The following is a 54976-nucleotide window of genomic DNA, read 5'->3' on the forward strand; positions in this document are numbered from 1 at the left end:
GGGCCGCCGCGCGCGATCCGGCGGCGGGCCAGCCGCCGCGGCAGGCGGTCATCGCCGCGCTGGACCGCGCGCTGGCCGACCGCGACGGCCGGAACACGGCCACCGCCTGCCTCGCGCTCGAACTGGAGGGGCTCGAAAAGATCGAGCGGCGACTGGGCCGCGCGGCCGCAGACGTCGCGCCGGCGCGGGCGGCCGAACGGCTGCTGGCCGCGCTGCGCGGCAGCGACCTGCTGGGCCGGCTGGACCGGGCGCGTTTCGCCGTCGCGCTCGGCCCGATGCCCCGCGCCGATGCCGGCGCGCTGACGCAGATCGCGGGCGGCCTGCAGGACGCGCTGGACGAGCCGCTCGTCATCGGCGGGGGCAGCGCCCGCCTGACCTGCTCGATCGGCTTCTGCCTGCCCGAGCGCAGCCCGGGCCGCGACGGCGCCGCCCTGCTGACCGCCGCCGAGACCGCCCTGCGCGAGGCCCGCCGGCACGGCCCCGGCGCGATCCGCGCCTTTTCGCGCGCGATGCAAGTCTCGGCCAGGTTTCGCAGCGGCCTCGCCGACGAGGTGGCCGAGGCGCTGGACCGCGACCAGATCCGGCCCTGGTTCCAGCCCCAGACCTCGACCGACACCGGCGCGGTCACCGGATTCGAGGCCCTGGCGCATTGGCGCCATCCCACCCACGGGGTGATCCCGCCGGAGGCGTTCCTGCCGGTGATCGTGCAGACCGGCCTGTCGGGGCGGCTGAACGACCGGATCCTGGTCCACACGCTGTCGGCCCTGCGCAGCTGGGACAAGGCCGGGCTCAACGTGCCGGCGGTGGGCATCAATGTCTCCGGCCCCGAGTTGCGCGACCCCGGGACGGCCGAGCGCATCATCCGGACGCTCGACCGCTTCGGCGTCGCGCCGGGGCGGCTGACGCTGGAGGTGGTGGAAAGCGTGCTCTCCGGCGCGGACGATGACATAGTGGCCCGCAACATCGCGGCGCTGGCGCAGCGCGGTTGCGGCATCGACCTGGACCATTTCGGCACCGGCGAGGCCTCGCTGGCGGCGATCCGGCGCTTCGCCGTGAGCCGGCTCAAGATCGATCGCGCCTTCATCGCCCGCGTCGACCGCGACCGCGCCCAGCAGGACATGGTCGCCGGCATTCTGATGATGTGCGAGCGGCTGGGCCTCGGCACCCTCGCCACGGGGGTGGAGCGGGTGGGCGAGCACGCGCTGCTGGCGCAGCTGGGCTGCGGGCATGTCCAGGGCCACGGCATCGGACAGCCGCTCCCCTTCGAGGACACGCTGGCCTGGATGCGCGGGCACAACGGAAAACTGCAGCGGGCCGTCCGCCTGGGCCTGCAGGCGGGTTAGCGCCGGGGTATTCGGTGAAAACCGCTTGACCTCCGGGCGCTCAGTCTGTTGAACCTCCGTGACCTTTCACAGGACAGGTGGCGGCCCCTCATGGACGATCAGAACAAGAACCTCATCCTCGCAACAGCGCTCAGCTTCATTGTGATCCTTGCGTGGTTCATCCTCTTCCCGCCGGAAGAGCCCGTGGTCGATCCCAACGCGCCCGCCGTGACCCAGACCGCCGGGACGGCCGCCCCCGGACAGGCCGTAACCCCGCCGGCCGCGGGCGCCCCGGCAGCGGCCACCGCGGCCGAGCCCGCACCCAGCCCCGCGGCCACGGCGCCGCGCGTGGCGATCGAGACCCCGCGCCTGGCCGGCGCGCTGTCGCTGCTGGGCGGGCGCATCGATACACTTTCGCTGAGCGACTACAACGAGACGCTGGAGCCCGACTCCGGCAAGGTGTCGCTGCTCTCGCCGGTCAGCGCGGAGAAGCCCTATTACGCGCTCTACGGCTGGGCCCCGGCCGGCGATCTGGGCTATGAGGACGTGCCCGGCGCCAACACGCTGTGGACGCTCGAGCGCGGCGAGACCCTGACCCCGGACAGCCCCGTCACCCTGAAATGGGACAACGGCAAGGGCCTGACCTTCCGCCGCACCGTCGCGGTGGACGAAAATTACCTCTTCACCGTCACCCAGTCGGTCGAGAACGCCACCGGCGCGCCGGTCCGCATGGCCCCCTACGGCATCGTCGCCCGCCACGGCGAACCCGAGACCGCGGGCTTCTATGTGCTGCACGAAGGCGTGGTCCGCCAGTCCGACAAGGAACTGGAAGAGATCAAGTACAAAGACATGCCCGACATGGATTTCGTCGACCGCGAGGCCGCCCGCGCCGAGGTCGTGCAGGTCGAGGCGAACGGCTGGATCGGCTTCACCGACAAATACTGGATGACCACGCTGATCCCCAGCCCCGGCCAGGCCTTCACCTCGGTGGTGAAATACGTCTCCGGCGCCGACATCTACCAGGTCGAGACCCGTCTGCCGGTGATCGAGGTGGCCGCGGGCGGCTCGGCCCAGACCGAGACCATGCTGTTCGCCGGCGCGAAGGAATGGGAAACCATCCGTCATTACCAGAATGACACCGGCATCTTCCGCTTCATCGACTCGATCGACTGGGGGATCTTCTTCTTCCTGACCAAGCCGATCTTCTCCATGCTGCACTGGCTGCACGGCTTCATCGGCAACATGGGCTGGTCGATCATCGCGCTGACCTTCGTGATCAAGGCCGTTCTGTTCCCGCTGGCCTACAAGTCCTACAGCTCCATGGCGAAGATGAAAGAGCTTCAGCCGCGGATGGAGAAGCTGAAGGAAGAAGCCGGCGGCGACCGCCAGAAACTCCAGCAGGCGATGATGGAGCTCTACAAGAAGGAAAAGGTGAATCCCGCCTCGGGCTGCCTGCCGATCCTGCTGCAGATCCCGATCTTCTTCTCGCTCTACAAGGTGATCTTCGTCACCATCGAACTGCGCCAGGCGGCGTGGATCGGCTGGATCCAGGACCTCAGCGCACCCGATCCGTCCTCGATCATCAACCTGTTCGGCCTGCTGCCCTATGCCGTGCCGGACCTGGGGGCGTTCCAGCTGATCTCGCTGGGCGTGCTGCCGATCCTGCTGGGCATCTCGATGTACCTGCAGCAGAAGCTGAACCCGGCCCCCACCGACCCGGCGCAGGCGATGGTCTTTGCCTGGATGCCCTGGGTGTTCATGTTCATGCTGGGCAAGTTCGCCTCGGGCCTCGTGCTCTACTGGATCGCGAACAACACGATCACCTTCACCCAGCAATACCTGATCATGCGCAGCCACGGCTTCAAACCGGACGTGTTCGGCAACATCAGGTCGAGCTTCAGGAAAAAGTCCAAGTCGGACAAGAAATGAGGGCCGGGGCCGCCCGCACGGCGGCCCCCGCCTCCCCCGCGCCCAGAGACGAGGTGAGCGTGCCATGACTGCCCTGCCCTTCCCCCTGGCCGAGGAGCCCGACGAGATCACCCGCGAGAAGGGTCGTCTGCTGTTCGCGGGCGCGACCGATTTCCTCAAGGGCGTGGTGGCCATGGACGGGCTGCCGCCCGCCGACCGGCTGGAGGTCTGTTTCGCCGGTCGCTCCAACGTCGGGAAATCCAGCCTGATCAACGCGCTGACGGGGCGCAAGGGGCTCGCCCGCGCCTCGAACACGCCGGGGCGCACGCAGGAGATCAACTATTTCACCTGCGGCGACAGCCATTACCTCGTCGACCTGCCCGGCTACGGCTTCGCCGAGGCGCCTCTGGCCGTGGTCGAGAAATGGCAGCGCCTGCTGAAGGCCTATCTCCAGGGCCGGCAGACCCTGCGCCGCGCCTTCGTGCTGATCGACCACCGTCACGGCGTCAAGAAGGTGGACGAAGAGATCCTCACTCTGCTCGACCAGGCCGCCGTGCCCTTCCAGGTGGTGCTGACCAAATCCGACAAGGTGAAGGAAAAGGACCGCGAGCGGGTGCTCGACCAGGTTCGCGCGGCGCTGGCCAAGCACCCCGCCGCCTTCCCCGAGATCGTGGCCACCTCGTCGGAAAAGGGCGACGGCATCGCCACGCTGCGCGCCATCATCGCGACGCTGGAGTAATGCCGCGGCCCGCCGCGGGGGCCGCGGCAGCGGGGGGCGGGCGACGGTAAACACTTGCCGCATCGGCGGCGCCGGTTTACCAAAGGCCCTCAAAGGACACGACGGATGAAAAAGCAGACCGCCATGAACCGCGACTGGATCGCCACCGCCCGGACCCTCTCCGAGGCGCTCCCCTACCTGCAGCGCTACGACGGGGCGACCGTCGTCATCAAGTTCGGCGGCCATGCCATGGGCGACGACGCGGAGATGGAAAGCTTCGCCCGCGACGTGGTGCTGATGCAGCAGGTCGGCCTGAACCCGGTGATCGTGCATGGCGGCGGCCCGATGATCAACGAGATGCTGGCCAAGCTCGACATCAAGTCCGAATTCGTGAACGGCAAGCGCGTCACCGACGAGGCCACCGTCAAGGTGGTCGAGATGGTGCTCTCGGGGTTGGTGAACAAGCGAATCGTGCAGGCGATCAACAGCCAGGGCGGCAAGGCCGTGGGCCTGTCGGGCAAGGACGCCAACCTGATGGTCTGCGACCAGACCGACCCGGCGCTCGGCTTCGTCGGCACGCCGGCCGAGATGAACCCCGCGGTGCTGCGCCAGCTGGCCGCGGCCGAGATGATCCCGGTGGTGGCGCCGCTGGGCGCGGGGCGCGACGGCGAGACCTTCAACGTGAACGGCGACACCGCTGCGGGCGCCATCGCCGCCGCGCTCAAGGCCGACCGGCTGCTGCTGCTGACCGACGTGCCCGGCGTCAAGGACGAGAGCGGCGAGGTCGTGACCGAACTCACCCCCGACCAGATCCGCGCGATGACCGCCTCGGGCGTCATCGCCGGCGGCATGATCCCCAAGACCGAGACCGCGCTCGCCGCGATCGAGGGCGGCGTGCGCGCGGTGGTGATCCTCGACGGCCGCGCCCCCAATGCCTGCCTGCTGGAGCTGTTCACCGAACATGGCGCGGGCTCGCTGATCCGCGCGCCGCGCTGAGCGGTGGCCGGTCTGGCCGCGATCGACAGGCTGGCCGCCCGGTGCGCCCTTGAGATCTTCGGTGCCTTTCACCCCGTTCCCGGCGACGGCGCGCCCGAGGGCTGCGCCACGCTGGTACTGCTCGGCCCGCGCGAGCCGGGCTTCTGGCCGCATGTCTCCGCCCAGCCCGAATTCGGCGACGGCGCGCCCGATCCGCTGGACCGCTGGTCGGCACGGGTGATCGGCGCGCTTGCGGATGAGATCGGGGCGGAGGCGCTGTTCCCCTTCACCGGCCCGCCGTGGCGGCCCTTCTACGACTGGGCGCTGAGGGCGGGCACCGCGTGGCCCTCGCCGGTCCGGCTGCTGGTCCATGCCAGGGCCGGGTTGATGGCGTCGTGGCGCGGCGCGCTGGCGCTGGGCACGCGGCTGGAGCTGCCGCCGCCGCCGCCCTGCCCCTGCGACGATTGCGACGATCGCCCCTGCGTCGGCGCCTGTCCCGTGGGCGCGCTGGGCGCGGCGGGCTATGACGTGCCGGCCTGCCACGCCTTCCTCGACAGCGACCGGGGCGCGTCCTGCCTTGCGGCCGGCTGCCAGGTGCGACGCGCCTGTCCCGTCAGCCGATCCTATGGCAGGATGCCCGAACAATCCGCGTTCCACATGGCAGCCTTTCACCGATGACCCTGCGCCTGATCCTGATCCGCCATGCAAAGTCCGGTTGGGACGACCCGTTGCAGGACGATCACGACCGCGTGCTGAACGGGCGCGGCCAGCGCGCCGCGGTGCTGATCGGCGCCTGGCTCGCCGCGCGCGGCCATGTCCCCGCCGAGGTGGTCAGCTCCACCGCGCGGCGCACGCTGGAGACCTGGGAGCGCATGGCGCCGGCATTTCCCGAAAGCACCCTGATGCGGCGCGATCCGGGGCTTTACCACGCCTCGGCCGACCGCATGCTTGCAGCGCTGCACGATTGCGCCGCCAGCCCGGCGATGATGCTTGGGCACAACCCCGGCATCGCCGAGTTCGCGGCGCTGCTGCTGGCCGCGCCGCCGGCCCATCCGCGGTTCGCCGCCTACCCCACCTGCGCCACGCTGGTGGCCGATTTCGACGTTGGCGACTGGGCGGAGGTGCGTTTCGGCACCGGCCGGGTGGTGGATTTCGTCGTGCCGCGCGATCTGGAATAACCGCGCGCGGAAGCGACTCTCACACGCCCCTCCCCCCAAGGCGGGCGCCATCGCGCCCTCCGCGCCCGGTCTGGACCGCGCAAAAGAAACCCCGGGCCGCTGGCCCGGGGGTAATGCACAGGAAACAACGCCTTGCGTCAGTGCCCGAGGATCTGGCTGAGGAACAGCTTGGTGCGGTCGCTCTTGGGGTTGTTGAAGAACTCCTCCGGCTCGTTCTGCTCCACGATCTGGCCCTGGTCCATGAAGATCACGCGGTTCGCCACCTGCCGGGCGAAGCCCATCTCATGCGTCACGCAGAGCATGGTCATGCCCTCCTCGGCGAGCTCGATCATGGTGTCGAGCACCTCCTTGATCATCTCCGGGTCGAGCGCCGAGGTCGGCTCGTCGAACAGCATGATCCGCGGCTTCATGCACAGCGAGCGCGCGATCGCCACCCGCTGCTGCTGGCCGCCCGACAGCTGGCCGGGATACTTGTTCGCCTGCTCGGGGATCTTGACCTTCTCCAGGAAATGCATGGCGGTCGCCTCGGCCTCCTTGCGGGGCACCTTACGGACCCAGATCGGAGCGAGCGTGCAGTTCTCGAGGATGGTCAGATGCGGGAACAGGTTGAAGTGCTGGAACACCATGCCGACCTCGGAACGGATCTTGTCGATGTTCTTCAGATCCGAGGTCAGCTCGGTGCCGTCCACGATGATCTGGCCCTCCTGGTGCTCTTCCAGCGCGTTCAGGCAGCGGATCAGCGTGGACTTGCCCGAGCCCGACGGCCCGGCGATGACGATGCGCTCGCCCTGGTTGACCGTCAGGTTGATGTCACGCAGCACATGGAAGGACCCGTACCACTTGTTCATGTTGGCGATCTGGATGGCGACCTCGTCGCTGACATTCATCTTGGAGCGGTCGATTTTGCGGTCGATGGCAAGTTCAGACATGTTGTGAACTCCTTAACGGTGACCAGTCTGAAGCTTGCGCTCCAGGAACATGGAATAGCGGGACATGGAGAAGCAGAAGATGAAGAACATCAGCGCGATGAAGCCGTAAAGCTCCCACACGATGCCGTTCCAGTTGGCATCTGCCCGGATGGCGTTCGACAGGCCCAGCGGGTCCAGCAGGCCGATGATCGACACCAGCGTGGTATCCTTGAACACCCCGATGAAGGTCGACACGATCCCGGGGATTGAGATCTTCAGCGCCTGCGGCATGATGATCAGCCGCTGCGCCTTCCAGTAGTCCAGCCCCAGGCTGTCGGCGGCCTCGTACTGGCCCTTGGGCAGCGCGGCGAGCCCGCCGCGGATGACCTCGGCCATGTAGGCCGACGCGAACAGCGTCACCATGATCATCACCCGCAGGATGATGTCGAAATTGGTGCCCGGCGGCATGAAGATGTTCAGCAGGGTCGAGGCCACGAACAGCAGCGTGATCAGCGGCACGCCGCGGACGAATTCGATGAAGCCGATGCACAGCGTGCGCACGATCAGCAGGTTCGACTGCCGCCCCAGCGCCAGCACGATGCCGATGGGCAGCGAACAGACGATGGCCACCACGCCGATGGTGATCGACAGCATGAAGCCGCCGAAAGCGCGGCTTTCGACCGGCTCGATGCCGACGGGCAGGATCGACTGCACCAGCGCGGCAAACGGGCCCGCGAGCAGCATCCACCACAGCACCGGCGCCGCGACGCCGGCGATGATCGCGGCCAAGCTGCCGTTCAATTGGGAGACCCCGCGGAAGGCGCCATAGCCCAGCACGAAGCCCAGCGCCGCCGAGAGCGGAAGCCAGGCGGAGCCGCCCCACAGCAGCCACGGCACCGCGAAGGGCGCGACGACCGCCAGCCACAGCATCTTGCGCGGCAGCGCCGAGAACAGGATCGGCGCCAGCGCGGCCAGGGTCAGCAGGAAGGCGATGTTCGGGCGCCAGTACAGGTGGTCAGGATAGAAGCCGTAGATCAGCTGCAGGTAGCGTTCGCGCACCACCGCCCAGCAGGCGCCGCTCGCGCCCTCGCCATGCGCGGCGGAGATCGCCTCGCGGCACTGGCTCAGCGAGTTCGCCGTCCAGCTGGACTGGAACATCCAGGGCAGGACGCCGGCCAGCACATAGTAGATGAAGCCCAGCGACACGACCGTCAGGATCGAGTTGAACCAGCCCGAGAACAGGTTCTCGCGCATCCAGCCGATCAGCCCGACCGAGGTGGCAGGCGGCGTCTTTTCAGGCAGCATCTCGGTTCGGACAAAGGAAATATCTGCCATCTTACCGCTCCACCAGTTTGACGCGTTCGTTGTACCAGTTCATGACCAGCGAAATCGAAAGCGAGATCGTCAGGTAGACCAGCATCAGGAGCAGCACGCATTCCAGCTCGCGCCCGGTCTGGTTCATGGTGATCCCGCCCAGCGTGCCGGTGATGTCCATGTAGCCCACGGCGATCGCCAGCGACGAGTTCTTGGTCAGGTTCAGGTACTGCGAGATCAGCGGCGGGATGATCACCCGCAGCGCCTGCGGCAGGATCACGAGGTTCATGATCCGGTTCGGACGCAGGCCCAGCGCGGCGGCGGCCTCGGTCTGGCCCCGTGAGATGGCCAGGATGCCGGCGCGCACGATCTCGGCGATGAAGGCAGCGGTGTAGAGGCTCAGCGCCAGCCACAGCGCCAACAGCGAGTTGCGCATGTAGATGCCGCCCTGGAAATTGAACCCCTTCAGCGCGGGGAAGCCCAGGTGGAAGCCCAGCCCCGCCAGCAGCACGATCACCGGCACGGCCACAACGCCCAGGCGCTGATACCATGTCGTCGGACGGATGCCGGTCGCCTCCTGCACGCGGTCGGCGCGGACCTTGATCCGGTGCGAGACGTAGAGGCCGCCGGCCAGCACCGCGACAATCGCGATCAGGTCGAGGCTGATGTTGAAGGCGCCGAAGAACGAGACATCGCCCAGGCTGCGGCTGAACAGCGGCTCGGGAACATAGAGGCCGCGATTGGTCACCGCCACGGAATCGCCCAGCCACATCGAGGCCGTGGCGTTCTCGCCGCGGAAGGCGTTGGGCGCGGGCAGGGTCTCGATCAGCATGGCCATGAAGAACACGATCCACAGCAGCACGGGCACGTTGCGGAAGGTTTCGACATAGACGGTCATGATGCGCGCCACGAGCCAGTTGCCGGACAGGCGCAGCACCCCGATCACCACCCCCAGCACCGTCGCCAGCGCACAGCCCATCGCCGCGACCATCAGCGTGTTCAGCAGGCCCACGAAGGAGGCGCGCAGATGGCTGTCGCGCGAGTTGTATTCGATCAGGCGCTGGTTGATGTCATAGCTGGCCGGTTCGCTGAAAAACCCGAAATCGATCGGCTTGCCCAGCGCATTGAGGTTCTGGATGGTGTTGTTGATCAGCCAGGCCGCCATCAGCATGAACCCGAACATCGCCACGACCTGGATGGTCATGGAGCGATACCGGGTGTCGTATATCAGCATGCTGAGACGAAACGACTCCTTGTGAGGGTCGGTGAATGTCGTCATCGGATTTCCCCGTAGCCCCTGGGCTTGGCCTTGCGGCGCGTTTTTCTCCGCGCTCTTCGTGCCCAGTTGTTCTGTTGTTTTCGGACCTGAAAAGAAGGAAGGGCGCGGACCGTGCCGCGCCCCTCGCCATGCTGATATCAGCGGAAGGGCGGTGAGTAGAGCAGGCCGCCGTCGGTCCACTGCGCGTTCAGGCCGCGCGCCAGGCCGATCGGGGTGTTCTCGCCGATGTTCTTCTCGAACAGTTCGCCGTAGTTGCCGCCCGCCTTGATGGCCTTCACGGCCCAGTCGGCCGACAGGCCGAGCATCTCGCCGAGGTTACCCTCGCTGCCCAGAAGGCGGTTGATTTCCGGGTTGTTGGTGCCCTTGGCCAGTTCGTCGATATTGGCCGAGGTCACGCCCAGCTCTTCGGCGGCGATCAGCGCGTTCAGCGTCCAGCGCGCGACGTCGCCCCACTCGCTGTCGCCATGGCGCACGAGCGGACCCAGCGGCTCCTTCGAGATGATCTCGGGCAGCACGACATGGGCCGACGGATCCTCGAAGCTGGCGCGGGTCGCGGCCAGGCCGGAGGCGTCGGTGGTGTAGACGTCACAGGCGCCGGCCAGGTACTGCTGCTGCGCCTCGGCGTTGGTTTCGATCGGCACCGGCTCATAGCTGATGTTGTTGGCACGGAAGAAGTCCGCCAGGTTCAGCTCGGTGGTGGTGCCGGTCTGGATGCAGACGGTGGCGCCGTCCAGTTCCTTGGCCGAGGACACGCCCAGCGCCTTGGGAACCATGAAGCCCTGGCCGTCATAGTAGTTCACGCCGACGAATTCGAACTTCAGGTCGACGTCGCGCGAGAAGGTCCAGGTGGTGTTCCGGGCCAGCATGTCGACCTCGCCCGAGGCCAGCGCGGTGAAGCGGGTCTTGCCGGTGGTCGGCACGAACTCGACGGCGGCCGGATCGCCGAAGACGGCGGCGGCGACGGCGCGGCACATCCCCACGTCAAAGCCGTTCCACACGCCGTTGGCATCCGGCGCGGCGAAGCCGACGAGACCGGTGGTCACGCCGCAGTTCAGCTTGCCACGGGCCTTGACGTCGTCCAGCGTACCTGCAGCCGCAGCGCCGGCTGCCAGGCCGGCGACGGTCAGCGCGCCGAGAAATACGGTTTTCTTCATATTTACCTCTTCCTGATGGTCCACCCATTTGGGCGGCTTCTGTTTTCCCATCCCCGATCAAGCAGGGTGATACTGTGAGGCAGTGGTCCCCCGCAGCGCCGCAAGTTTGGGCAAATTAGCACGAAAACGTCAAGGGCACCGCCGGTTTTGACCAAGCGTCAACGCCGCCGCGGCGGGCTTTTTTCCGATTGATAAAAAACTGTGCGAAACCGGAGGCTTCCGGCCCATCAATCCGTCTTTTTCAGGAGTTCGAAAAAGTGAAGCGCCTGCCGGAACTGCTGTTTTTTTCGGGCCGCGGTCTCTGCGGCCTCCTCGTCGGCGCCCCACAGATCCTCCTGCCAGGTCTCATCGATTCTGGACAGCGCCCAGAGGGTCTCGGCATCGGCCCAGCCCTCGAGCGCGGCCAACCCTATGACCAGAGAGCCCGACAGCCCCACCAGATCATGCAGCGCGGTCAGCTCGAACGGGTCGAGCCGGTGCACGCGGGCGCTGAGCGCGCCCAGCGCCGGTTCGCTCTGGGCGACATGCATCACCCCCGCCGTCGGCGTCAGCCACGCGCCCAGCGCGCTTTCGGCCCAGTCGAGCAACGGGTCCCAAGCCTCGGCCTGACGCGCGGCCAGTTCCTCCGGGGTCTCGGCGCGGTAGCACAGCAGGTCGGTCCCGCCATAGGCGGCGATCAGGCCGGCCACCTCGTCGAACTGCGCCGCGACCTTGTCGATGGCGGCGTTGGCGGCGCGGGTGACGGGCATGGTCTCGGGGTCGATCTTTTCCCGCTGCGCGTCCCATTCCGCGGCCACCGCCTCGGCCAGGGCCCGGGTGGGCACAAGCAGCGGCGCCTTGGCCGGCGTCTTGACCGGGCGGCCGTCGAGCCGCACGCCGAAGCCTTCGGCCTCGCGCTCCACCGTCGCCTCTTTCCAGAACCGCTTCGCCGTCCAGCCGCTCATGCCGCCCTCTCCCAGAACATGTTCAGCGCCCGGTCGAGCGCGTCGAATTCGTCGATCACGATATCGGCACCGGCCGCGTGCAGGGCCCGCGCCGGGTGGTAGCCCCAGCTCACCCCGATGGTGCGGTAGCCCGCAGCGCGGCCCATCTCGATGTCGAAGGTGGTGTCGCCGACCATCACCGCCTCCTCGGCCTCGACCCCGGTTTCCCTCAGCGCGGCCAGCAGCATCGAGGGATGCGGCTTCGACGGATGGTCGTCCGCGGTCTGGCTGGTGTGAAAGAAATGGCCGATGCCGTGCGCTGAGAAGGCATGGTCGAGCCCGCGCCGGGCCTTGCCGGTGGCGACGCCGAGGAACAACTCGTCGCGCGGGTGGAGACGCTCCAGTGCCGCGCGGGCGCCGGGATACATCGGCGCCGCCGCCTCGCCGCCGCGCTCGGCGCGCAGGTCGATGAAGGACCGCTTGTAGCGCTCCGCCCCCTCCTCGACGGCGCGCGCGTCCATGTCGGGCGCCAGCCGCGCCACCGCCTGCGGCAGCGACAGGCCGACGATGGACAGTATCTCGGGCCGCGCGGGCACGGGCCGGCCCATCTCGGCAAAGGCGCGGGTCATCGCCTCGACGATGAAATCCTGGCTGTCGATCAGCGTGCCGTCCATGTCGAAGACGACCAGACGCAAAGGGGTCATTCCAGGTCCTCGAACGGGTCGTCGGGCACATCCCTTTCGGACCAGCCCAGCGTCTCCCATGTCTTCTTCATATGCGGCGGCAGGGGGGCGGTCAGGGTCAGCGTCGCGCCGGTGACCGGATGGATCAGCCGCAGCGAGCGCGCGTGCAGGTGCAGCTTGCGGGAAATCTCACCGCCCAGCTGCGCGCCCCAGCCGTCGCCCAGGTTCTCCTGCCCCGAGCCGCCGTATTTGCCGTCGCCGATGATCGGGTGGCCGATCTCGGCCATATGCGCGCGGAGCTGGTGGGTGCGCCCCGTCACCGGGACCAGCGCCACCCAAGACACCCGTCCGCCCAGCGCGCTGAGCACGGCGTAATCGGTGACCGCGCGCTTGGCGCCCGGGGTGCTGTCCACGGCCCCGGGATGGATGCAGAGCATCTTCTCGCCCTCGCCCTTGGCGCCGTGGCCCGGCGCCTTGACCAGGCCGAAGCGGATCGTGCCCATCTGCGGCTTGGGAGCGCCGGCGACCGCAGCCCAGTAGATCTTGCGCGTCTCGCGGGCGCGGAAGGCGGCGGTCAGGGCGCCCGCCACGGCGCGGGTGCGCGCCAGCAGCAGAATGCCCGAGGTGTCCTTGTCCAGCCGGTGCACCAGCCGCGGCTTCTCGTCATAGCCGAAGCGCAGCGCCTCAGCCATGCCGTCGACATGGCGGGTCTGCTTGCTGCCGCCCTGGGTGGGCAGGCCCGGCGGCTTGTTCAGCGCGATGATGTGGTCGTCGCGGTAGAGCACGCAGGACTGGATCAGCTTGGTGTCCGCGTCCGAGACCTTGGGCTTGGGCTGCGCGGTCAGCTCGCCCGGCTCGGGCAGCGGCGGGACGCGCACCTGCTGGCCGGCGGCGACGCGGGTCGCGGGCTTCACCCGGCCGCCGTCGACGCGGATCTCGCCCTTGCGGCACATCTTTTCGATCCGGCCCTGGGCGACATGGGGGAAACGCCGGCGGAACCAGCGGTCGAGTCGCTGATCGTCTTCGTCCTCGGTCACGGTCACTGTCTGCACGCCGCTCATGCCATCGCCCCCCGCGTCACCACCAGCCCCAGCGCGATCGCCGCAAGCGACAGGATCACCGAAGCCGCGACATAGCCCGCGGCCAGCGCGACCTGCCCGCGCTCGTAGATCGTCAGCGCATCCAGCGAGAAGGTCGAGAAGGTGGTGAAACCGCCCAGCAGCCCCGTCGCCAGCAAGGGCGACAGATGGGTGCCGCCCTTGCGGGCCAGCACGACCACCAGAACCCCCATCAGGAACGAGCCCACGATATTCACCGCCAGCGTCCCCCAGGGAAAGCCATGCCCCATGACGCGCACCGCCGCGACGCCGGTCAGATAGCGGCCCATCGCGCCCAGCGCGCCGCCCAATGCAACTTGTGCCAATGTCCAGATCATGGAGGCTAAGTCGTGCCCCCGGAGGCGCTTGTCAAGCCTGCCGGTCGCGCCGCACCGCTTTGCGGCCGGTAATCATCGGGCGCACCAGATCCTCGCCCTTCCACAGCCGGTAGAAGGCGATGGCCGCGAGGTGCAGCCCGACCAGCGCCAGCACGGCCAGCGACAGGCGGTAATGCCAGCTTGCGGCGCCCAGCGCCGCCTCGCGGCTGACCATATCGGCCAGCGGCCCGACATTGATGAAATCGTCCGGGTCGGCGAAAAGCCCGGTCGCCGCCTGCGCGGTCAGCACCGCCAGCAGCGCAAACACCGACAGCGCGCCCACCGGGTTGTGCCCCGGCCAGTAGCTGGGCGCGCGGCGGGGGATCTGCGCGGCGTAGCGCAGCGTCGCGCCGGGGCCGTAGAGGAAATGCGAAAACCGCGCGGAGGCTGGGCCGAACAGCCCCCAGATCAGCCGGAAGGTCAGGAGCGCGATCACCGCGTAACCGAAGTAGAAATGCAGCGTCATGATGCTGGGCCCGAACCGGCCCAGCCCCCAGGACGTCACGACGCAGACGACCAGCGCCCAGTGGAACAGACGCAGGGCCGGGTCCCACAGCGGGATCTCTTCGATCCCCTCGGGGCTGGTCGTCCGCTCGGTCACGGATCACTTGGCGCGGTAGTTGTCGTGGCAGGCCTTGCAGGCGCCGCCCACGCCGCCCAGCGCGCCGGCCATCTCGCCCTTGCCCTGGCCCGCGACGGCCTGCATCGTCACCGCGGCGGCGTTCAGGTCCGCGACCTTGCTCTCGATATCGGGCAGGTTGTCCCAGATCTTGGGCAGGGCACGGGTCTTGTCCGGGAAGTCGTCGGCCGAAGTCCCGGCCATGAAGAGATGCGCCGGCTTGTAGGTGCTGAGCGTCACCAGGTTGTCCGCCGCGGCCTGTGCGGCGGCGGCGTCATAGTCGCGCTCGCCCTTGGCCATGGCCGCCAGCACGCCGATATTCGCGCCCAGCAGTTTGAAATAGCCCTGGCGGGCGGCGATGGTGTCTTCGGCGGGACCGGCGGCCAGCGCGGTCGGGATGGCGAGGGCAAGGGCGGTGATAATGGCTTTACGCATGAGAATGCTCCCTTTGGACGGTGTTGAACACGCCTATTCTAAACGCGGCTATGTCAGCTTTCCGTCTACGATTTTTCGCCGCGCCGGTCACTTTTCCGATATCGCACAGCGGCTGTGCGAATCGCGCCCGTGTCATGTGCGGCGCGCCCTGAGCTTGGCAAAATAATCCACCCGGCGCTTGAGCTCGCGCTCGAAGCCGCGCTCGACCGGCAAGTAATAGACGCCGCGCCTCATGCCGTCCGGGAAATAGTCCTGCCCCGAGAAGGCATCCTCGGCATCGTGGTCGTATGCGTAGCCCTCGCCATAACCCTGCTCGCGCATCAGCGCGGTGGGGGCGTTCAGGATATGCTTTGGCGGCGGCTCGGAGCCGGTCTTCTTCGCCGCGGCGCGGGCGGACTTGTAGGCCAGGTATCCGGCGTTCGATTTCGGGGCGAGCGCAAGGTAGATCACCGCCTGCGCCAGCGCCAGATCCCCCTCCGGCGAGCCGAGGCGCTCATAGGTTTCCCAGGCGTGCAAGCAGATCGTCTGGGCCTGCGGATCGGCCAGCGCGATATCCTCGACCGCCATGCGGGTCAGCCGCCGCGCGAGATAGCGCGGATCCTCGCCGCCCTCCAGCATCCGCGAAAACCAGTAAAGCGCGGCGTCCGGGTCCGACCCGCGCACCGATTTGTGCAGGGCCGAGATCAGGTTGTAATGCTCATCCCCCGACTTGTCGTATTTCGCGGCGCGCTTCATCAGCCGGGCGGCCAGCGCTTCGGGGCCGAGCGTCTCGGCCACCTTCCAGGCCGCGACCTGCTCGACGAGGTTCAGCAGCGCCCGGCCGTCGCCATCGGCCATCTCCAGCAGCGCCTCGCGCGCCGGGCCGGTCAGCGGCAGGGGGCGACCCAGCTCCTGCTCCGCCCGCTGGGCCAGGCGTTCGAGATGGGCGAGGGTCAGCCGCTCCAGCACCAGCACCTGCGCGCGCGACAGCAGCGCCGCGTTCAGCTCGAAACTGGGGTTTTCGGTGGTGGCGCCGACCAGCAGGATGGTGCCATCCTCCATATGCGGCAGGAAGCTGTCCTGCTGCGCCTTGTTGAAGCGGTGGATCTCGTCCACGAACAGCAGCGTCCCCTGCCCGTTCGCGCGGCGCATCCTGGCCGCCTCGAACACCTTTCGCAACTCCGGCACGCCGGTGAAGATCGCGCTGATCTGCACGAAGGCGAGGTCGGTCTCGTCGGCGAGCAGCCGCGCGATGGTGGTCTTGCCCACGCCCGGCGGCCCCCACAGGATGAGCGAGGACAGCGAACCCGACGCCAGCATCACGCCCAGCGGCCCCTCGGGGCCGAGAATCTGCTCCTGCCCGATCACCTGCGCCAGTTTCGTCGGCCGCAGCCGGTCGGCCAGCGGGCGCGGCGCAGAGGAGTGCGCCGCCTCGGGCGCTTGATCGAACAAATCAGCCATGCGCGCAGCCTAGGCGATCACGCTCAGACACGGAAGCGCAGCACGCCGCGCCGGCCGTTGCGGAGATATTCTATGGACCAGCTGCGACTGTCGCTGCGCGCCGCCGCGCGCAGATCGCCGGTGTCGGCGATCCCGGCACCGTTGACCCGCAGCAGCACGTCGCCGGGGCGCAGCCCCACCTGCCCCGCCACCGCGCCCGGATCGAGAACCAGAACCCCCTGCGCCGGTTGCGGCAGGCCGAATTCGGCCATCACCGCGGGGTTGATGTTGACCACCGACAGACCGGCCAGCACCCGGCCCTCGCCCACCGTCACCGGATCGCGCGCGGGGATCTCGGGCGCGGCGACCAGCCGGATCGTGGCCTGCGCCGCGGCGCCGTCGCGCAGATAGGTAATCCGCATCTCGCCGCCGATCCCCTCGGCCGACATGCGGAACATCATCTCCTGCGGGGAATTCACCGGCTCGCCCTCCAGTTCGGTGATGACGTCGCCCACGGCGAGGCCGGCCTTACGGAAGGGGCTTTCGGGGTGCAGCTCGGTCAGCACCACGCCCACCGGCAGGCCCATGCCCAGCCCCTCGGCCAGCGCCGCGTCCACCGCCTGGCCGGAAATGCCGGCCCAGGGGCGCTCGAATCGGTCCTTGCCGGCGCGGGCCTGTTCGACGAAGCGCTGCACCAGGTTGGCGGGGATGGCGAAGCCGATGCCGTTCGACCCGCCCGAGCGGGTCAGGATCGCGGTGTTGATGCCGGCCAGACGGCCAGCCATGTCTACCAGCGCGCCGCCCGAGTTGCCGGGGTTGATCGCCGCGTCGGTCTGGATGAAATAGCCGCGCCCGCTGCCCACGAACACGCCCGAGCGCGCCAGCCCCGACACGATGCCGCTTGAAACGGTCTGGCCGATGCCAAAGGGGTTGCCGATGGCCAGCACCAGTTCGCCCACCTCCAGCGTGTCCGAATCGCGCAACGGCAATGCGGGCAGGTTTTCGGCATCGTTCAGCTTCAGGATGGCGAGGTCGGCTTCCTCGTCGCCCAGCAGCACCTGGGCGTCGAACTCGCGCCGGTCGTTGAGCACCACGCGGATCTCGGCGGCCTCGCCGACGACGTGGTAGTTGGACACCACGATGCCGTCGGACGACAGGATCACGCCCGAACCCAGCGAATTCTGAACCCGCGGCACGACGCGGCCGTAGTCGCGGAACAGATCGCGGAAGAACGGATCGTTGGCGAAGGGGCTGACGCGCTCGGCCACGATGCGCTTGGCGTAGATGTTGACCACCGCCGGGGCGCTTTTCCTCACCACCGGGGCGAAGCTGAGGGAGATCTCCGCCTGCGTCTCGGGCACGCGGGTTTCGGCCCAGACCGGGCCGAGGGACAGGCAGAGGGCGAGGAACGGCGCGAGTGCGGCTTTCATGGGGGTCTCCGTGAATTCCGGGATAGGGCTCATATGCGCCCATCGCGCGGCCGTTTCAACAGCCGGGGAGCCCCCCGCCCCTGGGCGGGGGGTCACCGCATCACATTAGTGCAGGTTGTCGGCAAAGTTCATCGAGACCACCTGGTTGTTGATGCCGTCGATTTCCATCACCGGCCCCATCGCGGTCATGTCCACACCGACCCGGCCCGCCCACCGCGGCCAGTTGGCGTTAAGCAGCGTCAGGCACTGGCGCGCGCCGAGGTTCCGGGCCGCCTTGGCCAGTTCGCTGACCAGCTGGGCGTGGACCCGGCGGCGGATGCCGGCGGGAACGTCATGGCTGACGAACAGCCGCGAGCTTTCCCACACCGTCTCCGACACCGGCGCCTCGTCATACAGCAGATGCGAGGGGATGGTGTCGAGCAGGCCAAGCTGGGCGTCGCGGATCATGTAGGTGTAGATGCCGCATTTCGCGGTGGTCGGCGTCAGGCGGTTGCCCGCCAGCACGCGGCCCAACTCGTCATGCACGACGACCCAGCGGCTGGCGGGGGTGTCGTACTGGTCATATTCCATGCCCAGGGCCTCGGGCAGGTCCCACTTGTTGTGGACGATGAACAGTTCCCGGCGTGCGCGCAGCATGTTCGCAAAGAGTTCGCCATGGTTGTGCAGGTTTTCGAAGGAAAGAGTAGTCGTGAGCATTTGAGCCTCCAGCAGGTTTGTTGAGTGAAGTTAAAACCTTGCGGAAGGCGGGGTGCCGTTCAGAGGAGCCCGTAATCCTTTGCGCGCTGAATGGCTTCGGCAGTGGTGCGCGCCATCAGGCGGTCGCGGGCTGATGTCAGCCGCGCTTTCAACGCACTTTCCGAGATACCCAGCTTAGCGGCTGCCGCCGCATGCCTATCGCCGTCCGCAATGCATCTGAGCGCTTCGATCTGGGCTTTGGTAAGCCTTTGCGGGGGCTCGGTCATATCATGAAGGCGTCTGACGAGGACTTCTATTTCGTCAATTTCGGCGTCCGTGAATTCCCGATCTGCTCGCGCCACACTCGCAATTGTCCTGGAGCGGATGGGCCCGCAGGAGATCGTCACGCCATGCCTCAGTCCGAATCTCGCGGCCTCTTTGAAGATGCCAAACGGATCCGGTATTTTTTTGTTGCTCCACCGGGTCGAGCCGGTGGTGCAAAATCCCCACGCGGTCATCGGATCGCGCAGAACATAACCGTTGTTCGTGTAATGATCGGTCCAGGCCTGGTTGTAGGTCGTGAAAGACATCACAGGCGACGTAAATCGAATATGTAAACCAAGGAAATAGCCCGCTTCGGCAAACGCGTCGAGCTTTCTCAGTTCGCGGTCGAAGGCTGATTTTTCAAACATGTCTTTTTAGACAAGTTGCGCGGATTTCCGTCAACCTTAAATTGTTGAGCACAGATCGGAGTTCTCACGACTCGGAGTAGCAAGTGAAAGCGATACATCCAAATCTTTTTACGCAGGTCATGAAGTTTCCCGACAGCGTTCGGGCCGATCTGCTGGAATTCCTGGGCGCAACCCCGGTGGAAGACGCGCAGCTGAAACAGATGATCGCGGATGTAGCGGCGCGCCTGGACGACTCAGCCTATCGCGGATTTGACCAGCGCCTGCCGGCGTGACACGAAAAAACCCCCGCCTGATGCAGGCGGGGGTTTTCTTTACTTCGCCGAAGGCGCGTGGCGCTTATTCTTCGGCTTCCTCGGCCTCAAGGCGCGCACGGTCGGCGGCACCCTTGGCATCGACGTCGCGGTCGACGAATTCGATGATGGCCATCGGGGCCATGTCGCCATAGCGGAAGCCAGCCTTGAGCACGCGCACATAGCCGCCCTGGCGGTCCTTGTAGCGGGGGCCCAGAATGTCGAACAGCTTGGCCACATGCTGGTCCTGCTTCAGGCGCGACGCGGCCTGACGGCGGGCGTGCAGGTCACCGCGCTTGCCCAGCGTGATCAGCTTTTCGATGATCGGGCGCAGTTCCTTGGCCTTGGGCAGGGTGGTCTTGATCTGTTCGTGTTCGATCAGCGAGCCGGCCATGTTGGCGAACAGCGCCTTGCGGTGTTCGTGGGTCCGGTTCAGGCGGCGGTAGCCTCGTGCGTGACGCATTTTCGTAATCCTTCTACAGGTTTTTGCTTTGTCTGGCAGCCCATGCGTGCGGGCCGCTCTCCTTGGGGCGGGATTGCCCGGGTGCCGGCGCGTGTCCGGCGGCGGGTTGGCACCCACCCTGCGGGTATTCCGCAGGGTGGGCGACACCCACGTTTGCTTAGAACTGGTCCTCGAATTTCTTGGCCAGTTCCTCGATGTTCTCCGGCGGCCATTCCTCGACATCCATGCCGAGGTGCAGCCCCATGCCCGAGAGCACTTCCTTGATCTCGTTCAGCGACTTGCGGCCGAAGTTCGGGGTGCGCAGCATCTCGGCTTCGGTTTTCTGGATCAGGTCGCCGATATAGACGATGTTGTCGTTCTTCAGGCAGTTGGCCGAACGGACTGAAAGCTCCAGCTCGTCCACCTTCTTCAGCAGCAGCGGGTTGAACTCCAGCCCCTCTTCCTCGGCCTCGCGGCCGGCGGCCTCGGGCTCTTCGAAGGTGACGAAGATCGACAGCTGGTCCTGCAGGATGCGCGCGGCGTAGGCCACGGCGTCCTCGGGGGTGACCGAACCGTCGGTCTCCACCTTGAGGGTCAGCTTGTCATAGTCCAGAACCTGGCCCTCGCGGGTCGGCTGCACGTCATAGGCCACCCGCTTGACCGGCGAGTAGATCGCGTCGATCGGGATCAGGCCGATGGGGGCATCCTCGGGCTTGTTCTTGTCGGCCGAGACATATCCCTTGCCGGTGTTCACGGTCAGTTCCATGAACAGGTCTGCGCCCTCGTCGAGGTGGCAGATCACGTGATCCTTGTTCAGGATCTCGATGCCGGCGGTTTCCGAGATGTCGCCCGCGGTGACGACGGCCGGGCCCTTCGCCGAGATCGACAGGCGCTTCGGCCCCTCGACATCCATGCGGATGGCGACGCCCTTGAGGTTCAGGACCACGTCGGTCACATCCTCGCGCACGCCGGCGATCGAGGAAAACTCGTGCAGGACGTTGTCGATCTGGACGCTGGTGATGGCCGCGCCCTGCAGCGAGCTCATCAGAACCCGGCGCAGCGCGTTGCCCAGCGTCAGGCCGAAGCCGCGCTCCAGCGGCTCGGCGACCACGGTCGCCTGGCGCGACGGGTCGTTGCCCGGCTTCACGTCGAGCTGGGTCGGCTTAATCAGTTCCTGCCAGTTCTTGTGGATCATGCGTGTCTCCTCAATTCCTGTCTGCAACCCATGTCCAAAGTGGCAGACGCCCGAGGGAAAATGGAACGGACTCGGGCCGCGCAGGTTCTGCACGGCCCGAGCCTTGAAAACTCAGATCAGACGCGGCGGCGCTTCGGCGGGCGGCAGCCGTTGTGGGCAATCGGGGTCACGTCGCGGATAGACGTGATGTTGAAACCGATCGCGGCCAGCGCGCGCAGTGCCGATTCGCGGCCCGAGCCGGGGCCCTGAACCTCGACCTCCAGCGTTTTCACGCCGTGTTCCTGCGCCTTGCGGCCGGCGTCTTCGGCGGCCATCTGCGCGGCGTAGGGGGTCGATTTCCGCGATCCCTTGAAGCCCATGGTGCCGGCCGACGACCACGAGATCGCGTTGCCCTGCACGTCAGAGATCAGGATCTTGGTGTTGTTGAAGGAGCTGTTCACATGCGCCACACCGGTGGCGATGTTCTTGCGTTCCTTGCGCTTCATGCGGGTCTTGTCACGTGCCATGGATCAGCCTCCCCTTACTTCTTCTTGCCGGCGATGGGTTTCGCCGGGCCTTTGCGGGTGCGCGCGTTGGTGTGCGTGCGCTGACCACGGACGGGCAGGTTGCGGCGATGGCGCAGGCCGCGGTAGCAGCCGAGGTCCATCAGACGCTTGATGTTCATCTGCACTTCGCGACGCAGGTCGCCTTCGACGGTGTAGTTCGCGTCGATGTGCTCACGGATGGCCAGAACCTCGGCATCCGACAGTTCGTTCACACGGCGGGAGCGTTCGATGCCCACGGCGTCGCAGATCTGCTCGGCGGAATGCGAGCCGATGCCGGTGATGTAGGTGAGAGCGATGGGGACGCGTTTCCCGGTGGGGATGTTGACGCCAGCAATACGTGCCACGCGGCTTTCCTTTCGTTGCGGTTCCGTAGCGCCAGAACCTTTTTTCACAACGCCAGCCCGAGGCGAACCCTGGGCGTGGCAGTCATATCTGGGGTTCGAAACGAATCAGCCCCGCGCAGGCGCGGGACGATTCCGGTTCGAGATGCCGTGCCTAGGGGGTTTTCCCCCCAAGGTCAAGCTCTGGTTCACGCCTTGGCGAGGGCCGCCCGAACGGCATCGGAGACCTCGTCGATCTCGGCCAGGCCATCGACCCGGCTCAGCGTGCCCTTGGCATAGTAGTAGCCGATCAGCGGAGAGGTCTTCTTGTAGTATTCCATCAACCGCTGGCGCAGACTTTCCTCGTTGTCGTCGGCGCGCCGCTTCATGTCGGTGGAGCCGCAGACGTCGCATTTGCCCGGCTCCGCGGTCGGCTTCAGCGCGTCGTGATAGACCTCGCCGCAATTGCCGCAGGTAAAGCGACCGGTGATGCGGGCGACCAGCGCCTCGTCATCGACGCGCATCTCGATCACGGCGTCGAGCTTCTGCCCCAGCTTGTCCAGCAGCGCCTCCAGCGCGTCCGCCTGGGCCAGCGTCCGCGGAAAGCCGTCGAAGATGAAGCCGCCGCCCTGCTCGCCGGCAAGCTTTTCCTCGATCAGGCCGATGACGATCTCATCGGTGACCAGGTCGCCGCGGTCCATCACCTCGGCCACGCGCTTGCCCATCTCGGTGCCCGAGCTGCGCGCCTCGCGCAGCATGTCGCCGGTGGACAGCTGGATCATGCCCCGCTCATCCACGAGCTTGCGGGCCTGCGTACCCTTGCCTGCCCCCGGGGGGCCAAGAAGAATGATATTCATCGACGTGCCGGTCCTTTCTTGCCCGCGCGCCGCTTGCCCCGGCCACGCAGTTGGGATTTTTCGATCAGGCCCTCATACTGATGGGCCAGCAGGTGCGATTGCACCTGGTTGATCGTGTCCATCGTCACCGAGACCACGATCAGCACCGAGGTGCCGCCGAAATAGAACGGGATCGCCAGCTGCGAGCGCAGGATCTCGGGCAGCATGCAGACGAGCGCCAGATAGGCCGAGCCGAGGACCAGCACACGGGTCACCACATAGTCGAGGTATTCCGCGGTGCGCTTGCCCGGCCGGATGCCGGGGACAAAGCCGTTCTGGTTCTTGAGGTTGTCGGCCACGTCATCGGATTTGAAGGCGACGTTATAGGTGTAGAAATAGGCGAAGAACACGATCATCGCCGTGAAGAACAGCAGGTAGAGCGGCTGGCCGGGCCCGAAATAGGCCAGGATCGTCGACATCACCGGGCTGGTCTGGCTGCCCGAGAAGGTGCTGATCGTGGTCGGCAGCAGCAGCAGAGAGCTGGCGAAGATCGCCGGGATCACGCCCGCCGGGTTGACCTTGATCGGCAGGTGGGACGAGCCGCCGTCGTAGACCTTCATCCCCACCTGGCGGCGCGGATACTGGATGTGGATCTTGCGCAGCGCGCGCTCCATGAACACCACGCAGGCGATCACCGCCACGACCATCAGCATGACGCCGATGACCACGACCGGAGAGATCGCGCCGGAGCGGCCCGAGGCGAAGAACTGCGCGATGGCCGCCGGGATCTCGGCGACGATACCGACGAAGATGATCAGCGAGATGCCGTTGCCCACGCCGCGCGCGGTGATCTGCTCGCCCAGCCACATCAGGAACATCGTGCCGCCGACCAGCGTCACCACGGTCGAGGCGCGGAAGAACCAGCCCGGATCATGGGCCAGGCTGCCGGCCTCAAGGCTGACGGCCAGGCCATAGGCCTGGAAGGTCGCCAGGAACACCGTGCCGTAGCGGGTATACTGGTTGATCTTCTTGCGGCCTTGCTCGCCCTCTTTCTTGAGTTGCTCAAGCTGGGGCACCATCGCGGCCAGAAGCTGCACGATGATCGAGGCCGAGATATAGGGCATGATGCCGAGAGCAAAGATCCCCATCCGCCCCAGCGCGCCGCCGGTGAACATCGACAGGATGCCCCCGAGGCCGGCCGAGGCCTGCTCCATGAAGTCGCGCAGCGCGCCGCCATCGATGCCGGGAACCGGGATGTAGGTGCCCAGGCGATAGACGATCAGAAGCCCGAGGGTGAAGAAAATCCGCTGTTTGAGTTCGGTCGCCTTGCCGAAGGCGCCCCAGCTCATGTTCGCGGCCATTTGCTCTGCTGCAGATGCCATGCCCTGTCTCTTTCATGACAGCGCCGCCTGAACCGTTTTCCGGTCAGGCGGCGCTTGGAAAACTCATTGAGGTGTAAGCGGCGCGCGCGCCACCCACAACCTCTTATTCAGCCGCCGACGCAGTCGTGACCGTCAGCGAGCCGCCGGCCTTCGCCACGGCGTCCACCGCCGCCTTCGAGGCGCCGGTCACGTTCAGCGCGACCTTGGCGGAGATGTCACCCTTCGCCAGCACGCGCACGCCGTCGAGCTTGCGGCGGACCAGGCCGCTGGCGACCAGCGCGTCCTCGGTGATCGGCTGCGCGGCGTCGATCTTGCCTTCGTCGATGAACTTCTGGATCAGGCCGAGGTTAACGACGGCGAATTTCTTGCGGTTCGGCTTGTTGAAGCCGCGCTTCGGCAGACGCTGGTAGAGCGGCATCTGGCCGCCTTCGTAGCCACCGATGCTCACGCCCGAGCGCGATTTCTGGCCCTTGATACCACGGCCGGCGGTTTTGCCCTTGCCCGAACCCGGGCCACGGCCGATGCGTTTCTTGGTGGAAGTTGCGCCGGGATTGTCGCGCAGTTCATGCAGTTTCATGTCGCTTCTCCTTTGCCGGAACTGACCCCTGAAGCGAGAGCGGGCCAAACGCGGCTTTTCTTGGTTTTGATTCTGGGCCCGAAGGGGCCACCGGGGGCGTATAGACCCTGACAGGCGCGCATGCAAGGGGTGGCGCCCTGGCAGTTGGGCGCCTTCCCCGAACGGGTCGAACCGGCCCGCGCTATTGCGCGCGCTGCGGCAGCCCGTCGGCAATCTCGTAATAGTCGCCCCTGTCGTCCACATAGATATGTATGGCCAGATGCGTGCCCGTAGGGCTTTCGAACGCGCCCATGCCGACGGCGATGTGGTCGCCCTCCGGTTCCCTCCAGAACAGGAAGGAGCCGCAGGTCGAACAGAAACCTCGCTCGGCGGTCTCGGAGGACCGGAACCAGGTGACATTCTCCGCCCCCTCGACCGCGAGGGCGCCTTTGGGGACGTTGGTCGAGGCCCAGAAATGCCCCGACTGCTTGCGGCATTGGCTGCAATGGCAGGCGTCCGGCGCGACAAGCTCGCCGGAAACGGTCAGGCGGACGGCGCCGCACAGACAGGACCCCTTGTGCATTCTGCTCTTCCTTTCGCAAGACGACGACTCGTTCGCCGAAATCAGAACAGTTGCGCCGCATCCGGGCAAACGGAAAACGCCCCGGGTCTCCCCGGGGCGTTTCCCAATTCGCTAGCGCGGGTGTCCACCCGCCGCGCTCAGTCGCGCTCTTCGACGATCTCGACCAGATGCGGGATCTTGTTGATCATGCCGCGCACCGAGGGGGTGTCCTCCAGCTCGCGGGTCTTGTGCATCTTGTTGAGGCCGAGGCCGATCAGCGTCTGGCGCTGGACGGCCGGGCGGCGGATCGGCGAGCCGATCTGCTTGACGACGATGGTTTTAGCCATGTGCCGGTCTCCTTACGCTTCGGCCGCTGCGTCGGCGGGGGCCTCGGCAGTTTCCGGCTTTTTCAGAATGTCGGCCACCTTCTTGCCACGACGCTGCGCGACCATGCGGGGGCTGCTTTCCTTCGTCAGGCCGTTCAGGGTGGCGCGGATCATGTTGTAGGGGTTCTGCGATCCGATCGATTTCGACACCACGTCCTTGATGCCCAGCATCTCGAACACGGCGCGCATCGGACCGCCGGCGATGATCCCGGTGCCCTCAGGCGCGGTCCGCATCACGACCTTGCCGGCGCCATGACGGCCCTCGATGTCGTGATGCAGGGTGCGGCCCTCGCGCAGCGGCACCCGGATCAGGTTCCGCTTGGCCTGCTCGGTGGCCTTGCGAATGGCCTCGGGGACCTCTTTCGCCTTGCCCTTGCCGAAGCCGACACGGCCCTTCTGGTCGCCGACAACCACGAGAGCGGCAAAGCCGAAGCGCTTGCCCCCCTTCACGGTTTTCGACACCCGGTTGATCGCCACGAGACGATCGGCGAATTCGGGGGTTTCCTCGCGCTCCTGGCGGCGGCCCCGGCGTTGTTCACGTTCTGCCATATCTCGTCTCCTTAGAACTTCAGCCCGCCTTCACGCGCGGCGTCGGCCAGAGCCTTCACCTTGCCGTGAAAGAGGAAGCCGCCACGATCGAAGTAGCACTCTTCGATGCCGGCCTTCTTGGCGCGCTCGGCGATCGCTGCACCCACCTTGGTGGCCGCTTCGACGTTGTTCTTGCCGACAACGCCCAGCTCTTTCTCGAGGGTCGAGGCAGAGGCCAGGGTGACGCCATTCACATCGTCGATCAGCTGCACGCTGATGTTCTTGTTTGAGCGGTGGACGCTGAGGCGCGGACGCCCGGCGTTCATTTTCCGCAGCTTGTTCCGAACGCGCAGGCGGCGTTTCAGAAACAGGTCTCGTTTGCTGTTTGCCATATCTCGCGTCCTTACTTCTTCTTGCCTTCCTTGCGGAAGATGAACTCACCAGCATAGCGGATGCCCTTGCCCTTGTAGGGCTCGGGCTGGCGCCACTCGCGGATGTTCGCGGCCACCTGGCCGACCTGCTGCAGATCTTGCCCCTCGACCACGATCTCCGTGGGCTTCGGGCAGGTCACCGTCACGCCGGCGGGGACCTCGAAGTTGACTTCGTGGCTGTAGCCGAGGTTCAGCTTCAGGGTGTTGCCCTGCATCTGAGCCCGGTAACCGACGCCCTGGATCTCAAGCGACTTCTTGAAGCCCGCGCTGACGCCCTGGGCCATGTTCTGCACCATCGTGCGCGACATGCCCCACTGCTGGCGGGCCCGCTTGGAACTGCCGCGGGGGGTGACGGTGACGACGTTGCCTTCGACCGCGATGGTCACATCGTCGGTGGCGGTGAAGGTCTGGGCCCCTTTCGGGCCCTTCACTTCAACGGTCTGACCCGAAACGGATGCGGTGACACCCGAGGGCAGCTCGACCGGTTTTTTACCAATACGAGACATGCAGACCTCCTTAGAACACGGTGCAGAGCACTTCGCCGCCAACATTGGCGGACCGCGCTGCTGCATCCGACATCACGCCCTTGGACGTGGAGACGATGGAGACACCCAGGCCCTGACGGACCGACGGAATATCCTTGACGCTCATATACACGCGGCGGCCGGGTTTGGACACACGCTTGAGCTCGCGGATCACCGGGGTACCTTCGTAGTACTTGAGGCTGATCTCGATCTGCGGCAGGCCACGCTCATCGGTGGTCTGCTCGTAGCCGCGGATGTAGCCCTCGTCCTGAAGGACGTCGAGCACCCAGGCGCGCAGCTTCGAGGCCGGCGTCTTGACGGTGGATTTGCCGCGCATCTGCGCGTTGCGGATGCGGGTCAGCATATCGCCGAGAGGATCGTTCATAGACATCTGTTCCCCTCCTTACCAGCTCGATTTAACCATGCCGGGGATCTGGCCCTGCGAGCCAAGTTCCCGGAGCATGATCCGCGACACTTTGAGCTTACGGTAGTAAGCATGCGGACGGCCGGTCAGCTGGCAGCGGTTGTGCAGCCGGGTGGCCGAGCTGTTGCGCGGCAGTTTCGCCAGTTTCAGACGCGCCTTGAAGCGCTCTTCCATCGGGCGGCTCTCGTCATTCGCGATCTCTTTCAGCGCGGCACGCTTGGCAGCAAACTGCTTGACCAGCTTCTCGCGCTTCTTCTCGCGTTCGATCATTGCTTTCTTCGCCATGTTCTTCCTCTCCCGCGATCAGCTGTTGAAGGGCATGTTGAAAGCTTTCAACAGCGCCTTGGCTTCCGCGTCGGTCTTCGCGGTGGTGGCGATCACGATGTCCATGCCCAGCATGTCGACGACCTTGTCGAAGTCGATCTCCGGGAAGACGATGTGTTCTTTCAGGCCCATGGCATAGTTGCCGCGGCCGTCGAACGACTTGCCCGAGATGCCGCGGAAGTCGCGGATACGGGGCATTGCGATGGTGATCAGGCGGTCCAGGAATTCATACATCCGGTCGCCGCGCAGGGTCACCTTGGTGCCCAGAGGCATGTCCTCGCGCACGCGGAAGCCGGCGATCGACTTCTTGGCGCGGGTGATCACGGCGTTCTGGCCGGCAATCAGGGTCAGGGCCTCTTGGGCGGCCTTCACCTTCTTGGTGTCCTTGACGGCATCGCCGACCCCGATGTTCAGCACGATCTTTTCGAGCCGCGGGATCATCATGTCGTTCTTGTAGCCGAACTCTTCCTTCAGCGCCGGACGGATCGCGTCCTTGTAGAGCGCCTTCAGGCGGGGGGTGTAGGTAGCAGCGTCCAGCATCAGACGGTCTCCCCGGTGGTCTTGGCGAAACGCACCTTCTTGCCCTCTTCCATGCGGAAGCCGACGCGGGTGGCCTTGCCGTTGCTGTCGAGCAGCGCCAGATTGCTCAGGTCGATCGGCATCGCTTTGGGGATGCGGCCGCCCTGGCTGGTCTGCGACTGACGGGTGTGGCGGATGGCCATGTTGATGCCTTCGACCACGGCTTTGCCGGCCTTCGGGTCGACCGAGGTAATGGTGCCCTCTTTGCCCTTGTCCTTGCCGGCCAGCACGGTGACCTTGTCACCTTTTTTCAGTTTGGCAGCCATCTTACAGCACCTCCGGGGCGAGCGAGATGATCTTCATGAAGTTCTTGGCGCGCAGTTCGCGCACGACCGGCCCGAAGATACGGGTGCCGACCGGCTCGCCCGCGTTGTTCAGGATCACGGCCGCGTTGCGGTCGAACCGGATCGCGGTGCCGTCTTCGCGGCGAACTTCTTTGGCGGTGCGCACGACGACGGCCTTGCGGACGTCACCTTTCTTCACGCGGCCGCGCGGGATGGCTTCCTTCACCGAGACGACGATGATGTCGCCGACGGAGGCGTATTTACGCTTGGAACCACCCAGGACCTTGATGCACTGCACCCGGCGTGCGCCGGAGTTGTCAGCGACATCCAGATTGGTCTGCATCTGGATCATGTGGTTTCTCCCGACCTATGGGGACCTTGCCCCAGGGTTTCGTTCAAACCGGGATGTTACCGCTCAGTTGGCGATAACCTCCCAGCGTTTCGTTTTCGAGATCGGCGCGCATTCCTGGATGCGGACAATGTCGCCGGTCTTGAATTCGTTCTTCGGATCGTGAGCCCGGTATTTCTTGGACTTACGGATGGTCTTTTTCAGAACCGGATGCGTGAAGCGGCGCTCGACGGAAACCGTGACGGTCTGGTCGTTCTTGTCGCTCGTCACCGTGCCTTGCAGGATGCGTTTGGGCATGTCTCAGAGCTCCTTATTCGGCCGCCGCTTCAGCGGCTTTTTGGTTCAGAACCGTTTTCACACGGGCCGCGTCGCGCCGGACCTGCCGCATGCGGGCGGTGTTCTCAAGCGCGCCGGTCGCCTGCTGGAAGCGCAGGTTGAACGCCTCCTTCTTCAGGCTGGCCAGCTCGTCGCGGAGCTGGTCAGGCGTCTTTTCGTTCAGTTCCTTGGCGTTCATCGCCTTTTCCTTTCCTCTCACCAGAAGGCCCCCGATGGGTCACCTTGTCCCTGGTGATTCTTCAACAAAACCGACCCCCCGAAGGTTCCGGGGGGTCGTTTGGTCTTACCAGTCCTCGCGGACCACGATGCGCGTCTTGATCGGCAGCTTCATCGCGGCGAGGCGGAGCGCCTCCCTTGCCACAGATTCGGACACGCCGTCAATCTCAAACATCACGCGGCCGGGCTTGACCTTGGCCGCCCAGTAATCGACCGAGCCCTTGCCCTTACCCATCCGGACCTCGGTAGGCTTCGAGGTGACGGGGGTATCCGGGAAGATCCGGATCCAGACACGGCCCTGACGTTTCATGTGACGCGTCATGGCGCGGCGCGCGGCCTCGATCTGGCGCGCGGTGACCCGCTCGGGCTGAATGGCTTTCAGACCGAATTGGCCGAAGTTCAGGTCGAACCCGCCCTTTGCCTGGCCGTGGATACGGCCTTTGTGCATCTTGCGGAACTTTGTGCGCTTAGGCTGAAGCATCTGTCAGTTCTCCTTAGCGGCGGCCGCCGGCGCCACGCGGCGCGGGACCTTCCTGGAGCTCCTGCTGACGACGATCACGGGCACCGGGATCGTGCTCCATAATCTCGCCTTTGAAGATCCAGACCTTGATGCCGATGATGCCGTAGGGCGTCGAGCCTTCGGCTTGGGCGTAATCGATATCCGCGCGCAGGGTGTGCAGCGGCACACGGCCTTCGCGGTACCACTCGGTCCGTGCGATTTCGGCGCCGCCGAGGCGGCCCGCGACGTTCACCCGGATGCCCAGGGCACCCATGCGCATGGCGTTCTGAACCGAACGCTTCATCGCGCGGCGGAAGGACACGCGGCGCTCGAGTTGCTGCGCGATGCTTTCTGCGACCAGCTGGGCGTCCAGCTCGGGCTTGCGGACCTCAACGATGTTGAGGTGCAGCTCGCTGTCGGTCATCGCGGCGACTTTCTTGCGCAGGGTTTCGATGTCCGCGCCTTTCTTGCCGATGATGACGCCGGGGCGGGCCGTGTGGATCGTGACGCGGCACTTCTTGTGCGGACGCTCGATGATCACGCGGGCCACGCCGGCCTGCTTGCACTCTTCCTTGATGAATTCGCGGATTTTCAGATCTTCGAGCAGAAGATCACCGTAATCCTTGGTGTCGGCGTACCAGCGGCTGTCCCAGGTGCGGTTGACCTGGAGGCGCATGCCGATCGGATTGACCTTATGACCCATTAGGCTTGCTCCTCAACTTGACGCACCTTGATGGTGAGCTCGGAAAACGGCTTGATGATCTTGCCGAACCGGCCACGGGCACGCGGACGACCGCGCTTCATGGTCAGGTTCTTGCCGACATAGGCTTCGGCGACGATCAGCTCGTCCACGTCGAGGTTGTGGTTGTTCTCGGCGTTCGCGATGGCCGACTGAAGGCATTTCTTCACATCTTCCGCGATCCGCTTCTTCGAGAAGGTCAGGTCCGAAAGGGCCTTGTCGACCTTCTTGCCGCGGATCATCTGCGCCACCAGGTTCAGCTTCTGCGGGGAGGTGCGAAGCATGCGGGTTTTCGCCATCGCTTCGTTCTCGGCCACGCGGCGGGGGTTTTTTGCCTTGCCCATGACGCTTACCTCTTCTTCGCTTTCTTGTCGGCCGCGTGACCAAAGTAGGTCCGGGTCGGCGAGTATTCACCAAACTTCTGGCCGATCATGTCTTCGGTCACCAGCACGGGGATGTGCTTTTTGCCGTTGTAGACGCCGAAGGTCAGACCCACGAACTGGGGCAGGATCGTCGAGCGACGCGACCAGATCTTGATAACTTCGTTACGGCCCGATTCCCGTGCTTTCTCAGCTTTCTTGAGAACGTAGGAATCAACAAAAGGGCCTTTCCAAACAGAACGTGCCATGTGTTACCGGCCCTTCTTCTTGGCATGCCGCGAGCGGATAATCAGCTTCTGCGACGCCTTGTTCTTGTTGCGGGTACGTGCACCCTTGGTCGGCTTGCCCCAGGGCGTCACCGGGTGACGGCCACCCGAGGTGCGGCCCTCACCACCGCCGTGGGGGTGGTCGATCGGGTTCATCACGACGCCGCGGACCGACGGGCGGATGCCCTTGTGGCGGTTGCGGCCCGCTTTACCGAGGTTCTGGTTGCTGTTGTCGGGGTTCGACACAGCGCCGATGGTGCACATGCACTCCTGACGGACCATGCGCAGCTCGCCCGAGGACAGGCGGATCTGGGCATAGCCACCGTCGCGGCCGACGAACTGGGCGTAGGTGCCCGCGGCGCGCGCGATCTGGCCGCCCTTGCCGGGCTTCAGCTCGATGTTGTGCACGATGGTGCCGATCGGCAGGCCGGTGAAGGGCATCGCGTTGCCCGGCTTCACGTCAGCCTTGGCGGAGGCGATCACCTTGTCGCCCACGCCCAGACGCTGGGGCGCGAGGATATAGGCCTGCTCGCCATCGTCGTACTTGATCAGCGCGATGAAGGCGGTGCGGTTGGGGTCGTATTCGATCCGCTCGACAACCGCGGACACATCGAACTTGTTCCGCTTGAAGTCGACGATGCGATAGAGACGCTTCGCGCCACCGCCGCGGCGGCGCATCGTGATCCGTCCGGTGTTGTTCCGGCCGCCCTTCTTGGTCAGACCCTCGGTGAGGGATTTGACCGGGCGCCCTTTCCAGAGCTCCGAACGGTCGATCAGAACCAGCCCACGCTGGCCAGGCGTCGTCGGTTTGTACGACTTGAGTGCCATGCTTTCTGTCTTCCGTTAGCTGCGGGGGTCTTGCGACCCCGGTGTTAAGGGCCCTTTATGCGAGGTCCCCGTAGTAAAAGCGCGGCCCCGGAACGAATCCGGGGCCGACGATTGGCGATCTTTATTAGAGACCCGTGGTCACGTCAATCGTGTTGCCCTCTTCGAGCGTCACATAGGCCTTCTTCACGTCCTTGCGCTTGCCCAGCATGCCGCGGAAGCGCTTGGTCTTGCCTTTGGTGATGGTGGTGTTGACCGCCTTCACCTTGACGCCAAAGAGGGTTTCGACGGCCTCTTTGATCTGCGGCTTGTTCGCGTCCATCGCCACTTCGAAGACGACCGCGCCGTTTTCCGACGCCATGGTGGCCTTCTCGGTGATGACCGGCTTGCGGATCACATCGTAATGTTCCGGTTTCGCGCTCATTTCAGTCGAGCCTCCAGAGCTTCGACACCCGCCTTCGTGAGCACCAGGGTGTCACGCTTGAGGATGTCATACACATTGGCGCCCATCGACGGCAGCACATCGAGACCCTCGATGTTGCGGGCGGCCTTGGCGAAGTTCTCGTTCACCTCGGCGCCGTCGATGATCAGCGCGCGCTTCCAGCCCAGGTTCTTCACCTGCTTGGCCAGGGCGGCGGTCTTGCCTTCCGACTCGGCCGCCTCGATCACCACCAGCTCGCCGGCTTTCGCCTTGGCGGAGAGCGCGTGCTTCAGACCCAGAGCGCGGAATTTCTTCGGCAGGTCGTGGGCGTGGCTGCGGGGCGTCGGACCCTTGTAGATACCACCCTTGCGGAAGATCGGCGCGTTGCGGTCACCGTGGCGTGCGCCGCCGGTGCCCTTCTGGCGATAGATCTTCTTGGTCGAGTAGCTCGTTTCCGAACGGGTCTTGACCTTGTGGGTGCCCTGCTGCGCCTTGTTGCGCTGCCAGCGGACCACGCGGTGCAGGATGTCGGCACGCGGCTCCAGCCCGAACAGGGCCTCGTCCAGCTCCACCGAACCGGCCTTGCCGCCGTCCAGCTTGATCACGTCAAGTTTCATTCTGCGTCTCCTTCAGCGGGAGCCTCTGCGGCAGGTGCCTGCGCCGATTTCAGCGCCGCGGGCAGAACCACGTTATCGGGCACGGGCTTCTTCGCCGCGTCCTTGATCGTGACCCAGCCGCCCTTGGAGCCGGGAACGGCGCCCTTGACCATGATCAGGCCACGGTCGGCGTCGGTCCTGACGACCTGCAGGTTCTGCGTGGTCACGCGGGCAGCGCCCATGTGGCCGGCCATCTTCTTGCCCTTGAACACACGGCCCGGGTCCTGACACTGACCGGTGGAGCCGTGCGAGCGGTGCGAGATCGACACGCCGTGCGAGGCGCGCAGGCCGCCGAAATTGTGCCGCTTCATGGCACCGGCGAAGCCCTTACCGATCGAGGTGCCCGACACGTCGACATACTGACCTTCGAAGTAGTGGTCAGCGGTGATTTCCTCACCGACGGCGATCAGGTTCTCGGGCGCCACGCGGAATTCCGCGACCTTGCGCTTGGGCGCAACGTTGGCCTTGGCGAAATGGCCGCGCATCGGGGCCGAAACGCGCTTGGCCTTGGCCGTGCCAGCACCAAGCTGGACGGCGGTGTAGCCATCGGTCTCGGCGGTGCGCTGCGCCACCACCTGCAGGTTGTCGAGTTGAAGAACGGTCACAGGGATCTGTTTGCCGTCTTCCATGAACAGGCGGGTCATGCCCACCTTCTTAGCGATCACTCCAGAGCGCATCTCTAAGTGCCCTCCTTAAACCGAGATCTGGACGTCGACGCCGGCGGCCAGGTCGAGCTTCATGAGCGCGTCCACGGTCTGCGGGGTCGGGTCGATGATGTCGAGAAGACGCTTGTGGGTGCGGATTTCCCACTGGTCACGGGACTTCTTGTCGATATGGGGACCGCGAAGAACCGTGTATTTCTCGATCTTGTTCGGCAGCGGGATCGGGCCGCGCACTTGAGCGCCGGTCCGCTTGGCCGTGTTGACGATCTCCTGCGTGCTGGCATCCAGAACGCGGTAGTCAAAGGCCTTCAGCCGAATGCGGATGTTTTGGCTTTGCATTGTCTTTGCCCTTCAGGCTGATGGGCGGGCTTGCGGCCCGCCCGGCCGGTTTCTGTTACTCGATGATCTTCGACACGACGCCGGCGCCGACGGTGCGGCCGCCTTCGCGGATGGCGAAGCGCAGCTTCTCTTCCATCGCGATCGGCGCGATCAGCTCGACCTCGAACTTCAGGTTGTCGCCCGGCATCACCATCTCGGTGCCCTCGGGCAGGTGAACGGTGCCGGTCACGTCCGTGGTGCGGAAGTAGAACTGCGGACGGTAGTTCGCGAAGAACGGGGTGTGGCGGCCGCCCTCTTCCTTCGTCAGGATGTAGGCTTCGGCCTCGAACTTGGTGTGCGGCGTCACCGAGCCCGGCTTGCACAGCACCTGGCCACGCTCCACCTGGTCGCGGTCGATGCCGCGCAGCAGCGCGCCGATGTTGTCGCCCGCCTCGCCGCGGTCCAGCAGCTTGCGGAACATCTCGACGCCGGTGCAGGTCGTCGTCTGCGTGTCGCGGATGCCCACGATCTCGATCGTGTCGCCCACGTTGATCACGCCACGCTCCACACGGCCGGTCACAACCGTGCCGCGGCCCGAGATCGAGAACACGTCCTCGATCGGCATCAGGAACGGCTGGTCGATCGGGCGCTCGGGGGTCGGGATATACGCGTCAACCGCCGCCATCAGTTCGCGGATCTTGTTCTCGCCGATCTCCGGGTCACGCCCTTCCATCGCCGCCAGCGCCGAGCCGGAAACGATCGGAATGTCGTCGCCCGGGAAGTCGTAGGAGCTCAGCAGCTCGCGGATTTCCATCTCCACCAGCTCAAGCAGTTCCTCGTCGTCCACCTGGTCGACCTTGTTCATGAACACCACCAGCGCAGGAACGCCCACCTGGCGGGCCAGCAGGATGTGCTCGCGCGTCTGCGGCATCGGGCCGTCGGCCGCGTTCACCACCAGGATCGCGCCGTCCATCTGCGCAGCACCCGTGATCATGTTCTTCACGTAGTCGGCGTGGCCGGGGCAGTCCACGTGCGCGTAGTGGCGCGCGTCGGTCTCGTATTCCACGTGCGCCGTCGAGATCGTGATCCCGCGCGCCTTCTCTTCCGGCGCCCCGTCGATCTGGTCGTAGGCCTTGAAGTCGCCGAAATACTTCGTGATCGCTGCCGTCAGCGTCGTCTTGCCGTGGTCAACGTGGCCAATCGTGCCGATGTTAACGTGCGGTTTCGTACGCTCAAACTTTTCCTTAGCCATAATGGGCTCCTCTTGTCACTGGGCCTGGGACGCGCCCGTTGGCGCGCCCTGCTGGTGTTTCGTTTAGGCGTATTTCGCCTGAATCTCTTCGCTGATGTTCTGCGGCACCGGCTCGTAATGGTCGAACTGCATCGTGAACTGCGCGCGGCCCGAGGACATCGAGCGCAGGTTGTTGATGTAGCCGAACATGTTGGCCAGCGGCACGAAGGCGTTGATGACGATCGCGTTGCCGCGGGTCTCCTGCCCCTGCACCTGGCCGCGCCGCGAGGTCAGGTCACCGATGATGCCACCGGTGTATTCCTCGGGCGTCACCACCTCGACCTTCATGATCGGCTCGAGCAGCTTGGCGCCGGCCTTCTTGAGGCCTTCGCGCATACCTGCACGGGCGGCGATCTCGAAGGCGAGAACGCTGGAGTCCACGTCGTGGAACGCGCCGTCGACCAGGGCGACCTTGAAGTCGATCACCGGGAAGCCGGCCAGCGGGCCCGAGTCCATCACGGACTGGATGCCCTTCTCGACGCCGGGCACGTATTCCTTCGGCACCGAACCGCCCACGATCTTCGATTCGAACGAATAGCCTTCGCCCGGCTCGGTCGGGGAGATGACCATCTTGACGCGCGCGAACTGACCCGAACCACCCGACTGCTTCTTGTGGGTGTAGTCGATCTCGGCCTCGTGGCTGATGGTTTCGCGATAGGCCACCTGCGGCGCACCGATGTTGGCCTCGACCTTGAACTCGCGCTTCAGGCGGTCAACCAGGATGTCGAGGTGCAGTTCGCCCATGCCCTTCATGATGGTCTGACCCGATTCCAGGTCGGTTTCCACGCGGAAGGACGGGTCCTCGGCGGCCAGACGGGCCAGGCCCTGCGACATCTTCTCCTGGTCGGCCTTGGTCTTGGGCTCGACCGCGATCTCGATCACCGGATCGGGGAAGGTCATGGTTTCCAGAACCACCGGATCCTTGGCGTCGCACAGCGTGTCGCCAGTGGTGGTGTCCTTCAGACCGGCCAGCGCGATGATGTCGCCGGCGAATGCCTCTTCGATCTCTTCGCGGTTGTTCGAGTGCATCATCATCATCCGGCCGATGCGCTCTTTCTTGCCCTTGGTCGAGTTCAGGATCGAATCGCCCTTGTGCAGTTCGCCCGAGTAGACGCGGGTGAAGGTCAGCGAGCCGACAAAGGGGTCGTTCATGATCTTGAACGCCAGGCCCGAGAACGGCATCGCGTCATCCGCACGGCGGGCGATGTTGCGGGTCTCGGTCTCGTCGCCGGGCTTGAAGCCCATGTAGTCGACCACATCCAGCGGGCTGGGCAGGTAGTCGATCACGGCGTTGAGCAGCGGCTGAACACCCTTGTTCTTGAAGGCCGAGCCACACAGAACCGGAATGAACTTGATGGCCAGGGTGCCCTTGCGGATCAGCTTGCGCAGACTCGCGACGTCGGGCTCCTCGCCTTCGAGATAGGCCTCCATCGCGTCGTCGTCCATTTCGACGGCGGTCTCGATCAGCTTGGCGCGCCATTCCTCGGCCTGATCCTTCAGGCTGTCGCGGATCGGGCGTTTTTCCCAGGTCGCGCCCAGGTCTTCGCCGGCCCAGACCCACTCTTCCATGGTGACCAGGTCGACGATGCCCTCCAGCTCGTTCTCGGAGCCGATCGGAATCTGGATCGGGGCCGGGATCGCGCCGGTGCGATCCTGGATCATGTGCACGCAGTTGAAGAAGTCGGCGCCGATCTTGTCCATCTTGTTGACGAACACGATACGCGGAACCTTGTAGCGGTCGGCCTGGCGCCAGACGGTCTCGGTCTGGGGCTCGACGCCGGCGTTGGCGTCCAGAACCGCAACGGCACCGTCGAGCACGGCCAGCGAACGCTCCACCTCGATGGTGAAGTCAACGTGGCCGGGGGTGTCGATGATGTTCAGGCGATGCTTCGGCGTATCGGCCGTCGAGCCATCCTCGGTGCGCTCCCAGAAGGTGGTGGTCGCAGCCGAAGTGATGGTGATGCCGCGCTCCTGCTCCTGCTCCATCCAGTCCATGGTGGCGGCGCCATCATGCACCTCACCGATGTTGTGGGATTTGCCGGTGTAGAACAGGATGCGTTCCGAGCAGGTGGTCTTACCTGCGTCGATATGCGCCATGATACCGAAGTTGCGATATCGATCGAGAGGGTATTCGCGTGCCATTGGTTCGGTCCTGGGCCTAGAGGTTACCAGCGGTAATGGCTGAAGGCTTTGTTCGCCTCGGCCATCTTGTGAGTGTCTTCGCGCTTCTTCACGGCCGAGCCACGGGAAGCGACCGCATCAACCAGCTCGCCGGCGAGACGCTCTTCCATCGTGTTTTCGTTGCGGGCACGCGAGGCATTGATCAGCCAACGGATGGCCAGGGCCTCGCGGCGCTCGGGGCGCACTTCGACGGGAACCTGGTAGGTGGCACCACCGACACGGCGCGAGCGGACCTCGACCGAGGGCTTCACGTTGTCGAGCGCCTCGTGGAACACTTCGACGGGGGCGCGCTTCAGCTTGCCCTCGACGCGCTCCAGCGCGTTGTAGACGATCGTCTCGGCGACGGACTTCTTGCCGTCGATCATCAGGTTGTTCATGAACTTTGTCAGAACCCGATCGCCATACTTGGCGTCGGGGAGGACTTCGCGCTTCTCGGCAGCGTGACGACGGGACATCTACGTCTCTCCTTACTTCGGACGCTTGGCGCCGTATTTCGAGCGGCGCTGCTTACGGTCTTTCACACCCTGGGTATCCAGAACACCGCGCAGGATGTGGTAACGGACACCCGGAAGGTCTTTCACCCGGCCGCCGCGGATCAGCACCACCGAGTGCTCCTGCAGGTTGTGGCTTTCGCCAGGAATGTAGGAAATCACCTCGAAACCGTTGGTCAGGCGCACCTTGGCAACCTTCCGCATAGCGGAGTTCGGCTTCTTCGGCGTGGTGGTGTACACGCGAGTGCACACGCCACGCTTCTGCGGGCATGCCTGCAGATGCATGGACTTTTGGCGTTTTACTTTCGGCTGCCGCGGCTTGCGGATCAGCTGTTGGATCGTCGGCATTCCGGTTCCCCGTGTTGCAACCCGTTCAAATCTCGATGCGCCCCATGCGTCCACGGAACGCGCAAAAACCGCTGCGTCCCCTCGTTCGCGGGAACGACGCGGTGGAATTTCAGAGGATCGGGGCACGTGCAGCCCGGATCATGACCACTTCAGTTCTGATTTCAGACCGAAAGGCATGCCGCCCCGTGGTCCGAGTGGCCGTCGTATATGGAGAGTCGCGACCCTTGTCAACACTTAGCGGGCTGTTTCCGCCCGGCGACGCACCCGGCGCTCGCGATAGAGCGTGTAGATGCCGGTGGCCACGATCAGACCCGCGCCGACCAGGGTCAGCCCGCGGGGCCAGTCGCCGAAGACCACCAGCCCCAGGATAAGCGCCCAGACCAGGCTGGTGTAGCGGAACGGCGTGACCACCGCAATCTCGCCCACGCGCATGGTCATGATCGAGAAGATATAGCCGCCGACGATCAGAACCGCCGCCGCCAGCAGCAGCGCCGTCTCGCGTCGGCCGGGCATGACCCAGGTCTCGCCCAGGCTGCCCAGCCCCATGAAGGCCGTGACGGTGAACGCGGCCACGATCGCCACGCTCATCGAGCGCACGCCCGGCGACAGGCCGCGCGCCGACAGGTCGCGCACGGTCACGCAGGCCACCGTCAGCAGCACATAGACCGAATAGATGTTGAACCCCTCGGCGCCGGGGCGCACGATCAGCAGCACTCCGACGAAGCCGACCGCAATCGCCATCCAGCGCCGCCAGCCCACCGTCTCGCCCAGGAACAGCGCCCCGGCCAGGGTCATCGCCAGCGGCAGCGCCATCAGGATCGCCGTGGCATTGCCGAGCGGCATGTGGAACAGCGCCGTGATGAAGAAATACGCCGCCGCCGTCTCGGCCAGCGAGCGCAGGGCGACCAGCCCCCAGTCGCGCCGCCCGAAGCGGAAATCGAGACCGCCTGTCACCCGCGCGAGCAGCACCAGCAGGGGCAGCGTCACCACCCCGCGCAGGAACACCGCCTGGAAGAACGGGAGATGACCCGCCAGCGATTTCATGGAGGCGTCGTTCACCGTGAAGCTGGCCATCGCCAGCATCATCAGGACCGCGCCGCGGGTGTTGTCGCTCAGACGGCCCACGCCCCCTGCCCCTTCCGTCGCGGCGGCGTCAGCCGAATTTCACGAAAAGCTGGGCGTAGGGTTTCTTCAGCCCGCCGACCGACGCCAGCGCGGCCTTCAGGTCGTTCGCGCGCGCGGCGTCCTGAAGCGCCTGCACGCTCTGGCGCAGGCCGGCCACCAGGGGCGCGTAGGCCGGGTCGCCGGCTTCGGGCGCGGGATGGGCCTCGATCTCGTCCACCAGATAGGTCAGCACGGCCGCCTCCTCGCGCAGCGGGCCGAGCGCGGCCTCACCCATGGCGGCGTAATCCGTCATCAGGACATGCTCCATCCGGGCGTGGTAGGCGTTCATCCGGTCGGAGAAGCCCACGATGCCGTTGCGCAGGTGCAGCCCCCCCAGCGCCTCGCGCACCGCCTCCAGCGTGGCGTGCGCGGCCGGCAGGTCCCCGGCGGCGGTCTGCCCGGCGGCGGTATCGATCGTCGCGGCGACCGCGGCCAGCGTCCCGGCATAGGCGGGGTCGTCGGCATATTGCGGCGGCGGGCTCGCGGCCCAGTCGGCGGTCAGGCCGTCCCACTTCTGCGCGAAACCCGACAGCGCCTGAGCCGCAGGCTCGGGCTTGCCGGCATTGGTCTGGAATAGCGCCGCGCGGTAGCTGGCGTAGGCCCCGCGCAACTGGGTTTCGAAGTCGGCAAACGGGCCGGCAAAGGCCGCGAGCGGGGCAAGCAGCCCGGCGGCCAATGCGGGGACGAGGAAAATGCGTTTCATGAAAGTCTCCTGATCCGGGCCTGCGCCCGGCGGCGCGAGGGTGGCACGGCCGCAGAACCCGGGCAAGAGGCCGGCGCGCAAAAAAATGACCCCCCACCACTGGGGCGGGGGGCCGGACACCTTGTTGAAAAGGCGTCTTATTCTTCGCGGCTTTCCGGGGTGTCGACCAGGCCGAAATCCTCGTCGCCGCCAAGGATCTCGTCCTCCATCGGCGCCACCAGTGCGGCAGCGGCCTCGGCCTCGGCCTGACGGGCATCGATGACCTTCTGGTCGCGTTCGGCGGCGATGCGGCGCACGCGCTGCGTGGCCCCGCCGGTGCCCGCCGGGATCAGGCGGCCGACGATGACGTTCTCCTTGAGGCCCACCAGCTTGTCGCGCTTGCCCTGGACCGAGGCTTCGGTCAGCACGCGGGTGGTCTCCTGGAAGGACGCCGCCGAGATGAACGAGCGGGTCTGCAGCGAGGCCTTGGTGATGCCCAGCAGGATCGGCTCGCCGGTGGCCGGACGGCCGCCCTTGGCGATGGCCTTGTCGTTGGCGGCATCGAACTCGGCCTTGTCGACATGTTCGCCCTTGAGGAGCGTCGTGTCGCCGCTGTCGTCGATCTCCCATTTCTGCAGCATCTGGCGGACGATCACTTCGATATGCTTATCGTTGATCTTCACGCCCTGCAGCCGGTAGACGTCCTGGACCTCGTCGATCATGTAGTTGGCCAGCGCCTCGACACCCATGATCGACAGGATGTCATGCGGCGCGGGGTTGCCGTCCATGATGTAGTCGCCCTTCTGAACGAAGTCGCCTTCCTGCACCGGAATATGCTTGCCCTTGGGCACCATGTATTCCACCGGCTCCAGCGAGTCGTCGCTGGGCTCGATCGTGATGCGGCGCTTGTTCTTGTAGTCGCGACCGAAGCGGACATAGCCGTCGATCTCGGCGATGATGGCGTGATCCTTCGGACGGCGTGCCTCGAACAGTTCGGCCACCCGCGGCAGACCGCCGGTGATGTCCTTGGTCTTGGCGCCTTCGCGCGGGATACGGGCGACCACGTCGCCGGCCTTGATCTCCTGGCCGTCCTCGACCGACAGGATCGCGTCCACCGACATCGGGTAGGTGACCGGGTTGCCGGCCTCGTTGCGGACGGGCTCGCCGGATTCGGGATCAACGATGATGATCTCGGGCTTGAGGTCGCTGCCACGCGGAGCGGCGCGCCAGTCCGACACGATCTTCTGGGTCATGCCGGTGGCGTCGTCGGTATCCTCGCGCACGGAGATGCCCGAGACCAGATCGACGAACTTGGCGGTACCGGCCTTCTCGGCGATGATCGGCAGGGTGTAGGGGTCCCACTCGAACAGCTTGTCGCCGCGCTTGATCGTATCGCCGTCGGCGACATGCACCTTGGTGCCGTAGCCGAGCTTGTGGCTGGCCCGTTCCACGCCGTTCTCGTCGATGATCGCGAGCGACATGTTGCGGCCCATGACGATCATCTCGCCGGCGGCGTTTTCCAGAAGGTTGGAGTTGCGGAACTCGACCTTGCCTTCCTGGCTGGCTTCCTGGAAGGACTGCTGGCCGCCCTGGGCGATGCCGCCGATGTGGAAGGTCCGCATCGTCAGCTGGGTGCCCGGCTCGCCGATCGACTGGGCCGCGATGATGCCCACGGCTTCGCCCACGTTGACCATGGTGCCGCGCGCGAGGTCGCGGCCATAGCACATGGCGCAGACGCCTTCCTCTGCCTCGCAGGTCAGGGGCGAGCGGATGCGCACCGTGGCAAGACCCGCCTGCTCGATCGCATCGGCCTTGCGCTCGTCGATCAGCTCGTTGCGGCTGACGATCACCTCGTCGGTGCCGGGGCGCAGCACGTCCTCGGCGGCGACGCGGCCCAGCAGGCGCTCGCCAAGCGAGGCCACCACTTCGCCGTCGTTCACCGCCGCTTCGGCGGTGATGGCGTTGTCGGTGCCGCAATCCTTCAGGCGCACGATGCAGTCCTGGGCGACGTCCACCAGGCGGCGGGTCAGGTAGCCCGAGTTCGCCGTCTTCAGAGCGGTGTCGGCCAGACCCTTCCGGGCGCCGTGGGTCGAGTTGAAGTATTCAAGAACGGTCAGGCCTTCCTTGAAGTTCGAGATGATCGGCGTCTCGATGATCTCGCCCGAGGGCTTGGCCATCAGGCCACGCATGCCGCCCAGCTGCTTCATCTGGGCCGGCGAACCCCGCGCGCCCGAGTGGCTCATCATGTAGACGCTGTTGGGCTCCTTCTCGGCGCCGGCGTCGTCCACGCGCACGGCCGAGATTTCCTCCATCATCGCCGCGGCCACCTGGTCGGAGCATTTCGACCAGGCGTCGACCACCTTGTTGTACTTTTCGCCCTGGGTAATCAGGCCGTCCATGTACTGCTGCTCGAACTCCTTGACCTGTTCGCGCACGCCGTCGACGATCGTCCATTTCTGCTCGGGGATCAGCATGTCGTCCTTGCCGAACGAAATGCCGGCCTTGAACGCCTCGGTGAAGCCCATGCGCATGATCTGGTCGCAGAAAATGACCGACTCCTTCTGGCCGCAATAGCGGTAGACGGTGTCGATGACCTGCTGCACCTCTTTCTTGCGCAGCAGCCGGTTGACCAGGTCGAACGGCGCCTTGGCGTTGAGCGGCAGCAGGTTGCCCAGCCGCACCCGGCCCGGCGTGGTCGCGTAGCGCTTGTAGACCTCGTTGCCCTGCTCGTCGATCTGCTTGATGCGGGCCTGGATCGAGGCGTGCAGATGCACTTCGCCGGCGTTCAGGGCATGTTCGATCTCTTCGATCGACGAGAACACCATGCCCTCGCCCTTCATGCCCTTGCGCTCCATCGTGATGTAGTAGAGACCCAGGATCATGTCCTGCGACGGCACGATGATCGGCGCGCCGTTGGCCGGCGACAGAACGTTGTTCGTCGACATCATCAGAACGCGCGCTTCGAGCTGGGCCTCGAGGCTCAGCGGAACGTGCACGGCCATCTGGTCGCCGTCGAAGTCGGCGTTGAACGCCGAGCAGACCAGCGGGTGCAGCTGGATCGCCTTGCCCTCGATCAGCGTGGGCTCGAACGCCTGGATGCCCAGACGGTGCAGCGTCGGCGCCCGGTTCAGCATCACGGGATGTTCGCGGATCACCTCGTCCAGGATGTCCCAGACCTCGGGGCGCTCCTTCTCGACCAGCTTCTTCGCCTGTTTCACGGTGCTGGACAGGCCCTTGGCCTCGAGCCGCGAGTAGATGAACGGCTTGAACAGCTCCAGCGCCATCTTCTTGGGCAGGCCGCACTGGTGCAGCTTCAGCTCGGGGCCGGTCACGATGACCGAACGGCCGGAGAAGTCCACCCGCTTACCCAGCAGGTTCTGGCGGAAGCGGCCCTGCTTGCCCTTCAGCATGTCGCTGAGCGATTTCAGCGGGCGCTTGTTGGCGCCGGTGATCACGCGGCCGCGGCGGCCGTTGTCGAACAGCGCATCGACCGATTCCTGCAGCATCCGCTTTTCGTTGCGGACGATGATGTCGGGCGCGCGCAGCTCGATCAGGCGCTTGAGGCGGTTGTTCCGGTTGATCACCCGGCGATAGAGGTCGTTCAGGTCCGAGGTCGCGAAGCGACCGCCATCGAGCGGCACCAGCGGGCGCAGTTCCGGCGGGATGACCGGGATCACGGTCATGATCATCCACTCGGGGCGGTTGCCCGATTCCAGGAAGCTCTCAACCACCTTCAGGCGCTTGATGATCTTCTTGGGTTTCAGCTCGCCGGTGGCCTCCTTCAGCTCCTCGCGCAGGCGCTCGGCCTCGGCCTCCAGGTCGATCTGGGACAGCATCTCGCGGATCGCCTCGGCGCCGATCCCGGCGGTGAAAGCGTCGGCACCGAACTGGTCCTGGGCGTCGAGGAACTCTTCCTCGGTCATCATCTGGCCGTAGGTCAGGTCGGTCAGACCGGGCTCGATCACCACGTAGTTCTCGAAATAGAGAACGCGCTCAAGATCGCGCAGGGTCATGTCCAGCATCAGGCCGATGCGGGAGGGCAGCGATTTCAGGAACCAGATATGTGCGACCGGCGCGGCCAGCTCGATATGGCCCATGCGTTCGCGGCGCACCTTCTGCAGCGTCACCTCGACGCCGCATTTCTCGCAGACGACGCCGCGATACTTCATGCGCTTGTACTTGCCGCAGAGGCACTCGTAATCCTTGATCGGGCCGAAGATCCGCGCGCAGAACAGGCCGTCGCGCTCGGGCTTGAAGGTCCGGTAGTTGATGGTCTCGGGCTTCTTGATTTCGCCGTAAGACCAGCTGAGAATCCGCTCGGGCGAGGCCAGCGAGACCTTGATTTCGTCGAACTGCTTGGGCGAGGCCAGCGGGTTGAACGGGTTGGTCGTCAGTTCCTGGTTCATGATCGTTCCTTTCCTGAGCGTCTCAGGCAAAACTCTGTTCCTGGGCGGCGGCCGCGCGCAGCAGCCGCCGGTAGGTTTTGAAATCCGCTTTCTCGGCCACGGCCTTTCGCAGGGCGGGATTGACCCGCGCCGGCGGCGTCAGGCTGATCTCGGCATCGCGCTGGTCGCTCTTCGGCGCCTCGACCCCGAGGAAGGCATAGAGCCGCGGCAGGCTGTTGCCCTCGACCATCAGCTCCTGAAAGCAGAAGATGCCGACCTGATCGGGGCGCTTTTCCAGCGCGCCCTCGGTGCGGCGCAGGCTTTCGTTCCATTCCTCGATCGCGGCCAGATAGCCGCGCTCCTGCGCCCAGCCGTCCTCCGGATCGCCGGCCCGGCGCTCGAAGCTTTCGGCGACCGAGAACGGCTCGCGCAGGGTGTAGACCACCCTGGCCTCGGGGAACGCCCGGAACAGCGCCTTGTAGCGGTCGGAGAGCTGCGGGATCTTGTCGCCCACCACGCGCGCCGTTCCGATCTTGCGGGCGTGGAACGCCCGGAAGCCGGTCAGTTCGTCGTAATGGGTGTCCTCCGGCCGCACGTCCAGGAACCGCTCGGGCTGGAAATGCTCGGGCGCCAGCTCGCGGCGGCGATGCACCTTGGCGAAGCGTTCGAAGCCGATGCAGATCTCCGGGTGCTTGTTCAGAAGGCGGGTCAACGCTGTCGTCCCGCTTCTGGAGCACCCGGTGACAAAGGCAAAGCGCTGCCCCCCTTCGATGGGGGGCAGTGCCGACTGAGCCGCCGAGATATCAATCTCAGACATGAAGCTCATTCGTCCTCCGCATCCAGCAGCTCCATGTTCAGGCCGAGGCCACGGACCTCTTTGACCAGAACGTTGAACGATTCCGGCACGCCGGCCTCGAAGTTGTCCTCGCCCTTGACGATCGACTCGTAGACCTTGGTGCGGCCTGCCACGTCGTCCGACTTGACGGTGAGCATCTCCTGCAGCGTGTAGGCCGCGCCGTAGGCTTCCAGGGCCCAGACCTCCATCTCGCCGAAACGCTGGCCGCCGAACTGCGCCTTGCCGCCCAGCGGCTGCTGGGTGACCAGCGAGTAGGGGCCGGTCGAACGGGCGTGGATCTTGTCGTCCACCAGGTGATGCAGCTTCAGCAGGTATTTCACACCCACCGTGACCGGGCGCGCGAACTGCTCGCCGGTGCGGCCGTCATAGAGGATCGACTGGCCCGAGGTGTCGAACCCGGCGCGCGTCAGCGCATCGTTCACATCGGCCTCCTTGGCGCCGTCGAAGACCGGGGTCGCGATCGGCACGCCACGGGTGACGTTGCCTGCGGCCTCAATCAGCTGGTCCTCGCCCATGCCGGCCAGGGCGTCCTCGTAGACCTCGTCGCCATAGGCGATGCGCATGGCTTCGCGCACCGGCGTCAGGTCGCCCGAGCGGCGGTATTCCTGCAGCGCGTCGTCGATCTTGATCCCGAGGCCGCGCGCGGCCCAGCCCATGTGGGTTTCGAGGATCTGGCCGACGTTCATCCGCGAGGGCACGCCCAGCGGGTTGAGGCAGAAATCGACCGGCGTGCCGTCGGCGAGGAAGGGCATGTCCTCCATCGGAACGACGCGCGAGATGACACCCTTGTTGCCGTGACGGCCGGCCATCTTGTCGCCCGGCTGAAGCTTGCGCTTCACCGCGATGAAGACCTTGACCATCTTCATCACGCCCGGCGGCAGGTCGTCGCCGCGGCGGACCTTCTCGACCTTGTCCTCGAAGCGGGCCTCCAGCGCGCGCTTCTGCGCCTCGTACTGGTCGTGCAGGGCCTCGACGATCTTCGCGTCGTCCTCGTCCTCCAGCGCCAGCTGCCACCACAGGCTGCGGCCGAGCGTATCGAGCAGTTCCTCGGTGATCTCGGACTTGGGCTTGACGCCCTTCGGGCCTTTCACGGCCACCTTGCCCAGGATCATCGACTTGAGACGGGCGTAGATGTTGCGGTCCAGGATCGCCAGCTCGTCGTCACGGTCGCGCGCCAGACGCTCGACCTCTTCGCGCTCGATCTGCAGGGCGCGCTCGTCCTTTTCCACGCCGTGGCGGTTGAAGACGCGCACCTCGACCACGGTGCCGAAATCGCCCGGCTTCACCCGCAGCGAGGTGTCGCGGACGTCCGAGGCCTTCTCGCCGAAGATCGCGCGGAGCAGTTTCTCCTCCGGGGTCATCGGGGATTCGCCCTTGGGCGTGATCTTGCCCACGAGGATATCGCCCGGCTGCACCTCGGCGCCGATATAGACGATGCCCGCCTCGTCGAGGTTGCGCAGCGCTTCCTCGCCGACGTTGGGGATGTCGCGGGTGATCTCTTCCGGCCCGAGCTTGGTGTCGCGGGCGGCGACCTCGAATTCCTCGATATGGATCGAGGTGAACACGTCATCGCGCGCGATGCGCTCCGAGATCAGGATCGAGTCCTCGTAGTTGTAGCCGTTCCAGGGCATGAACGCGACGATGACGTTCTTGCCGAGCGCCAGTTCCCCCATGTCGGTCGACGGGCCGTCGGCGATCACCTCGTTCTTGCCCACCAGGTCACCCACCTTCACCAGCGGACGCTGGTTGATGCAGGTGTTCTGGTTCGACCGCTGGAACTTGCGCAGACGGTAGATGTCGACGCCCGGATCGCCGGGTTCGAGATCCTCCGTGGCGCGCACCACGATCCGGGTCGCGTCGACCTGGTCGATCACGCCGCCGCGCTTGGCCATGATGGCCGCGCCCGAGTCACGCGCGACGACACGCTCGATGCCGGTGCCCACGAAGGGGGCATCGGCCTGCAGCAGCGGCACCGCCTGGCGCTGCATGTTCGAGCCCATCAGCGCGCGGTTGGCGTCGTCGTTTTCCAGGAACGGAATCAGCGAGGCCGCGACCGAGACCAGCTGCTTCGGCGACACGTCGATCAGATCGACGCTTTCGCGCGGGGCCAGCATGTATTCGCCGGACTGGCGGGTCGAGACCAGCTCGTTCTGGAACTTGCCCTCGGCATCGAGCTGGGCGTTGGCCTGCGCCACGGTATGGCGCATCTCCTCGGTCGCCGACATGTATTGCACGTCGTCGGTGACCTTGCCGTCCACCACCTTGCGGTAGGGGGTCTCGATAAAGCCGTACTTGTTCACGCGGGCATAGGTGGCCAGCGAGTTGATCAGGCCGATGTTCGGGCCTTCCGGCGTCTCGATCGGGCACATCCGGCCGTAATGGGTCGGGTGCACGTCGCGCACCTCGAAGCCGGCGCGCTCACGCGTCAGGCCGCCCGGGCCGAGCGCCGACAGGCGGCGCTTGTGGGTGACTTCCGACAGCGGGTTGGTCTGGTCCATGAACTGCGACAGCTGCGAGGAGCCGAAGAATTCGCGCACCGCGGCCGCGGCCGGTTTCGCGTTGATCAGGTCCTGCGGCATGACCGTGTCGATCTCGACCGAGGACATGCGCTCCTTGATCGCGCGCTCCATGCGCAGCAGGCCGACGCGGTACTGGTTTTCCATCAGCTCGCCAACCGAGCGCACCCGGCGGTTGCCGAGGTGGTCGATGTCGTCGATATCGCCCTTGCCGTCACGCAGTTCGACCAGCGCCTTGATGCAGGCGACGATGTCCTCGCGGCGCAGCGTGCGCTGGGTGTCCGGCGCGTCCAGCGCCAGGCGCATGTTCATCTTGACCCGGCCCACGGCGCTGAGGTCGTAGCGCTCGGAATCGAAGAACAGCGTTTCGAACAACGCGGTGGCGGCATCCACGGTGGGCGGCTCGCCCGGACGCATGACGCGGTAAATGTCCATGAGCGCGGTGTCGCGGCCCATGTTCTTGTCCGCGGCCATGGTGTTGCGGATGTAGGGGCCGACATTGATGTTGTCGATGTCCAGCACCGGAACGTCGGTGATGCCGGCGTCCAGCAGATCCTTGAGAGTGCCGCCGGTCACCTCGCCGTCCTTGTCGACCTCCCAGGTCAGCTCGTCACCGGCCTCGACATAGATCGCGCCGGTTTCCTCGTTGATGATGTCCTTGGCGACGTAGCGGCCGACGATCTGGTCGAACGGCACCAGAAGCTCGGAGACCGAGCCTTCGTCGATCAGCTTCTTGACGGCGCGCGGTGTGACCTTCTTGCCGGCCTCGCAGATGATCTCGCCGGTGGCGGCGTCCACCAGATCGAAGGTCGGCCGGGTGCCGCGCACGCGCTCGGGGAAGAACTTGGTGACCCAACCCTTGTTCTTCTCGAGCTTGTAGTTGACCGTTTGGTAATAGGCGTCGCAGATGCCTTCCTGGTCCAGGCCCAGGGCATAGAGCAGCGTCGTCACCGGCAGCTTGCGGCGGCGGTCGATGCGCGCGAACACGATGTCCTTGGCGTCGAATTCGAAGTCCAGCCACGAGCCGCGATAGGGGATGATGCGGCAGGCAAACAGCAGCTTGCCCGAGCTGTGCGTCTTGCCCTTGTCATGGTCGAAGAACACGCCCGGCGAGCGGTGCATCTGCGACACGATCACGCGCTCGGTGCCGTTCACGATGAACGTGCCGTTCTGCGTCATGAGCGGCATGTCGCCCATGAACACATCCTGTTCCTTGATGTCCTTCACCGACTTGGCGCCGGTGTCCTCGTCCACATCGAAGACGATCAGGCGCAGGGTGACCTTCAGCGGGGCGCTGTAGGTCATGTCGCGCTGCTGGCATTCCTCGACGTCGTATTTCGGCTTTTCCAGCTCGTAACGGACGAATTCCAGCACGGCCGTCTCGTTGAAATCCTTGATCGGGAAGACCGACTGGAACACGCCCATGATGCCCTCGCCGTCCTCCGGCTCGGGCTGGTCGCCGGATTTCAGGAAGAGGTCATACGAGGATTTCTGGACCTCGATGAGGTTCGGCATCTCCAGGACTTCGCGGATCTTGCCGTAGAATTTGCGGATGCGTTTCTGGCCAACATACGTCTGCGCCATGTGCGTCATAACCTTTCGTCTTTTGCGTCGCGCCAGCCGTCGGGCCCCGGCTGCGCACCGCTCACGAATGAAGGGAGTCAGGTTCCATTCCTGCGTGCCGTCCCACCGGCCGCTCCCGAACCTTGAACCGCGCCTTAGAAAGGGCTCTCGCGGCAAGCCCTTTCTAAGACAGGTTCGGCTGGGCCCGGAGTTTGTCCGGACCCAGCCCATTTTTCAACCGACGGCTGTTGCCGCGGCCAATTACTTGAGCTCGACTTCAGCGCCAGCTTCTTCGAGCTTCTTCTTGATCTCTTCGGCTTCGTCCTTCGAGACCTGCTCCTTGACAGCCTTGCCGCCGGCTTCCACCAGCTCTTTGGCTTCTTTCAGGCCCAGGCCGGTGATGGCGCGGACTTCCTTGATCACGTTGATCTTCTTGTCGCCAGCCGACTTCAGGATCACGTCGAATTCGGTCTGCTCCTCGGCGGCGGCGGCATCGCCACCGGCAGCCGGGCCAGCCATCATCACGGCGCCGCCGGCGGCGGGCTCGATGCCGTACTCATCCTTCAGGATGGTTTTCAGTTCTTGTGCTTCCAGCAGGGTCAGACCGACGATCTCTTCTGCCAGTTTTTTCAGATCAGCCATTTCACTGTTTCCGTTCTATTCAGATGTGTTCCAACGCGGGGGCAGTTGAAAACCCCACGCGGGACGTCAGATTGCTCAAGCGGCTTCCGCGCGCTCCTCGATGGTCGAGAGGATGCTTGCGATGTTCGATGCAGGCGCGCCAATCGCACCGGCGATGTTCGAAGCGGGTGCGCCGATGCAACCGACGATCGAGGCAATGAGTTCCTCGCGCGACGGCATTTTCGACACGGCTTCGACACCGGCCCGGTTCAAGAACGTCTCGCCCATGGCGCCGCCGAGGATCTCGAACTTCGAGTTATCCTTGGCGAAACCCTCGGCGACCTTGGCAGCTGCCACGGGGTCTTCCGAGTAGGACAGGACGGTCATGCCCGTCAGCAGGTCAGCGATGCTTTCGCAGGGCTTCCCTTCCAGGGCGATCTTGGCGAGCCTGTTCTTGGCAACACGCACAGACCCGCCCGCTTCGCGCATGCGCGCGCGCAGATCCTGCATCTCGGCAACCGTAAGACCCGCGTAGTGTGCAACCACAACCACGCCAGAGCTTTCGAAGATCTGGCCGAGTTCCTCGACCACTTTCTCTTTCTGGGCTCTATCCACAGTTTCACTCCAAGTATGGAGGGCTTGCGCCCCCCGGCTCATATTTGCAGGGCTTGCGCCCTGCGTTCGGGTCCGTAAGGGTCCCGAGGCCACGATCGCCCGAGGGAAGCTCCCCCAGAGAAATGCGTCTCGTTCCCCATCTCAGGAAGGACATTAAGCCCCGAGGGGCACCCTCCGTCTCGGACAGGACGGGGCGTTGCCGCCCCGCCGTTCGCCGGGTCTCTCGACCCGGAGAATTCTCAGTTGCCGGTCGCGCTGTCGACCGCCACGGACACGCCGGGGCCCATGGTGGAGCTCAGCGAGACCTTTTTCATGTAGGCGCCTTTCGCCCCCGAGGGCTTGGCCTTCTGAACGGCGTCCACGAAGGCGCGCACGTTCTCGACCAGCTTGGCCTCGTCGAACGAGACCTTGCCGACGCCGGCATGCACCACGCCAGCCTTCTCGGCGCGGAACTGAACCTCACCGCCCTTGGCGGCCTCGACAGCGGCTTTCACGTCCATGGTGACGGTGCCAACTTTCGGGTTCGGCATCAGGTTGCGCGGGCCCAGGATCTTACCCAGGCGGCCGACGATCGGCATCATGTCCGGGGTCGCGATGCAGCGGTCGAACTCGATGGTGCCGCCCTGGATGGTTTCCATCAGGTCTTCGGCGCCGACGATATCGGCACCGGCCGCGGTGGCCTCGTCAGCCTTCGGGCCGCGCGCGAAAACCGCCACGCGCACCGTTTTGCCGGTGCCGTTGGGCAGGGTCACGACGCCGCGGACCATCTGATCGGCGTGGCGCGGATCGACGCCCAGGTTCAACGCGATCTCGACGGTCTCGTCGAATTTGGCCGAAGCATTGCCCTTGATCAGGGCGACGGCCTGTTCGACGCTCAGGTCTTCCTTGCCGGCGAAGGCTTCACGGGCGGCGCGGGTACGTTTTCCAAGCTTTGCCATGATCACTTCACCTCAATGCCCATCGAGCGGGCCGAGCCCAGGATGATCTGCATCGCCGCCTCGATATCGTTGGCGTTCAGATCCTTCATCTTCGCTTCGGCGATTTCCTTCACCTGCGCGACAGTCACCGAGCCCGCGGTCTCGCGGCCGGGGTTCTTGGAGCCGGATTTCAGCTTGGCCGCCTTCTTCAGGAAATAGGACGCCGGCGGCGTCTTGATGTCCATGGTGAAGGACTTGTCCTGGTAGTAGCTGATCACGGTCGGGCAGGGCGCACCGGGTTCCATGTCCTGCGTCTTGGCGTTGAACGCCTTGCAGAATTCCATGATGTTGATGCCGCGCTGACCCAGCGCCGGACCCACCGGCGGCGACGGGTTCGCCTGGCCGGCCTTCACTTGCAGCTTCAGGCTGCCTACGAGTTTCTTGGCCATGCGGCCTCTCCTTCTTTCAACACCCCCGCCGACGCGTCAGCGGGATCTTCGGTTGCGTGGTCCGGGGTGACGGGCGCGCCCGCCGTGCCTCCCACGTTTCACACATCAGGTCGCCTTGGTGACCTGCGTGAATTCCAACTCGACCGGGGTCGCCCGGCCAAAGATCGACACGGTCACCTTGAGGCGCTGGTTGTCGTCATCCACCTCTTCGACCATCCCGGCGAAGCCCTCGAAGGGTCCGTCGGTCACATTCACCTGCTCGCCCACCTCGTAGGTGATCAGCGAGCGCGGCGCCTCGACGCCTTCCTCGACGCGGTTGAGGATCTGGTTCACCTCATCGTCGCGCATCGGCATCGGCCGGCCCTGCGGGCCCAGAAAGCCGGTGACGCGGTTGATCGAGTTGATCAGGTGATAACCGCGGTCGGTCATCTCCATCCGCACCAGCACATAGCCGGGCATGAAGCGGCGCGGCACCGTCACCTTCTTGCCGCGGCGCACCTCGATCACTTCCTCCTCGGGCACGAGAACCTCTTCGATCTCGTCTTCGAGGCCGTTCTCGATGACGGCTGCCTTGATCTGCTCGGCGATCTTTTTCTCGAAATTCGAGAGCACGCTCACCGAATACCACCGCTTCGCCATCTTGCCCGTCACCTCGCATCGCCCGGCGAAATCGCCGAAACTTCAATTAGATCCAGCGGTTGCTCCGCTTTCCCCCTGGAACGAAAAACAGCGCGCAACCCGAATCGATGCACGCCGGTTTCGAAGGTAGCGCCCGCATTACAGGCCTTTCCCCCGGTTTTCAAGGCCGAAGCCCGCAAAACCCCCGGCTCAGCCGAACAGCCCAAGCAGCCCGTTCAGCCCGCTGCGGATCAGCAGATCGACCAGGAAAAAGAAGATCGACGTCACCGTCGCCATGACGAAGACCATCACGGTGGTCAGGAACACCTCGCGCCGCGTCGGCCAGGCCACCTTCGAGACCTCGGACCGCACCTGCTGGATGAACTGAAGCGGATTCGTCTTTACCATATTTCCTGACCTAGCTGCCTGCCAACGGCGCGGGAATACGCGCTTGCGGCGGAATTTACAAGGGCGCAGGCGCGCGCCGTCCGGCAGCCCGCGCGGCACGTCGCCACAAGTCCCGGAAAAGGCCTGGCAGGGGCGGAGGGGCTCGAACCCCCGACCCTCGGTTTTGGAGACCGATGCTCTACCAACTGAGCTACACCCCTAGGCCGTAGGGCGAGTTAAGGCAGTTGCGCGGCAAGATCAAGGGCCGTTTTCACCGCCGGGCCTCCATGGGCGAAAACGCCGGAGCCGGGCCACCCGCGCGCGCCTCCGGGCGCGGCGGGAACGGGCCCGATCGCCCCGGTCGCAGGCCGCGCCGGGAAGAGGAAGGGGCGATTCGCGCCGACGGCTCGAAAGGGCCTGCCCGGCGCCGCGCCGCGGGGGTCGCGGGGGCTTCGATCGGAAAGCGCGCGCTGGGGCCCTGCCGCCGGCGCCGCAGATCACCGATCCCGCGCGGATCGCCCGGGGCGGAGCGGCAGGAAATGCGGACGGGTCCGAAACAGAAAAGGCCGCCCCAGGGGGCGGCCTTTCCGATCCGGTGATCCGTGGATCACTCGATGATCTTCGACACGACGCCGGCGCCGACGGTGCGGCCGCCTTCGCGGATGGCGAAGCGCAGCTTCTCTTCCATCGCGATCGGCGCGATCAGCTCGACCTCGAACTTCAGGTTGTCGCCCGGCATCACCATCTCGGTGCCCTCGGGCAGGTGAACGGTGCCGGTCACGTCCGTGGTGCGGAAGTAGAACTGCGGACGGTAGTTCGCGAAGAACGGGGTGTGGCGGCCGCCCTCTTCCTTCGTCAGGATGTAGGCTTCGGCCTCGAACTTGGTGTGCGGCGTCACCGAGCCCGGCTTGCACAGCACCTGGCCACGCTCCACCTGGTCGCGGTCGATGCCGCGCAGCAGCGCGCCGATGTTGTCGCCCGCCTCGCCGCGGTCCAGCAGCTTGCGGAACATCTCGACGCCGGTGCAGGTCGTCGTCTGCGTGTCGCGGATGCCCACGATCTCGATCGTGTCGCCCACGTTGATCACGCCACGCTCCACACGGCCGGTCACAACCGTGCCGCGGCCCGAGATCGAGAACACGTCCTCGATCGGCATCAGGAACGGCTGGTCGATCGGGCGCTCGGGGGTCGGGATATACGCGTCAACCGCCGCCATCAGTTCGCGGATCTTGTTCTCGCCGATCTCCGGGTCACGCCCTTCCATCGCCGCCAGCGCCGAGCCGGAAACGATCGGAATGTCGTCGCCCGGGAAGTCGTAGGAGCTCAGCAGCTCGCGGATTTCCATCTCCACCAGCTCAAGCAGTTCCTCGTCGTCCACCTGGTCGACCTTGTTCATGAACACCACCAGCGCAGGAACGCCCACCTGGCGGGCCAGCAGGATGTGCTCGCGCGTCTGCGGCATCGGGCCGTCGGCCGCGTTCACCACCAGGATCGCGCCGTCCATCTGCGCA

Annotated in this window: 65 protein-coding genes and 1 tRNA gene (1 of these 66 cut by a window edge); 7 read left to right on the forward strand and 59 right to left on the reverse strand. The window is 65.5% G+C overall.

Features of this window, described 5'->3' with window-relative positions:
• The 6 genes from KCI33_RS04900 to KCI33_RS04925 form a co-directional block, all read left to right on the forward strand.
• Window positions 1–1343, forward strand: a 1343-nt coding sequence (locus tag KCI33_RS04900; protein WP_212523650.1) for a GGDEF domain-containing phosphodiesterase, incomplete at its 5' end; no start/stop codon positions are given.
• A gap of 90 nt (window positions 1344–1433) precedes the next feature.
• Window positions 1434–3251: a membrane protein insertase YidC gene (gene yidC / locus KCI33_RS04905; RefSeq protein ID WP_212523651.1), complete on the forward strand. Its 1818-nt coding sequence runs from the start codon at window positions 1434–1436 to the stop codon at window positions 3249–3251.
• Between the two features lie 64 nt (window positions 3252–3315).
• The gene (gene yihA, locus KCI33_RS04910) at window positions 3316–3969 is read left to right on the forward strand and encodes a ribosome biogenesis GTP-binding protein YihA/YsxC (protein ID WP_212523652.1); all 654 of its coding nucleotides are present in this window, start codon (window positions 3316–3318) and stop codon (window positions 3967–3969) included.
• A 105-nt stretch (window positions 3970–4074) separates the two neighbouring features.
• Window positions 4075–4944, forward strand: a complete 870-nt coding sequence (argB, locus tag KCI33_RS04915) for an acetylglutamate kinase (RefSeq protein WP_212523653.1) — start codon at window positions 4075–4077, stop codon at window positions 4942–4944.
• A 3-nt stretch (window positions 4945–4947) separates the two neighbouring features.
• A complete protein-coding gene (locus KCI33_RS04920; protein ID WP_349252178.1) occupies window positions 4948–5601 on the forward strand; it encodes a ferredoxin in 654 nt (217 codons plus the stop codon).
• The gene (locus tag KCI33_RS04925) at window positions 5598–6101 is read left to right on the forward strand and encodes a histidine phosphatase family protein (protein ID WP_212523654.1); all 504 of its coding nucleotides are present in this window, start codon (window positions 5598–5600) and stop codon (window positions 6099–6101) included. Before KCI33_RS04920 ends, KCI33_RS04925 begins: the two co-directional genes overlap by 4 nt.
• A gap of 137 nt (window positions 6102–6238) precedes the next feature.
• Here the strand turns inward: KCI33_RS04925 and KCI33_RS04930 are convergent, their stop codons facing one another.
• The 14 genes from KCI33_RS04930 to KCI33_RS04995 all read right to left on the reverse strand — a co-directional run bounded on the left by KCI33_RS04930 (window position 6239) and on the right by KCI33_RS04995 (window position 19106).
• Window positions 6239–7030 (reverse strand): amino acid ABC transporter ATP-binding protein, encoded by a 792-nt coding sequence (locus KCI33_RS04930; RefSeq protein ID WP_282960707.1) that lies wholly within the window; start codon window positions 7028–7030, stop codon window positions 6239–6241.
• 12 nt (window positions 7031–7042) lie between these two features.
• Window positions 7043–8344, reverse strand: a complete 1302-nt coding sequence (locus KCI33_RS04935) for an amino acid ABC transporter permease (protein WP_212523655.1) — start codon at window positions 8342–8344, stop codon at window positions 7043–7045.
• Between the two features lies 1 nt (window position 8345).
• Entirely contained in the window at window positions 8346–9602 is a 1257-nt protein-coding gene (locus KCI33_RS04940; protein ID WP_212523656.1) for an ABC transporter permease subunit, read from the reverse strand.
• 137 nt (window positions 9603–9739) lie between these two features.
• The gene (locus tag KCI33_RS04945; protein WP_212523657.1) at window positions 9740–10756 is read right to left on the reverse strand and encodes an amino acid ABC transporter substrate-binding protein; all 1017 of its coding nucleotides are present in this window, start codon (window positions 10754–10756) and stop codon (window positions 9740–9742) included.
• A 227-nt stretch (window positions 10757–10983) separates the two neighbouring features.
• Window positions 10984–11700, reverse strand: a complete 717-nt coding sequence (locus KCI33_RS04950; protein ID WP_212523658.1) for an ATP12 family protein — start codon at window positions 11698–11700, stop codon at window positions 10984–10986.
• Window positions 11697–12383 carry an HAD-IA family hydrolase gene (locus tag KCI33_RS04955; protein WP_212523659.1) on the reverse strand — a complete coding sequence of 229 codons (687 nt, stop codon included), beginning with the start codon at window positions 12381–12383 and terminating at the stop codon, window positions 11697–11699. The genes KCI33_RS04950 and KCI33_RS04955 overlap by 4 nt, the downstream gene beginning before the upstream one ends.
• Entirely contained in the window at window positions 12380–13423 is a 1044-nt protein-coding gene (locus tag KCI33_RS04960; protein WP_212523660.1) for an RluA family pseudouridine synthase, read from the reverse strand. Before KCI33_RS04960 ends, KCI33_RS04955 begins: the two co-directional genes overlap by 4 nt.
• The gene (gene crcB / locus KCI33_RS04965; protein WP_212523661.1) at window positions 13420–13797 is read right to left on the reverse strand and encodes a fluoride efflux transporter CrcB; all 378 of its coding nucleotides are present in this window, start codon (window positions 13795–13797) and stop codon (window positions 13420–13422) included. The genes KCI33_RS04960 and crcB overlap by 4 nt, the downstream gene beginning before the upstream one ends.
• Before the next feature lie 31 nt (window positions 13798–13828).
• Window positions 13829–14437, reverse strand: a complete 609-nt coding sequence (locus KCI33_RS04970; RefSeq protein WP_212523662.1) for a cytochrome b/b6 domain-containing protein — start codon at window positions 14435–14437, stop codon at window positions 13829–13831.
• Window positions 14438–14440: 3 nt separating this feature from the next.
• Window positions 14441–14890 carry a cytochrome c gene (locus KCI33_RS04975; protein ID WP_212523663.1) on the reverse strand — a complete coding sequence of 150 codons (450 nt, stop codon included), beginning with the start codon at window positions 14888–14890 and terminating at the stop codon, window positions 14441–14443.
• A gap of 132 nt (window positions 14891–15022) precedes the next feature.
• Entirely contained in the window at window positions 15023–16330 is a 1308-nt protein-coding gene (locus KCI33_RS04980; protein WP_212523664.1) for a replication-associated recombination protein A, read from the reverse strand.
• A 23-nt stretch (window positions 16331–16353) separates the two neighbouring features.
• On the reverse strand, window positions 16354–17739 hold the full coding sequence (locus KCI33_RS04985; RefSeq protein ID WP_212523665.1) for a trypsin-like peptidase domain-containing protein: 1386 nt from the start codon (window positions 17737–17739) through the stop codon (window positions 16354–16356).
• Between the two features lie 105 nt (window positions 17740–17844).
• A complete protein-coding gene (locus KCI33_RS04990; RefSeq protein WP_212523666.1) occupies window positions 17845–18435 on the reverse strand; it encodes an acyl-homoserine-lactone synthase in 591 nt (196 codons plus the stop codon).
• A gap of 59 nt (window positions 18436–18494) precedes the next feature.
• Window positions 18495–19106, reverse strand: coding sequence for an autoinducer binding domain-containing protein (locus KCI33_RS04995; protein WP_212523667.1), 612 nt, complete (start codon window positions 19104–19106; stop codon window positions 18495–18497).
• Between the two features lie 83 nt (window positions 19107–19189).
• Here KCI33_RS04995 and KCI33_RS05000 point away from each other — a divergent pair, with 83 nt between their 5' ends.
• Window positions 19190–19378: a hypothetical protein gene (locus KCI33_RS05000; protein ID WP_212523668.1), complete on the forward strand. Its 189-nt coding sequence runs from the start codon at window positions 19190–19192 to the stop codon at window positions 19376–19378.
• A gap of 64 nt (window positions 19379–19442) precedes the next feature.
• Here the strand turns inward: KCI33_RS05000 and rplQ are convergent, their stop codons facing one another.
• The 45 genes from rplQ to tuf (KCI33_RS05225) form a co-directional block, all read right to left on the reverse strand.
• Window positions 19443–19859 (reverse strand): 50S ribosomal protein L17, encoded by a 417-nt coding sequence (gene rplQ / locus KCI33_RS05005; RefSeq protein ID WP_212523669.1) that lies wholly within the window; start codon window positions 19857–19859, stop codon window positions 19443–19445.
• A 157-nt stretch (window positions 19860–20016) separates the two neighbouring features.
• Window positions 20017–21033 (reverse strand): DNA-directed RNA polymerase subunit alpha, encoded by a 1017-nt coding sequence (locus KCI33_RS05010; RefSeq protein WP_212523670.1) that lies wholly within the window; start codon window positions 21031–21033, stop codon window positions 20017–20019.
• A 116-nt stretch (window positions 21034–21149) separates the two neighbouring features.
• The gene (rpsK, locus tag KCI33_RS05015) at window positions 21150–21539 is read right to left on the reverse strand and encodes a 30S ribosomal protein S11 (protein ID WP_212523671.1); all 390 of its coding nucleotides are present in this window, start codon (window positions 21537–21539) and stop codon (window positions 21150–21152) included.
• A 14-nt stretch (window positions 21540–21553) separates the two neighbouring features.
• Window positions 21554–21922, reverse strand: coding sequence for a 30S ribosomal protein S13 (gene rpsM, locus KCI33_RS05020; RefSeq protein WP_212523672.1), 369 nt, complete (start codon window positions 21920–21922; stop codon window positions 21554–21556).
• 185 nt (window positions 21923–22107) lie between these two features.
• Window positions 22108–22755 carry an adenylate kinase gene (locus KCI33_RS05025; RefSeq protein WP_212523673.1) on the reverse strand — a complete coding sequence of 216 codons (648 nt, stop codon included), beginning with the start codon at window positions 22753–22755 and terminating at the stop codon, window positions 22108–22110.
• Entirely contained in the window at window positions 22752–24116 is a 1365-nt protein-coding gene (secY, locus tag KCI33_RS05030) for a preprotein translocase subunit SecY (RefSeq protein ID WP_212523674.1), read from the reverse strand. Before secY ends, KCI33_RS05025 begins: the two co-directional genes overlap by 4 nt.
• A gap of 103 nt (window positions 24117–24219) precedes the next feature.
• On the reverse strand, window positions 24220–24693 hold the full coding sequence (gene rplO / locus KCI33_RS05035; RefSeq protein WP_212523675.1) for a 50S ribosomal protein L15: 474 nt from the start codon (window positions 24691–24693) through the stop codon (window positions 24220–24222).
• Between the two features lie 181 nt (window positions 24694–24874).
• The gene (locus tag KCI33_RS05040) at window positions 24875–25255 is read right to left on the reverse strand and encodes a GFA family protein (protein WP_212523676.1); all 381 of its coding nucleotides are present in this window, start codon (window positions 25253–25255) and stop codon (window positions 24875–24877) included.
• A gap of 137 nt (window positions 25256–25392) precedes the next feature.
• Window positions 25393–25581, reverse strand: coding sequence for a 50S ribosomal protein L30 (rpmD, locus tag KCI33_RS05045; protein WP_212523677.1), 189 nt, complete (start codon window positions 25579–25581; stop codon window positions 25393–25395).
• 12 nt (window positions 25582–25593) lie between these two features.
• Window positions 25594–26169 carry a 30S ribosomal protein S5 gene (gene rpsE, locus KCI33_RS05050; protein ID WP_212523678.1) on the reverse strand — a complete coding sequence of 192 codons (576 nt, stop codon included), beginning with the start codon at window positions 26167–26169 and terminating at the stop codon, window positions 25594–25596.
• Window positions 26170–26180: 11 nt separating this feature from the next.
• Entirely contained in the window at window positions 26181–26540 is a 360-nt protein-coding gene (gene rplR / locus KCI33_RS05055) for a 50S ribosomal protein L18 (protein ID WP_212523679.1), read from the reverse strand.
• An 11-nt stretch (window positions 26541–26551) separates the two neighbouring features.
• Window positions 26552–27085, reverse strand: coding sequence for a 50S ribosomal protein L6 (gene rplF / locus KCI33_RS05060; RefSeq protein WP_212523680.1), 534 nt, complete (start codon window positions 27083–27085; stop codon window positions 26552–26554).
• 10 nt (window positions 27086–27095) lie between these two features.
• Entirely contained in the window at window positions 27096–27494 is a 399-nt protein-coding gene (gene rpsH, locus KCI33_RS05065; protein ID WP_212523681.1) for a 30S ribosomal protein S8, read from the reverse strand.
• 12 nt (window positions 27495–27506) lie between these two features.
• Window positions 27507–27812: a 30S ribosomal protein S14 gene (rpsN, locus tag KCI33_RS05070; protein WP_212523682.1), complete on the reverse strand. Its 306-nt coding sequence runs from the start codon at window positions 27810–27812 to the stop codon at window positions 27507–27509.
• An 18-nt stretch (window positions 27813–27830) separates the two neighbouring features.
• Entirely contained in the window at window positions 27831–28391 is a 561-nt protein-coding gene (gene rplE, locus KCI33_RS05075; protein WP_212523683.1) for a 50S ribosomal protein L5, read from the reverse strand.
• Window positions 28391–28696, reverse strand: coding sequence for a 50S ribosomal protein L24 (gene rplX, locus KCI33_RS05080; RefSeq protein WP_212523684.1), 306 nt, complete (start codon window positions 28694–28696; stop codon window positions 28391–28393). Before rplX ends, rplE begins: the two co-directional genes overlap by 1 nt.
• A gap of 1 nt (window position 28697) precedes the next feature.
• Window positions 28698–29066, reverse strand: coding sequence for a 50S ribosomal protein L14 (rplN, locus tag KCI33_RS05085; RefSeq protein WP_007427594.1), 369 nt, complete (start codon window positions 29064–29066; stop codon window positions 28698–28700).
• A 63-nt stretch (window positions 29067–29129) separates the two neighbouring features.
• Window positions 29130–29360: a 30S ribosomal protein S17 gene (gene rpsQ / locus KCI33_RS05090; RefSeq protein WP_212523685.1), complete on the reverse strand. Its 231-nt coding sequence runs from the start codon at window positions 29358–29360 to the stop codon at window positions 29130–29132.
• 13 nt (window positions 29361–29373) lie between these two features.
• On the reverse strand, window positions 29374–29577 hold the full coding sequence (rpmC, locus tag KCI33_RS05095) for a 50S ribosomal protein L29 (protein ID WP_212523686.1): 204 nt from the start codon (window positions 29575–29577) through the stop codon (window positions 29374–29376).
• A gap of 105 nt (window positions 29578–29682) precedes the next feature.
• Window positions 29683–30096: a 50S ribosomal protein L16 gene (rplP, locus tag KCI33_RS05100; RefSeq protein ID WP_212523687.1), complete on the reverse strand. Its 414-nt coding sequence runs from the start codon at window positions 30094–30096 to the stop codon at window positions 29683–29685.
• A gap of 13 nt (window positions 30097–30109) precedes the next feature.
• Complete coding sequence (gene rpsC / locus KCI33_RS05105; RefSeq protein ID WP_212523688.1) at window positions 30110–30817, reverse strand: 30S ribosomal protein S3; 708 nt, start codon at window positions 30815–30817, stop codon at window positions 30110–30112.
• Complete coding sequence (gene rplV, locus KCI33_RS05110; protein ID WP_212523689.1) at window positions 30817–31197, reverse strand: 50S ribosomal protein L22; 381 nt, start codon at window positions 31195–31197, stop codon at window positions 30817–30819. The genes rpsC and rplV overlap by 1 nt, the downstream gene beginning before the upstream one ends.
• A 5-nt stretch (window positions 31198–31202) precedes the next feature.
• The gene (gene rpsS, locus KCI33_RS05115; RefSeq protein WP_212523690.1) at window positions 31203–31481 is read right to left on the reverse strand and encodes a 30S ribosomal protein S19; all 279 of its coding nucleotides are present in this window, start codon (window positions 31479–31481) and stop codon (window positions 31203–31205) included.
• Between the two features lie 3 nt (window positions 31482–31484).
• Window positions 31485–32327, reverse strand: coding sequence for a 50S ribosomal protein L2 (gene rplB, locus KCI33_RS05120; protein ID WP_212523691.1), 843 nt, complete (start codon window positions 32325–32327; stop codon window positions 31485–31487).
• A gap of 124 nt (window positions 32328–32451) precedes the next feature.
• On the reverse strand, window positions 32452–32748 hold the full coding sequence (locus KCI33_RS05125) for a 50S ribosomal protein L23 (protein WP_212523692.1): 297 nt from the start codon (window positions 32746–32748) through the stop codon (window positions 32452–32454).
• Window positions 32745–33362 (reverse strand): 50S ribosomal protein L4, encoded by a 618-nt coding sequence (gene rplD / locus KCI33_RS05130; protein WP_212523693.1) that lies wholly within the window; start codon window positions 33360–33362, stop codon window positions 32745–32747. Before rplD ends, KCI33_RS05125 begins: the two co-directional genes overlap by 4 nt.
• A complete protein-coding gene (gene rplC / locus KCI33_RS05135) occupies window positions 33359–34078 on the reverse strand; it encodes a 50S ribosomal protein L3 (RefSeq protein ID WP_212523694.1) in 720 nt (239 codons plus the stop codon). The genes rplD and rplC overlap by 4 nt, the downstream gene beginning before the upstream one ends.
• Window positions 34079–34093: 15 nt before the next feature.
• Window positions 34094–34402 (reverse strand): 30S ribosomal protein S10, encoded by a 309-nt coding sequence (gene rpsJ, locus KCI33_RS05140; protein ID WP_212523695.1) that lies wholly within the window; start codon window positions 34400–34402, stop codon window positions 34094–34096.
• Between the two features lie 55 nt (window positions 34403–34457).
• Window positions 34458–35633, reverse strand: coding sequence for an elongation factor Tu (tuf, locus tag KCI33_RS05145; protein ID WP_212523696.1), 1176 nt, complete (start codon window positions 35631–35633; stop codon window positions 34458–34460).
• Window positions 35634–35696: 63 nt separating this feature from the next.
• A complete protein-coding gene (fusA, locus tag KCI33_RS05150; protein WP_212523697.1) occupies window positions 35697–37814 on the reverse strand; it encodes an elongation factor G in 2118 nt (705 codons plus the stop codon).
• 23 nt (window positions 37815–37837) lie between these two features.
• On the reverse strand, window positions 37838–38308 hold the full coding sequence (rpsG, locus tag KCI33_RS05155) for a 30S ribosomal protein S7 (protein ID WP_212523698.1): 471 nt from the start codon (window positions 38306–38308) through the stop codon (window positions 37838–37840).
• A gap of 12 nt (window positions 38309–38320) precedes the next feature.
• Window positions 38321–38692, reverse strand: coding sequence for a 30S ribosomal protein S12 (gene rpsL, locus KCI33_RS05160; protein WP_035253348.1), 372 nt, complete (start codon window positions 38690–38692; stop codon window positions 38321–38323).
• Window positions 38693–38926: 234 nt separating this feature from the next.
• A complete protein-coding gene (locus KCI33_RS05165; RefSeq protein WP_349252179.1) occupies window positions 38927–39817 on the reverse strand; it encodes a DMT family transporter in 891 nt (296 codons plus the stop codon).
• Between the two features lie 28 nt (window positions 39818–39845).
• A complete protein-coding gene (locus tag KCI33_RS05170) occupies window positions 39846–40559 on the reverse strand; it encodes a hypothetical protein (RefSeq protein ID WP_212523699.1) in 714 nt (237 codons plus the stop codon).
• 137 nt (window positions 40560–40696) lie between these two features.
• Window positions 40697–44944, reverse strand: a complete 4248-nt coding sequence (gene rpoC, locus KCI33_RS05175) for a DNA-directed RNA polymerase subunit beta' (protein WP_212523700.1) — start codon at window positions 44942–44944, stop codon at window positions 40697–40699.
• Between the two features lie 22 nt (window positions 44945–44966).
• Window positions 44967–45749, reverse strand: coding sequence for a sulfotransferase (locus tag KCI33_RS05180; protein ID WP_349252180.1), 783 nt, complete (start codon window positions 45747–45749; stop codon window positions 44967–44969).
• Entirely contained in the window at window positions 45746–49879 is a 4134-nt protein-coding gene (gene rpoB, locus KCI33_RS05185; RefSeq protein WP_212523702.1) for a DNA-directed RNA polymerase subunit beta, read from the reverse strand. The genes KCI33_RS05180 and rpoB overlap by 4 nt, the downstream gene beginning before the upstream one ends.
• Window positions 49880–50119: 240 nt before the next feature.
• A complete protein-coding gene (gene rplL, locus KCI33_RS05190) occupies window positions 50120–50500 on the reverse strand; it encodes a 50S ribosomal protein L7/L12 (RefSeq protein WP_212523703.1) in 381 nt (126 codons plus the stop codon).
• 75 nt (window positions 50501–50575) lie between these two features.
• Complete coding sequence (gene rplJ, locus KCI33_RS05195; protein ID WP_212523704.1) at window positions 50576–51094, reverse strand: 50S ribosomal protein L10; 519 nt, start codon at window positions 51092–51094, stop codon at window positions 50576–50578.
• Window positions 51095–51333: 239 nt separating this feature from the next.
• Window positions 51334–52032 carry a 50S ribosomal protein L1 gene (gene rplA / locus KCI33_RS05200; RefSeq protein WP_212523705.1) on the reverse strand — a complete coding sequence of 233 codons (699 nt, stop codon included), beginning with the start codon at window positions 52030–52032 and terminating at the stop codon, window positions 51334–51336.
• Window positions 52033–52034: 2 nt separating this feature from the next.
• Window positions 52035–52460, reverse strand: coding sequence for a 50S ribosomal protein L11 (rplK, locus tag KCI33_RS05205; protein WP_212523706.1), 426 nt, complete (start codon window positions 52458–52460; stop codon window positions 52035–52037).
• Between the two features lie 105 nt (window positions 52461–52565).
• The gene (gene nusG, locus KCI33_RS05210) at window positions 52566–53099 is read right to left on the reverse strand and encodes a transcription termination/antitermination protein NusG (protein ID WP_212523707.1); all 534 of its coding nucleotides are present in this window, start codon (window positions 53097–53099) and stop codon (window positions 52566–52568) included.
• 189 nt (window positions 53100–53288) lie between these two features.
• Complete coding sequence (gene secE, locus KCI33_RS05215) at window positions 53289–53486, reverse strand: preprotein translocase subunit SecE (protein WP_212523708.1); 198 nt, start codon at window positions 53484–53486, stop codon at window positions 53289–53291.
• 124 nt (window positions 53487–53610) lie between these two features.
• Window positions 53611–53686 (reverse strand) — tRNA-Trp (locus tag KCI33_RS05220).
• A gap of 386 nt (window positions 53687–54072) precedes the next feature.
• Window positions 54073–54976 carry the 3' portion of an elongation factor Tu gene (tuf, locus tag KCI33_RS05225; RefSeq protein WP_212523696.1) on the reverse strand. 272 nt of this gene lie beyond the right edge of the window, so the window shows 904 of its 1176 coding nt (coding positions 273–1176); the start codon falls outside the window, past its right edge; it ends in the stop codon at window positions 54073–54075.

Origin of the sequence: Actibacterium sp. MT2.3-13A (assembly GCF_018139985.1) — a bacterium.
Lineage (GTDB): Bacteria > Pseudomonadota > Alphaproteobacteria > Rhodobacterales > Rhodobacteraceae > JAGSOU01.

Coding starts and splice junctions, on each gene's coding strand:
- KCI33_RS05025 (WP_212523673.1), bottom strand. CDS start 22,755: ATGAATATCATTCTTCTTGGCCCCCCGGGGGCAGGCAAGGGTACGCAG.
- rplX (WP_212523684.1), bottom strand. CDS start 28,696: ATGGCTGCCAAACTGAAAAAAGGTGACAAGGTCACCGTGCTGGCCGGC.
- rplR (WP_212523679.1), bottom strand. CDS start 26,540: ATGGCAAACAGCAAACGAGACCTGTTTCTGAAACGCCGCCTGCGCGTT.
- rpsJ (WP_212523695.1), bottom strand. CDS start 34,402: ATGCAAAGCCAAAACATCCGCATTCGGCTGAAGGCCTTTGACTACCGC.
- secY (WP_212523674.1), bottom strand. CDS start 24,116: ATGGCATCTGCAGCAGAGCAAATGGCCGCGAACATGAGCTGGGGCGCC.
- fusA (WP_212523697.1), bottom strand. CDS start 37,814: ATGGCACGCGAATACCCTCTCGATCGATATCGCAACTTCGGTATCATG.
- rpoB (WP_212523702.1), bottom strand. CDS start 49,879: ATGGCGCAGACGTATGTTGGCCAGAAACGCATCCGCAAATTCTACGGC.
- rplV (WP_212523689.1), bottom strand. CDS start 31,197: ATGGGCAAGGCAAAAAACCCCCGCCGCGTGGCCGAGAACGAAGCGATG.
- KCI33_RS04975 (WP_212523663.1), bottom strand. CDS start 14,890: ATGCGTAAAGCCATTATCACCGCCCTTGCCCTCGCCATCCCGACCGCG.
- KCI33_RS04985 (WP_212523665.1), bottom strand. CDS start 17,739: ATGAAAGCCGCACTCGCGCCGTTCCTCGCCCTCTGCCTGTCCCTCGGC.
- KCI33_RS05125 (WP_212523692.1), bottom strand. CDS start 32,748: ATGAGCGCGAAACCGGAACATTACGATGTGATCCGCAAGCCGGTCATC.
- KCI33_RS04990 (WP_212523666.1), bottom strand. CDS start 18,435: ATGCTCACGACTACTCTTTCCTTCGAAAACCTGCACAACCATGGCGAA.
- rplC (WP_212523694.1), bottom strand. CDS start 34,078: ATGCGCTCTGGAGTGATCGCTAAGAAGGTGGGCATGACCCGCCTGTTC.
- KCI33_RS04995 (WP_212523667.1), bottom strand. CDS start 19,106: ATGTTTGAAAAATCAGCCTTCGACCGCGAACTGAGAAAGCTCGACGCG.
- yidC (WP_212523651.1), top strand. CDS start 1,434: ATGGACGATCAGAACAAGAACCTCATCCTCGCAACAGCGCTCAGCTTC.
- rpsG (WP_212523698.1), bottom strand. CDS start 38,308: ATGTCCCGTCGTCACGCTGCCGAGAAGCGCGAAGTCCTCCCCGACGCC.
- KCI33_RS04960 (WP_212523660.1), bottom strand. CDS start 13,423: ATGAGCGGCGTGCAGACAGTGACCGTGACCGAGGACGAAGACGATCAG.
- rplK (WP_212523706.1), bottom strand. CDS start 52,460: ATGGCCAAGAAACTCGTAGGCAGCCTGAAGCTGCAAGTGAAGGCCGGC.
- rplE (WP_212523683.1), bottom strand. CDS start 28,391: ATGCTGGACGCTGCTACCTACACCCCCCGCCTGAAGGCGCTCTACAAG.
- rpsS (WP_212523690.1), bottom strand. CDS start 31,481: ATGGCACGTTCTGTTTGGAAAGGCCCTTTTGTTGATTCCTACGTTCTC.
- rplB (WP_212523691.1), bottom strand. CDS start 32,327: ATGGCACTCAAGTCGTACAAACCGACGACGCCTGGCCAGCGTGGGCTG.
- rpsQ (WP_212523685.1), bottom strand. CDS start 29,360: ATGCCCAAACGCATCCTGCAAGGCACGGTGACGAGCGACAAGAACGAC.
- yihA (WP_212523652.1), top strand. CDS start 3,316: ATGACTGCCCTGCCCTTCCCCCTGGCCGAGGAGCCCGACGAGATCACC.
- rplO (WP_212523675.1), bottom strand. CDS start 24,693: ATGAAACTGCATGAACTGCGCGACAATCCCGGCGCAACTTCCACCAAG.
- rplP (WP_212523687.1), bottom strand. CDS start 30,096: ATGCTTCAGCCTAAGCGCACAAAGTTCCGCAAGATGCACAAAGGCCGT.
- rpsK (WP_212523671.1), bottom strand. CDS start 21,539: ATGGCACGTGACAAGACCCGCATGAAGCGCAAGGAACGCAAGAACATC.
- rplA (WP_212523705.1), bottom strand. CDS start 52,032: ATGGCAAAGCTTGGAAAACGTACCCGCGCCGCCCGTGAAGCCTTCGCC.
- KCI33_RS04935 (WP_212523655.1), bottom strand. CDS start 8,344: ATGGCAGATATTTCCTTTGTCCGAACCGAGATGCTGCCTGAAAAGACG.
- KCI33_RS04955 (WP_212523659.1), bottom strand. CDS start 12,383: ATGACCCCTTTGCGTCTGGTCGTCTTCGACATGGACGGCACGCTGATC.
- KCI33_RS04945 (WP_212523657.1), bottom strand. CDS start 10,756: ATGAAGAAAACCGTATTTCTCGGCGCGCTGACCGTCGCCGGCCTGGCA.
- crcB (WP_212523661.1), bottom strand. CDS start 13,797: ATGATCTGGACATTGGCACAAGTTGCATTGGGCGGCGCGCTGGGCGCG.
- nusG (WP_212523707.1), bottom strand. CDS start 53,099: ATGGCGAAGCGGTGGTATTCGGTGAGCGTGCTCTCGAATTTCGAGAAA.
- KCI33_RS04980 (WP_212523664.1), bottom strand. CDS start 16,330: ATGGCTGATTTGTTCGATCAAGCGCCCGAGGCGGCGCACTCCTCTGCG.
- KCI33_RS05170 (WP_212523699.1), bottom strand. CDS start 40,559: ATGAAACGCATTTTCCTCGTCCCCGCATTGGCCGCCGGGCTGCTTGCC.
- rpsE (WP_212523678.1), bottom strand. CDS start 26,169: ATGGCAGAACGTGAACAACGCCGGGGCCGCCGCCAGGAGCGCGAGGAA.
- rpsH (WP_212523681.1), bottom strand. CDS start 27,494: ATGTCTATGAACGATCCTCTCGGCGATATGCTGACCCGCATCCGCAAC.
- secE (WP_212523708.1), bottom strand. CDS start 53,486: ATGGTAAAGACGAATCCGCTTCAGTTCATCCAGCAGGTGCGGTCCGAG.
- rplF (WP_212523680.1), bottom strand. CDS start 27,085: ATGTCTCGTATTGGTAAAAAACCGGTCGAGCTGCCCTCGGGTGTCACC.
- argB (WP_212523653.1), top strand. CDS start 4,075: ATGAAAAAGCAGACCGCCATGAACCGCGACTGGATCGCCACCGCCCGG.
- rpoC (WP_212523700.1), bottom strand. CDS start 44,944: ATGAACCAGGAACTGACGACCAACCCGTTCAACCCGCTGGCCTCGCCC.
- rpmD (WP_212523677.1), bottom strand. CDS start 25,581: ATGGCTAAAACCATCGTCGTCAAGCAGATCGGCTCGCCGATCCGCCGC.
- KCI33_RS05010 (WP_212523670.1), bottom strand. CDS start 21,033: ATGATCCACAAGAACTGGCAGGAACTGATTAAGCCGACCCAGCTCGAC.
- KCI33_RS05180 (WP_349252180.1), bottom strand. CDS start 45,749: ATGAGCTTCATGTCTGAGATTGATATCTCGGCGGCTCAGTCGGCACTG.
- tuf (WP_212523696.1), bottom strand. CDS start 35,633: ATGGCTAAGGAAAAGTTTGAGCGTACGAAACCGCACGTTAACATCGGC.
- rpsN (WP_212523682.1), bottom strand. CDS start 27,812: ATGGCGAAGAAAGCAATGATCGAACGCGAGAAGAAGCGCGAGAAGCTG.
- rpsC (WP_212523688.1), bottom strand. CDS start 30,817: ATGGGTCATAAGGTCAATCCGATCGGCATGCGCCTCCAGGTCAACCGC.
- rplD (WP_212523693.1), bottom strand. CDS start 33,362: ATGAAACTTGACGTGATCAAGCTGGACGGCGGCAAGGCCGGTTCGGTG.
- KCI33_RS04925 (WP_212523654.1), top strand. CDS start 5,598: ATGACCCTGCGCCTGATCCTGATCCGCCATGCAAAGTCCGGTTGGGAC.
- KCI33_RS05040 (WP_212523676.1), bottom strand. CDS start 25,255: ATGCACAAGGGGTCCTGTCTGTGCGGCGCCGTCCGCCTGACCGTTTCC.
- KCI33_RS04940 (WP_212523656.1), bottom strand. CDS start 9,602: ATGACGACATTCACCGACCCTCACAAGGAGTCGTTTCGTCTCAGCATG.
- rplN (WP_007427594.1), bottom strand. CDS start 29,066: ATGATCCAGATGCAGACCAATCTGGATGTCGCTGACAACTCCGGCGCA.
- rpmC (WP_212523686.1), bottom strand. CDS start 29,577: ATGAACGCCAAGGAACTGAACGAAAAGACGCCTGACCAGCTCCGCGAC.
- rpsL (WP_035253348.1), bottom strand. CDS start 38,692: ATGCCGACGATCCAACAGCTGATCCGCAAGCCGCGGCAGCCGAAAGTA.
- KCI33_RS04950 (WP_212523658.1), bottom strand. CDS start 11,700: ATGAGCGGCTGGACGGCGAAGCGGTTCTGGAAAGAGGCGACGGTGGAG.
- rplL (WP_212523703.1), bottom strand. CDS start 50,500: ATGGCTGATCTGAAAAAACTGGCAGAAGAGATCGTCGGTCTGACCCTG.
- rplQ (WP_212523669.1), bottom strand. CDS start 19,859: ATGCGTCACGCACGAGGCTACCGCCGCCTGAACCGGACCCACGAACAC.
- KCI33_RS04930 (WP_282960707.1), bottom strand. CDS start 7,030: ATGTCTGAACTTGCCATCGACCGCAAAATCGACCGCTCCAAGATGAAT.